The organism is Rhodococcus sp. P4_F5 (assembly GCF_056401315.1).
In genome coordinates, this window is record NZ_JBFUJP010000013.1 from 1 (window position 1) to 56,885 (window position 56,885).

Annotated in this window: 54 protein-coding genes, 2 pseudogenes and 1 riboswitch (1 of these 57 running past the window's edge); of the genes and pseudogenes, 34 read left to right on the top strand and 22 right to left on the bottom strand. The window is 67.8% G+C overall.

All coding sequences use genetic code 11. From position 1 onward, the window contains the following. The first annotated feature begins 157 nt into the window (after positions 1-157). Positions 158-1,564 (top strand): selenium-binding protein SBP56-related protein, encoded by a 1,407-nt coding sequence (locus tag AC1DU4_RS08185; protein ID WP_477838756.1) that lies wholly within the window; start codon positions 158-160, stop codon positions 1,562-1,564. 264 nt (positions 1,565-1,828) lie between these two features. Here AC1DU4_RS08185 and AC1DU4_RS08190 read toward each other — a convergent pair whose 3' ends face one another. Further along, positions 1,829-2,470 (bottom strand): TetR/AcrR family transcriptional regulator, encoded by a 642-nt coding sequence (locus AC1DU4_RS08190; protein ID WP_477838758.1) that lies wholly within the window; start codon positions 2,468-2,470, stop codon positions 1,829-1,831. Between the two features lie 79 nt (positions 2,471-2,549). Here AC1DU4_RS08190 and AC1DU4_RS08195 point away from each other — a divergent pair, with 79 nt between their 5' ends. Continuing rightward, entirely contained in the window at positions 2,550-2,888 is a 339-nt protein-coding gene (locus AC1DU4_RS08195; RefSeq protein ID WP_269590300.1) for a VOC family protein, read from the top strand. Positions 2,889-3,077: 189 nt separating this feature from the next. Here AC1DU4_RS08195 and AC1DU4_RS08200 read toward each other — a convergent pair whose 3' ends face one another. The 3 genes and pseudogenes from AC1DU4_RS08200 to AC1DU4_RS08210 form a co-directional block, all read right to left on the bottom strand. Next, entirely contained in the window at positions 3,078-3,665 is a 588-nt protein-coding gene (locus AC1DU4_RS08200; RefSeq protein ID WP_477838760.1) for an SMI1/KNR4 family protein, read from the bottom strand. 393 nt (positions 3,666-4,058) lie between these two features. Then, complete coding sequence (locus AC1DU4_RS08205; protein WP_477838762.1) at positions 4,059-4,505, bottom strand: protein-tyrosine phosphatase family protein; 447 nt, start codon at positions 4,503-4,505, stop codon at positions 4,059-4,061. Between the two features lie 185 nt (positions 4,506-4,690). Further along, positions 4,691-5,356: pseudogene (locus AC1DU4_RS08210) on the bottom strand (4'-phosphopantetheinyl transferase family protein). A 579-nt stretch (positions 5,357-5,935) separates the two neighbouring features. Between AC1DU4_RS08210 and AC1DU4_RS08215 the strand changes: the two are divergent. Continuing rightward, positions 5,936-6,313 carry a hypothetical protein gene (locus tag AC1DU4_RS08215; protein ID WP_477838764.1) on the top strand — a complete coding sequence of 126 codons (378 nt, stop codon included), beginning with the start codon at positions 5,936-5,938 and terminating at the stop codon, positions 6,311-6,313. Positions 6,314-6,574: 261 nt separating this feature from the next. Beyond that, positions 6,575-7,603, top strand: coding sequence for a DNA polymerase III subunit beta family protein (locus AC1DU4_RS08220; RefSeq protein ID WP_477838766.1), 1,029 nt, complete (start codon positions 6,575-6,577; stop codon positions 7,601-7,603). A gap of 397 nt (positions 7,604-8,000) precedes the next feature. Here the strand turns inward: AC1DU4_RS08220 and AC1DU4_RS08225 are convergent, their stop codons facing one another. The 5 genes from AC1DU4_RS08225 to AC1DU4_RS08245 form a co-directional block, all read right to left on the bottom strand. Next, positions 8,001-8,477 (bottom strand): hypothetical protein, encoded by a 477-nt coding sequence (locus AC1DU4_RS08225; RefSeq protein WP_477838768.1) that lies wholly within the window; start codon positions 8,475-8,477, stop codon positions 8,001-8,003. Positions 8,478-8,612: 135 nt separating this feature from the next. Continuing rightward, positions 8,613-9,023: a hypothetical protein gene (locus tag AC1DU4_RS08230; RefSeq protein WP_477838770.1), complete on the bottom strand. Its 411-nt coding sequence runs from the start codon at positions 9,021-9,023 to the stop codon at positions 8,613-8,615. A gap of 176 nt (positions 9,024-9,199) precedes the next feature. Next, positions 9,200-10,216 carry a methyltransferase gene (locus AC1DU4_RS08235; protein WP_477838772.1) on the bottom strand — a complete coding sequence of 339 codons (1,017 nt, stop codon included), beginning with the start codon at positions 10,214-10,216 and terminating at the stop codon, positions 9,200-9,202. 942 nt (positions 10,217-11,158) lie between these two features. Then, entirely contained in the window at positions 11,159-12,199 is a 1,041-nt protein-coding gene (trpS, locus tag AC1DU4_RS08240) for a tryptophan--tRNA ligase (RefSeq protein ID WP_477838774.1), read from the bottom strand. Between the two features lie 755 nt (positions 12,200-12,954). Further along, a complete protein-coding gene (locus AC1DU4_RS08245; protein WP_477838776.1) occupies positions 12,955-13,488 on the bottom strand; it encodes a dihydrofolate reductase family protein in 534 nt (177 codons plus the stop codon). A 131-nt stretch (positions 13,489-13,619) separates the two neighbouring features. Between AC1DU4_RS08245 and AC1DU4_RS08250 the strand changes: the two genes are divergently transcribed. The 8 genes from AC1DU4_RS08250 (at position 13,620) to AC1DU4_RS08285 (ending at position 23,385) form a co-directional block, all read left to right on the top strand. Then, a complete protein-coding gene (locus AC1DU4_RS08250; RefSeq protein WP_477838778.1) occupies positions 13,620-14,504 on the top strand; it encodes a LysR family transcriptional regulator in 885 nt (294 codons plus the stop codon). A gap of 1,252 nt (positions 14,505-15,756) precedes the next feature. Beyond that, complete coding sequence (locus AC1DU4_RS08255) at positions 15,757-15,912, top strand: hypothetical protein (protein ID WP_477838780.1); 156 nt, start codon at positions 15,757-15,759, stop codon at positions 15,910-15,912. 2 nt (positions 15,913-15,914) lie between these two features. Then, positions 15,915-16,076, top strand: a complete 162-nt coding sequence (locus AC1DU4_RS08260) for a hypothetical protein (RefSeq protein WP_477838782.1) — start codon at positions 15,915-15,917, stop codon at positions 16,074-16,076. 99 nt (positions 16,077-16,175) lie between these two features. Continuing rightward, positions 16,176-17,132, top strand: a complete 957-nt coding sequence (locus AC1DU4_RS08265; RefSeq protein ID WP_477838784.1) for a R2-like ligand-binding oxidase — start codon at positions 16,176-16,178, stop codon at positions 17,130-17,132. Between the two features lie 95 nt (positions 17,133-17,227). Further along, entirely contained in the window at positions 17,228-18,190 is a 963-nt protein-coding gene (locus tag AC1DU4_RS08270) for an ATP-binding cassette domain-containing protein (protein ID WP_477838786.1), read from the top strand. After that, complete coding sequence (locus tag AC1DU4_RS08275; RefSeq protein WP_477838788.1) at positions 18,187-18,978, top strand: ABC transporter permease; 792 nt, start codon at positions 18,187-18,189, stop codon at positions 18,976-18,978. Before AC1DU4_RS08270 ends, AC1DU4_RS08275 begins: the two co-directional genes overlap by 4 nt. A gap of 217 nt (positions 18,979-19,195) precedes the next feature. Next, a complete protein-coding gene (locus AC1DU4_RS08280) occupies positions 19,196-20,083 on the top strand; it encodes a universal stress protein (RefSeq protein WP_477838790.1) in 888 nt (295 codons plus the stop codon). A 149-nt stretch (positions 20,084-20,232) separates the two neighbouring features. After that, positions 20,233-23,385 carry a beta-phosphoglucomutase family hydrolase gene (locus AC1DU4_RS08285; RefSeq protein ID WP_477838792.1) on the top strand — a complete coding sequence of 1,051 codons (3,153 nt, stop codon included), beginning with the start codon at positions 20,233-20,235 and terminating at the stop codon, positions 23,383-23,385. A 26-nt stretch (positions 23,386-23,411) separates the two neighbouring features. On the opposite strand, the gene AC1DU4_RS08290 is transcribed toward AC1DU4_RS08285, so the two are convergent. From AC1DU4_RS08290 to AC1DU4_RS08305, 4 genes are all read right to left on the bottom strand, one after another. Next, the gene (locus AC1DU4_RS08290; protein ID WP_477838794.1) at positions 23,412-24,881 is read right to left on the bottom strand and encodes a bifunctional aminoglycoside phosphotransferase/ATP-binding protein; all 1,470 of its coding nucleotides are present in this window, start codon (positions 24,879-24,881) and stop codon (positions 23,412-23,414) included. Further along, positions 24,865-25,161, bottom strand: coding sequence for a flavodoxin domain-containing protein (locus tag AC1DU4_RS08295; protein ID WP_477838796.1), 297 nt, complete (start codon positions 25,159-25,161; stop codon positions 24,865-24,867). Before AC1DU4_RS08295 ends, AC1DU4_RS08290 begins: the two co-directional genes overlap by 17 nt. A gap of 46 nt (positions 25,162-25,207) precedes the next feature. Further along, positions 25,208-26,038: a universal stress protein gene (locus tag AC1DU4_RS08300; RefSeq protein ID WP_477838798.1), complete on the bottom strand. Its 831-nt coding sequence runs from the start codon at positions 26,036-26,038 to the stop codon at positions 25,208-25,210. 195 nt (positions 26,039-26,233) lie between these two features. Further along, on the bottom strand, positions 26,234-26,494 hold the full coding sequence (locus AC1DU4_RS08305; protein ID WP_477838800.1) for an SHOCT domain-containing protein: 261 nt from the start codon (positions 26,492-26,494) through the stop codon (positions 26,234-26,236). 492 nt (positions 26,495-26,986) lie between these two features. On the opposite strand from AC1DU4_RS08305, the gene AC1DU4_RS08310 reads away from it, so the two are divergent. From AC1DU4_RS08310 to AC1DU4_RS08330, 5 genes are all read left to right on the top strand, one after another. Continuing rightward, the gene (locus AC1DU4_RS08310) at positions 26,987-28,351 is read left to right on the top strand and encodes a wax ester/triacylglycerol synthase domain-containing protein (protein WP_477838910.1); all 1,365 of its coding nucleotides are present in this window, start codon (positions 26,987-26,989) and stop codon (positions 28,349-28,351) included. A 171-nt stretch (positions 28,352-28,522) separates the two neighbouring features. Next, positions 28,523-30,823, top strand: coding sequence for a phosphoenolpyruvate synthase (gene ppsA / locus AC1DU4_RS08315; RefSeq protein WP_477838802.1), 2,301 nt, complete (start codon positions 28,523-28,525; stop codon positions 30,821-30,823). A gap of 277 nt (positions 30,824-31,100) precedes the next feature. Continuing rightward, positions 31,101-31,238, top strand: a complete 138-nt coding sequence (locus AC1DU4_RS08320; protein WP_477838804.1) for an E3 binding domain-containing protein — start codon at positions 31,101-31,103, stop codon at positions 31,236-31,238. 41 nt (positions 31,239-31,279) lie between these two features. Then, entirely contained in the window at positions 31,280-32,191 is a 912-nt protein-coding gene (locus AC1DU4_RS08325) for an ABC transporter ATP-binding protein (protein ID WP_477838806.1), read from the top strand. Further along, entirely contained in the window at positions 32,181-32,981 is an 801-nt protein-coding gene (locus AC1DU4_RS08330) for an ABC transporter permease subunit (RefSeq protein ID WP_477838808.1), read from the top strand. Before AC1DU4_RS08325 ends, AC1DU4_RS08330 begins: the two co-directional genes overlap by 11 nt. 165 nt (positions 32,982-33,146) lie before the next feature. Here the strand turns inward: AC1DU4_RS08330 and AC1DU4_RS08335 are convergent, their stop codons facing one another. After that, positions 33,147-33,662 (bottom strand): flavodoxin family protein, encoded by a 516-nt coding sequence (locus AC1DU4_RS08335; protein ID WP_477838810.1) that lies wholly within the window; start codon positions 33,660-33,662, stop codon positions 33,147-33,149. Between the two features lie 124 nt (positions 33,663-33,786). Here AC1DU4_RS08335 and AC1DU4_RS08340 point away from each other — a divergent pair, with 124 nt between their 5' ends. Both AC1DU4_RS08340 and AC1DU4_RS08345 read left to right on the top strand, forming a co-directional pair. Next, positions 33,787-34,227, top strand: coding sequence for a DUF1918 domain-containing protein (locus AC1DU4_RS08340; RefSeq protein ID WP_477838812.1), 441 nt, complete (start codon positions 33,787-33,789; stop codon positions 34,225-34,227). Positions 34,228-34,281: 54 nt separating this feature from the next. Then, positions 34,282-34,389, top strand: a pseudogene (locus AC1DU4_RS08345) (universal stress protein); the annotation flags it as partial. Between the two features lie 39 nt (positions 34,390-34,428). Here AC1DU4_RS08345 and AC1DU4_RS08350 read toward each other — a convergent pair. Further along, on the bottom strand, positions 34,429-35,580 hold the full coding sequence (locus AC1DU4_RS08350) for a serine hydrolase domain-containing protein (RefSeq protein ID WP_477838911.1): 1,152 nt from the start codon (positions 35,578-35,580) through the stop codon (positions 34,429-34,431). A 249-nt stretch (positions 35,581-35,829) separates the two neighbouring features. On the opposite strand from AC1DU4_RS08350, the gene AC1DU4_RS08355 reads away from it, so the two are divergent. The 4 genes from AC1DU4_RS08355 to AC1DU4_RS08370 are packed head-to-tail and all read left to right on the top strand — an operon-like array spanning position 35,830 to position 40,291. Then, entirely contained in the window at positions 35,830-36,933 is a 1,104-nt protein-coding gene (locus AC1DU4_RS08355) for a 3-oxoacyl-ACP synthase III family protein (RefSeq protein ID WP_477838814.1), read from the top strand. Next, positions 36,917-37,819: a 3-oxoacyl-ACP synthase gene (locus AC1DU4_RS08360; RefSeq protein ID WP_477838817.1), complete on the top strand. Its 903-nt coding sequence runs from the start codon at positions 36,917-36,919 to the stop codon at positions 37,817-37,819. Before AC1DU4_RS08355 ends, AC1DU4_RS08360 begins: the two co-directional genes overlap by 17 nt. A gap of 58 nt (positions 37,820-37,877) precedes the next feature. Further along, positions 37,878-38,891, top strand: a complete 1,014-nt coding sequence (locus tag AC1DU4_RS08365; protein ID WP_477838819.1) for an Acg family FMN-binding oxidoreductase — start codon at positions 37,878-37,880, stop codon at positions 38,889-38,891. Between the two features lie 5 nt (positions 38,892-38,896). Beyond that, entirely contained in the window at positions 38,897-40,291 is a 1,395-nt protein-coding gene (locus AC1DU4_RS08370) for a WS/DGAT/MGAT family O-acyltransferase (protein ID WP_477838821.1), read from the top strand. Between the two features lie 100 nt (positions 40,292-40,391). Here the strand turns inward: AC1DU4_RS08370 and AC1DU4_RS08375 are convergent, their stop codons facing one another. Next, the gene (locus AC1DU4_RS08375; RefSeq protein ID WP_477838823.1) at positions 40,392-40,937 is read right to left on the bottom strand and encodes a universal stress protein; all 546 of its coding nucleotides are present in this window, start codon (positions 40,935-40,937) and stop codon (positions 40,392-40,394) included. Between the two features lie 242 nt (positions 40,938-41,179). Here AC1DU4_RS08375 and AC1DU4_RS08380 point away from each other — a divergent pair, with 242 nt between their 5' ends. After that, a complete protein-coding gene (locus AC1DU4_RS08380; protein ID WP_477838825.1) occupies positions 41,180-41,443 on the top strand; it encodes a DUF1876 domain-containing protein in 264 nt (87 codons plus the stop codon). Positions 41,444-41,570: 127 nt separating this feature from the next. Beyond that, a complete protein-coding gene (locus AC1DU4_RS08385; protein WP_477838827.1) occupies positions 41,571-43,619 on the top strand; it encodes an erythromycin esterase family protein in 2,049 nt (682 codons plus the stop codon). Between the two features lie 227 nt (positions 43,620-43,846). Here the strand turns inward: AC1DU4_RS08385 and AC1DU4_RS08390 are convergent, their stop codons facing one another. Further along, positions 43,847-44,416, bottom strand: a complete 570-nt coding sequence (locus AC1DU4_RS08390) for a hypothetical protein (RefSeq protein ID WP_477838829.1) — start codon at positions 44,414-44,416, stop codon at positions 43,847-43,849. Positions 44,417-44,423: 7 nt separating this feature from the next. On the opposite strand from AC1DU4_RS08390, the gene AC1DU4_RS08395 reads away from it, so the two are divergent. Genes AC1DU4_RS08395 through AC1DU4_RS08405 form a run of 3 tightly spaced genes read left to right on the top strand, consistent with a single transcriptional unit; the run spans position 44,424 to position 45,147 of the window. Further along, positions 44,424-44,636, top strand: a complete 213-nt coding sequence (locus AC1DU4_RS08395) for a hypothetical protein (protein WP_477838831.1) — start codon at positions 44,424-44,426, stop codon at positions 44,634-44,636. 4 nt (positions 44,637-44,640) lie between these two features. Next, positions 44,641-44,802: a hypothetical protein gene (locus AC1DU4_RS08400; RefSeq protein ID WP_477838833.1), complete on the top strand. Its 162-nt coding sequence runs from the start codon at positions 44,641-44,643 to the stop codon at positions 44,800-44,802. Between the two features lie 57 nt (positions 44,803-44,859). After that, the gene (locus tag AC1DU4_RS08405) at positions 44,860-45,147 is read left to right on the top strand and encodes a hypothetical protein (RefSeq protein WP_477838835.1); all 288 of its coding nucleotides are present in this window, start codon (positions 44,860-44,862) and stop codon (positions 45,145-45,147) included. Between the two features lie 203 nt (positions 45,148-45,350). On the opposite strand, the gene AC1DU4_RS08410 is transcribed toward AC1DU4_RS08405, so the two are convergent. Further along, positions 45,351-45,806 (bottom strand): hypothetical protein, encoded by a 456-nt coding sequence (locus AC1DU4_RS08410; protein ID WP_477838837.1) that lies wholly within the window; start codon positions 45,804-45,806, stop codon positions 45,351-45,353. 121 nt (positions 45,807-45,927) lie between these two features. Beyond that, positions 45,928-46,341 carry a pyridoxamine 5'-phosphate oxidase family protein gene (locus AC1DU4_RS08415; RefSeq protein WP_477838838.1) on the bottom strand — a complete coding sequence of 138 codons (414 nt, stop codon included), beginning with the start codon at positions 46,339-46,341 and terminating at the stop codon, positions 45,928-45,930. A 31-nt stretch (positions 46,342-46,372) separates the two neighbouring features. Between AC1DU4_RS08415 and AC1DU4_RS08420 the strand changes: the two genes are divergently transcribed. Genes AC1DU4_RS08420 through AC1DU4_RS08440 form a run of 5 tightly spaced genes read left to right on the top strand, consistent with a single transcriptional unit; the run spans position 46,373 to position 50,170 of the window. Continuing rightward, positions 46,373-47,110, top strand: a complete 738-nt coding sequence (locus tag AC1DU4_RS08420) for an SDR family NAD(P)-dependent oxidoreductase (RefSeq protein ID WP_477838840.1) — start codon at positions 46,373-46,375, stop codon at positions 47,108-47,110. Continuing rightward, positions 47,107-48,351 carry a precorrin-6y C5,15-methyltransferase (decarboxylating) subunit CbiE gene (gene cbiE, locus AC1DU4_RS08425; RefSeq protein WP_477838842.1) on the top strand — a complete coding sequence of 415 codons (1,245 nt, stop codon included), beginning with the start codon at positions 47,107-47,109 and terminating at the stop codon, positions 48,349-48,351. The genes AC1DU4_RS08420 and cbiE overlap by 4 nt, the downstream gene beginning before the upstream one ends. Then, on the top strand, positions 48,348-49,097 hold the full coding sequence (gene cobM, locus AC1DU4_RS08430) for a precorrin-4 C(11)-methyltransferase (protein WP_477838844.1): 750 nt from the start codon (positions 48,348-48,350) through the stop codon (positions 49,095-49,097). The genes cbiE and cobM overlap by 4 nt, the downstream gene beginning before the upstream one ends. Next, positions 49,097-49,834, top strand: a complete 738-nt coding sequence (locus AC1DU4_RS08435; protein ID WP_477838846.1) for a cobalt-precorrin-6A reductase — start codon at positions 49,097-49,099, stop codon at positions 49,832-49,834. Before cobM ends, AC1DU4_RS08435 begins: the two co-directional genes overlap by 1 nt. Before the next feature lie 36 nt (positions 49,835-49,870). Continuing rightward, positions 49,871-50,170, top strand: a complete 300-nt coding sequence (locus AC1DU4_RS08440) for a hypothetical protein (RefSeq protein WP_477838848.1) — start codon at positions 49,871-49,873, stop codon at positions 50,168-50,170. Positions 50,171-50,279: 109 nt separating this feature from the next. Here AC1DU4_RS08440 and cobJ read toward each other — a convergent pair whose 3' ends face one another. Genes cobJ through cobG form a run of 3 tightly spaced genes read right to left on the bottom strand, consistent with a single transcriptional unit; the run spans position 50,280 to position 53,606 of the window. Next, positions 50,280-51,791 carry a precorrin-3B C(17)-methyltransferase gene (cobJ, locus tag AC1DU4_RS08445; protein WP_477838849.1) on the bottom strand — a complete coding sequence of 504 codons (1,512 nt, stop codon included), beginning with the start codon at positions 51,789-51,791 and terminating at the stop codon, positions 50,280-50,282. Then, positions 51,791-52,417, bottom strand: a complete 627-nt coding sequence (locus AC1DU4_RS08450) for a precorrin-8X methylmutase (RefSeq protein ID WP_477838851.1) — start codon at positions 52,415-52,417, stop codon at positions 51,791-51,793. Before AC1DU4_RS08450 ends, cobJ begins: the two co-directional genes overlap by 1 nt. Positions 52,418-52,436: 19 nt before the next feature. Next, complete coding sequence (cobG, locus tag AC1DU4_RS08455; protein WP_477838853.1) at positions 52,437-53,606, bottom strand: precorrin-3B synthase; 1,170 nt, start codon at positions 53,604-53,606, stop codon at positions 52,437-52,439. A gap of 46 nt (positions 53,607-53,652) precedes the next feature. Then, positions 53,653-53,743, top strand: a riboswitch (adenosylcobalamin (AdoCbl) riboswitch). Between the two features lie 42 nt (positions 53,744-53,785). Between cobG and cobN the strand changes: the two genes are divergently transcribed. Then, positions 53,786-56,885, top strand: partial view of a cobaltochelatase subunit CobN gene (cobN, locus tag AC1DU4_RS08460; RefSeq protein WP_477838855.1) — the 5' portion only. Its footprint extends 500 nt past the window's final position; 3,100 of the gene's 3,600 nt are visible here — the first part of the coding sequence; it begins with the start codon at positions 53,786-53,788; its stop codon lies beyond the right edge, outside the window.

Here is a 56,885-nt window from a genome sequence, read left to right on the forward strand (position 1 = left end):
CCGATGGCAGGCCGGGTGTTTGTCCGCGCAGACAAGTTTGGTGTTCACCGAGAGCCCGTACGTCTTCCTCATCACTGCGAACCCGTGGGCGAGGGTTGCGGTAGGTGTAACAGGCGGTGTTGGCGGGTCTCGTCGTATCGATACGAAGGGGACGACGATGAGTCAGCCAACCATGGACCCGACCTTCTATCGCAGCGCAGCCGAGGCGGCCGCCGCTCCGCCCGAGACACTGGCCTATGTGGTCGCGTTCGATCCCGCGGCGGCGAAGCCCGATGCGCTGAGCGTGATCGACGTGGATCCCGGCTCGGAAACATACGGCCGGGTGGTGGGCTGGACCGAGGTACCCCACCGGGGCGGCGAGCTGCACCACTTCGGCTGGAACGCCTGTAGCAGCGCACTGAAACACGAGGGTCACCACATGGAAGGGTTGGCCCGCCGGTACCTGATCGTGCCGGGTCTGCGCTCGTCCCACCTGTATGTGTTCGACACCCAGCCCGACCCACGTCAACCCACCCTGGTCAAGACCGTGGACAGCGCCGTGCTCGCAGCCCAGGCCGGATACTCCCGACCACACACGTTGCACTGCGGGCCGGACGGCGTCTTCATGACCTGCCTCGGCGGCGTGAATGGATCGGACGGGCCGGGCGGGATCGCACTGCTCGATCACGACACGTTCGACGTGCTCCGGCAATGGGAGACCGACCGGGGACCGCAATACCTCGCCTACGACGCGTGGTGGCATCTCAACCAGAACACGCTGATCAGCAGCGAGTGGGGCACGCCTTCGATGATCGAGGACGGGCTGGTGCCGGAGCTGTTGCTGGCGAACAAGTACGGCCACGCCATCCACTTCTGGGACCTCGCCACCGGCCGGCACCGGCAGCGGGTGGATCTCGGCGAGCAGTACCAGATGCCGCTCGAGCTGCGCCCGTCGCATGACCCGGATGCCACCTGGGGGTTCGTTGGTGTGGTGGTCTCGACCGAGGATCTGTCGGCCTCGGTGTGGCGTTGGCACCGTGACGGCGGCAACTGGGCGGTGGACAAGGTGATCACCGTCCCGGCCGAGCCGGCCGATCCGGACCTGCTGCCGCCGGCGCTGAAACCGTTCGGTGCGGTGCCACCGCTGGTCACCGACATCGACCTGTCCGTCGACGACCGGTTCCTCTACGTCTCGTGCTGGGGCATCGGGGAGCTCAAGCAGTTCGACGTGCACGACCCTGCCAACCCGACGGAGACCGGGTCCATCCGGCTCGGCGGGATCGTCGGCCGCAACGCGCATCCGGCGGCACCGAACCGGCCGCTGTCCGGCGGCCCACAGATGGTCGAGATCAGCCGTGACGGTCGGCGGGTCTACCTCACCAACTCCCTCTACGGCGCCTGGGACGACCAGTTCTACCCGGACGGCGTCGGGGCCTGGATGGCTGCGATCCACACCGATCCTCGCGGAGGAATGACCGTCGACGAGACCTTCTTCCCCCACGACGAGGACTTCCGGGGTCTGCGGGTACACCAGGTTCGCCTCCAGGGCGGCGACGCGTCCTCCGATTCGTACTGCTACCGATAGCAGTCGGCGTTGGCCTACGGCCCGCGCCGCGAGCCCCGGGGCTCGACTCCCCTTGCACGGCGGATCGGGGAGATCCGTCGAGTCATCACCCTCTGGAACGCCAAGGAACCACGCGAGAACACCGCCACGTAACGCCGCGAGTCACAGCCTTTCGTGTCCGCAATCGATGGTTCGCGATACACCCCGAACCCGAGACCTGTGACTCGCGGCGATACATGGCGGGGTTCTCGCGTCGTCAGGTGGCGTCAAGCAAGCCCGCCGCAGTCACCGGCGGGTTGTCTCATCTGTTGCGAGGAGTTCTCGGATGCTGGCATAGAGATGACGCCGGAAGATTGCTTCTGGTTCGCGCCAGTCAAGATGATGGTTGACCTCGAGGGCGACAATGCCGTGGAACGCCCCCCACCAGGCGAGAAAGTCATCGAGGAGATCGTCGTCGGCCAACAGTTGACTGATCATGCAGCCTCGGGCCTCGGCATATGGGGTGGCGATTGGTCGCAGCACGTCAGTTTGCGCGGACACGGTGGACCCACCTGGTGGTGCGGCGTACCCGTCGATCTGGTCAAAGAAGATGAGGTTGAACTGTCGGCGATGTGCGATCGCCCAGGACCGGTAGGCAAGTGGACCGGCAGCGAGGCGCTGTTCGAGAGCTGACCCTGCCGATGCACCAGTTGCAGCAGCGATGGTGGCTTCGAGCGATTGATAGCTCTGCACGATCAACTCGGTGAACAGTTCGGCGAGACTGGGAAAGTAGGTGTAGAGCGCGGGTGCGCTGACCCCGACCTCGCGCGCGATCCCGCGAAGGGTGACCGCAGTCGGTCCACCTTCCTCGAGTCGTCGGCGCGCTTCGGCGACGATGTCCTGCTTGAGTTCTCGACGCTGCCGATCGCGTCTGGGTTCCTTCGTCATCCTGCACAGGATACACTTAACGCTGTTAGGTAACCGAACATCGATCAGGAAGCAGGGTGTTGTGAATCAGACTGTCGGAATGACGCTCGATTGCGTCGACGTGAAGACCGCGGCGATCTTCTGGAAAGCTGCCCTCGGCTACGACGAACCCGTCCCATTTACAGACGGTGCGCAGTTCCATGGGCTTGTTTCACCGGGCGGAGGTTTGCATCACCTCACGCTGCAAAGTGTGAAAGAGCCGAAAGATGTCAAGAACCGGGCTCACCTGGATCTCTTCGTCGATGACCTCGACTCTGAGGTCTCGCGACTAGCTGGCCTCGGTGCGCGAACACTGGAAGAGCACAACGACGACGGCGGGTATCGCACCGCGGTACTGGCCGATCCCCTGGGAAATGAGTTCTGTGTCGTCCAACGCTGAGTAGCAGCCTCTCATCACAGCTCGACGGCCTAGGTGCGCGGCGGCGTGGCGGAATCGTGACTACTCGACTGCGGGATGCTTGAGCAGTGAGCGCAGCGCAGTTCTTCGATCCCCCCAAAGAGCGACGCGAGAACACCGCCATCTATCGACGCGAGTCACACCAATGGGGTTCTGCGCCTGATCGGGGCGCTATGGCTGAAAGTCCCAACGGAGTAGACCGTCCTCGATGACCGGCACCCACCCCTCGCAGTCCGTTCCCTGCTCGAGCGCCGTCGCAGTGGAGTCGAGCATCGCCTCGATCGAGACCCACTTCAGGGTTTCGACTCCCTCCCCGAAGAAGTCGACCACGCAGTCCTTGCGGTCCCCGGAGCGGGTGTAGATCACGAGGTAGTCGCCGGCGCCGTCCTCACCGATAGGGATGTAGGCGGGTAGGTAGGTCCCGGCTTCCTCTCCTGCGGGTGCAGCCATCAACATCTCAGTGCCCCCGAGATCGTCGGTCATGTCCTGCCACAGCTGAGTCATCCGTGAGTGAACCTCAGCGGCGGCAGTGGCGGAGATTGGTGCGAACCTGGGGAGTAGATAGAGCGGGCAACCGGGGTGGCTGCCATCGTGCAGAGTGAACCACTGGCGGAGTTGTTCAGACCAGACCCTGCCGGTGGCAGTCTCAGCGGCGCGAATATCTGCCGGTTTGGCAGGCGGCAACAGTTTCGCCGCGGTCGCGGAGGCGTGTTGCTCGCACCAGCGGATGATCCGGGCCCAGTTCGCCTCAACCGTCATGACGCAAAGCTATCGGCGCCGGCGTCGAACCGTGGTTAGAATTCCGATATATCAACAACATTCCCCAGGTCAACAAAGACAAGACGGTGCGGGCAGACGCTTCCCTCGGCCCCGAGGCTTCCGCGGCTGAATCCGGCCGCCAATTTTCGCGCTCAGCTGGGTTGACCGGGAGTGACTCTCCCAGAGATCCCCACCAGTGGATACCAGCGGCGTCTGGCTTTAGTTTCCGCGCAACGGTTCCCAGCGGCTCGCCGAGGTCTCCGTTGGCAACGTCCTGCCCGAACCGCACAGGCGCGACCTCACCATCCGGATTCGTGTCCGGAAAACGGTCGTTTTCCGGACGCGGATCCGGATTGCGAGGTCGCGGACGGTGCGACGCACTGAGCTGACGAGTCAGCTCAGCCGGCTCGAGCCGAACTGGGCGACGAAGCGCTTCTGCCATGGCATCTCGACGGCCCTGCGTGAGTAGTTCTCACGGACATAGTCGACAGCCTTGTCGGCCGGTATTCCGTCGAGCACTGCAAGGCAGGCCATCGCAGTTCCCGTGCGTCCGAACCCGCCGCTGCAGGCGATCTCGACGCGCTCGCTCTCGGAACGCTTCAGCAATTCATGCAATGTCGGGACGAATGCTCTGCGGTCGGACGGTAGCCAGAAATCTCGCCACCGCACCCACCGACTCTCCCACTCGGCCGGTGCGGGCTCGCTGCCCTGCAGGTACACCCCGAAATCGGGCTTCTCGCCTGTTGGGACGGGGTTACGGAGGCCCCGGCCGCGAACCAGCCGACCGGATGGCAGCCGAAGCAGCCCCGGTGTCTCCGGGTCCCAGGTCTCGTTCGTCACTCGATGTCCCTTTCGATTCTCTGATCGGTTGGTGGAGATGGATCGACGATTGTCGCGTCACCCGTCTGCCGTCCACGACGGTGACGGGACTGGCGTGGAGCTCTGGCCTGTGACGGTGCTCTCGCGTGGCCAGATAGCGCTTGCGTGCCGAACGAAGGTGTAGACCACTCCGAGCGAACCTCGGTTCAGGAGACTGCGATTGCGGTGACCACCAGGCCGTCCGAGATCAGCCAGCGCCCATCGAACGCGTGTATCGGCGGCCCGCCGTGCGTTTCGCCGGGGACCAGGATCGTAGAGCGAAAGGTGCCAACCACCTCGGTGCCATGCCCAGTTCGCTCGAACGTGATGTGCGCATCCTCAAATCCCAGCCAGCGGCCGGTGAGAGGTTCCCATGCCTTGTAGGTGGCTTCCTTGGCGCAGAAGAGGAGTCGATCCCAGTGCACGTCGCTGCGATCTGCGGTCGAGAGCCATTGGCGTTCAACTTCAAGGCTCACGGCGTCGAGCACACCGTCAGGAAGCGGACCGTGGGGCTCGGCATCGATTCCGATGGATCGGACCTGCATCGAGTATGCGAGAACCGCGGCGCGGTAGCCGTCGCAGTGTGTGAGACTGCCGACCACGCCTTTTGGTCATGCCGGCGCGCCGGAAGGGCCTCGCATGATCGGCGCGGGATCGAGCCCCAGCGTGCCCATTGTGAGGCGAGCGCAATGGCGTGCTGAGGTGAATTCCCGTCTCCGCTTGTCGCTCGCGCGTGCTATCAGCGGCGCCTCCATCGGATGAGGGGACAAACCGGATGGATCCTCGAACAGCTCGGCCGCCATCACACCGTTCGGCAGAATTGCCTCAATCACTGTCCCCCCAAAGGAATGCTCGCTGACCTCATCATCCTGCGGGATAGAAGGGAGATGACGTCGGATCTGTACCTGGCGGGACCGGAGCATAGCCGCCGAGCCAGAAACGTCCCGCTCGGCGATCGCTGGATTGCAGCGCTCGGCCTGGCGTCCGGATTGATAGCTCCCCCTATTGAGTGCGTGTGTCTCCTAATCGTTCGTTTCCCGGACACGAATCGGGCTGGGCGGCTGAGGATGCGTGTGACTCGCGGCGATAGATGGCGGAGTTCTCGCGGCGTCAGGTGGCGCCGACGACGAGGGTGCTGCGAGCGGTTTCGACGACGTCGGCGGTGTCGAGAAGGTGATCGCGGCACACGCCTCACCCGAGTCGATCAGGCTCGTCTAGCCCACACCGAACACGCTACGGGTGGCCCCGACCAGGTGATTCCTGGTCGGGGCCACCCGTCGTGGACGTAGGCTGACAGCATCCTTCGGCCGGCGCCGGTGTTCATGACCGGGAGCGGGCCACCAGGGCAGGGAGGTCCGTCGATGAGGCAACGTCACCGTCTACGCCAAGCATCCATCGTCGCCGGAGCCGGCGTGGCACTGCTTCTCGCGGCACACCCCGCCGCCGCCGCACCGACCGACACTGTCTTCCCCATTCCCGTCGGCGGGGTCGCCCTCAGCGTCGGTTCGGCTGAACTCCCGAGGTCGGGCTACACCTACGTGACCGCCACTACCGATACTGACACCCCGGGAGTGACCCGTTTGGGGCCGTACATCGGTGTTCACGTCCACTGGCGAAACATCTCCACCGGTGCAGCGGGTGTCGCATACCTCGGCAACCGCGACGGCACATCGGTCGAGACCGGTTCCGGGACGGTGGTCGCCGTGGCCACGGCGCCCGGTGGGGTCGACGGGATCAACTACCGGATATACGTCATCACGCCCGGCGCCGGCGCCTGGACCGTCCCCTGACCGACTCGGCAGAGCACCCGGACCGGCCGGAGCTGATCGAGGCGTTGCTGCGGGGCCTCGGGGTCTCGGTAGTAACCGCCGAAAGAACAACGGATATGGCGTAGCCCCTGTGGTCGGGCCGGTGGGCGTGCGCGCGTCACGTCGCCGGCGCGTGATCTGTACGTCGGTCAGCGACTGAAGCGCCACGACGCATATGACGGTTCCCGTCGAGCCGGTGATCGGCTTGACCCTCGACCGAGTCGAGAGGTGATGCTTCGTGTCATGGAGGACTTCTACGGGATAGGCAGGCTTGCGCGCATGAGTGGGCTGACCGTCAGCGCGCTGCGGTTCTACGACGGGGCAGGCGTGCTAACGCCTGCGTTCGTCGATCCGCACAGCGGCTACCGCTGGTACACCGGCGACCAGGTGGTCGTCGCGCAGCTAATTTGCGGGCTGCGCCGTACCCGGATGCCTGTGCCCGATATCAAGCAGATCGTGACTTCCCGGCATATCCCGGAACGCGTCGATGCCCTGCTCGCCGCACACCTCGAACGCCTGGAACAAGGACTCGCCGACGCCCGCCAGCAACTGTCTGACATCCACTCACTACTGACCACGAAGGAACCCCCGATGACCACAATCCTGACCTTCACCGGACCGGACTTCCGTGCCGCGCTGGCCGCGGTCCGTTTCGCCGTGAGCACCGACCCCGAACTGCCGGCACTCGGCGGGGTGCTCCTCGACACCACCAGCGGCACGGTCAACCTGGTGGCCACCGACCGATACCGGCTGGCCGTGGCACCCATACTCGCGGACGTTGAGGGCCCCGCTCACGCAGCGGTAGTGCCTGTTGCCTTCCTCGACAGTATCGCTGCGACCGCGGCCACGCAGGTCTGCCTCACGGTGGAAAGCGGAACCGTGACCGCACGGGCAGGGGAACTGAACTGCACCGCCATCGTGATCGATGAGGTGTTTCCCGACTATCGCAGGCTGATGCCGTCCGAGGAGGCCGAAGGCGTCCGCATCGGAGGCCGGCTGCGGGAGGCCATCGTGAACGGTCCCTCCCTCATCCAGCAGCGAGAAGACGGGGTCGACTTCGAGACTGTCGTCTTGTCCGCCGACGACAGCGGCGACATCGTGATCTCCGAGGGGACGAACGGTACCGCGGTCAACCGCGAGTTCATCCTCGAAGCCATGGACGCCGGCGGCGAAGGGCAACTCCATCTCCGCCTCGACGGACCGATCACCCCACTGGTCATCCACTCGGCTCGATCGACATCGCTGGTGATGCCGGTACAACTCCAGAGGTGACAGGTCGATCGGCGCCGGCACGCTAATCGCCGGGTCCGGTAGCCGATCGCGGCACTTCGACGTGGTCGACAGGCCGTGGAGGCCGCCGGGAACCAGTTTCTCGGCGGCCGGATCGGGCTGCGGGCTCGCGAACATCGTGCGCGATCACCCTGGACCAGGGGTTACGCCATATCCGTTGTTTTTCGGCGATTACTACCGGAACCCCGCCTCACCGGCACGGCCGCACCGCCGCCGCGGCCACCCACTGATCCACATTCAGGAAGCCTCGACCATTGCCTGTCGGGATCGAGAACTGAGCGCGGGCGAGCCAGCCGCCCGTCGTCCTGTTAACTGCACTTCAGCCGTTGATCTGCGGGTCTGAATTCAGCCCGTACGGTTCTCGCTGATGGCGGTGGGGCTAGCTCGGTGACGTACCTGACGGAGCGGGTCTTGTGAATCGGATGCCGTTGAACGTGTAGGTGCAGCACGCACAGTGAGGGTCCAGACTCGATTCATTGATGTCCGGATTCACAACTTGCAGCGTTCCATCGGAGGCGACGTACAACCCGCTGCAATAGGTCGACTCACCGATCCGCACGTAATCCCGACGGTCGGATTCCTGCACCGCCACGAGCCAGAAAATCGGTTCACTCTGATCGAGCCGGGACTTGGCCTCCGCGAATGTCGCCTCCCAGCCCGAGCCGACCCTCGAGAGCAGAAAACGGAAAAGAGGCGTGTAATCACGCCCCCGGCCCTTTGCCCGCCCCATACCCTCCTGCGTCACATCGGATTTCACAGTTCGCTTGGTGTTGCGCCGATGCCGGTACTCACCACCGCGTGGACGCGACCCCCGCGCGGTGGTGTTGTCCTTCCGATACAGCGGCGGCTTGTCCACATGCCGAGCCTAAGCCGTCTCATGGCACGAAACCAGCGCCATATATCGCCGCGAGTCACACGGAGCACCTCCTGCCGCGATTCATGTCTTGGAAACGAACGATTGATGGACGGCGCTAGATACCGGACTGCGCACTCACCGTTTGCGCAAGGCACGGACCAGGGTGGGGCCACAAGCAGCGAATGCAGCAGTTCCTCCTGCAAGTGCAACGCCGACCACTGCGGCTTTGCGAGGCAACCCGCGACGGGCGGCGTCAGCCACCACGACAGCGTCGATCAGGTCCATCGCGATCCCGGCCCGCAAGGTCGCCCGGCGCACGGTGGCATCCGGATGCAGTGCAGCTGCACCCAGGACGATGTCACGCACGCCGAACGCCTTGATCCACACACCCAGATCACTGCTGGGGTAGGAAATGCCCAACGCGTTGTAGACCTGCCGCGATGCGATCGCTGTGGTCGCACCCCACAGAATCCGCCCAACGCCAATCGCGTGCGAAACCGCACGTTCGGCCGAATTGTCCTGCTGCTGTATGCCGAGTGCCGTCACGATGGCCAGCTTGCCAGACCGCCGCCCAGTCCAATTCGTGTGCAGAAACCGAACGATTGATGGACTGTCGAAAGTCACGAACGAAGACACCCGCGGTTTGCAGCGTCCACACACCTAGGACGATCGCCGATCAGGACACTCTGCCGGGTCGGGAGATCCAGCGAACCCCCAGCGGTTCATCCGTCGGTTTGGGTCGCGACGCTGAACTCCACCGCGATACGTCCGTCCGTCACGGGGACCGAGGTGTGGAACTCGAGTCCACAGTGGGCGGCAAGCTCGATCAGCTCGTCGAGCGTCCTCTCCTTGCCTCCGAAACACATCAGCATGAACAGGTCCATGCCTGTGCCGACGCCGTGCCCTCGTACCGGCTCGACTACCACCACTGAGCCGCTCGGGGTTGCCGCCCGCCAGCACTCGGTCAGGATCTTCCGGGCGTGCTCGTCGTCCCAGTCGTGGAGGATGTCGGAGAGCAGGTAGGCGCCGGCTCCCGCGGGCAACGGGTCGAAGAAGCTGCCGGAAATGGCGCTCGCCCGATCCTCGAGTCCGCCGGCAGCGAACCGTTCGGCGGCCGCGGTCGCCGTGGGCGCCAGGTCCAGGACCCGGCCCTTGACGCCGGGATGGGCGTGCAGAATTTCGCTGAGCAGCTGCCCGTCTCCGCCGCCGACGTCGACGATGTCGGGAAAGCGGCTCCAGTTCAAGCTCTTCGCGATCTCCGGCGCCTGTTCGCGGAACCGCCAGTTCATCTGGGCGTCGAAGGTGCGCCGCAGTTTCGGCTCGGCGTCGAGATCCGCCCAGAAGTCGTGCCCGTACCGGTGCGGATAGGCGGGTGCGCCTGTGGTGACCGTTTCGAGAAGATCGACGAAGGCGAGTTCGGCGCGACCGCCTGCGCAGGTGATGTCGAGCAGCGGTTTGACCCCTTCCGGGGCGTCCTCGCTCATCTGGGCACCGAGGCTCGTGGGCCGGTAACGGGCGGGCTCGGCATCGAGACAGAAGACGCCGATCGTGACCAGGTGGTCGAGCAGGCGTCGCAGTGCCTGTGTCTGCGTTCCGGTTGCAGTGGCGAGTTGCTCTGCCGTCGCCCCCTCGGTGCCTGCGTGTTCGACCAGGCTCAGGGTCGCCGCTGCTCGGATCGCCATGGGTGTGGCCAGATCAGCCAGCACCATGATCGACCGTGCTTCCGTTGGTTTGTCCACGGGCACAAACCTACTCAGCCCGGCGCGAACCCCTGCTGCGCGCCTGGGGCCCACGTGAGGCTTCCGACAACAACGTCTACGCCGCGCTGGCACGCGCCCTGCACCGTGCACCTTCACGTCAGCGTCCACCACCAACGCATTCTCGACCACGTCGAGCTGTAGGTCATCGACGAATCCGAACGATTGTCAGCCACCGCCGTCGAGCACCTACGCGACCAGTTCGACCGCGGCGCTGCCGTCCGACTTGGGATTCCGTACTGGTGGGCTCGAATGGGTTTGGTCGGGCAGCCGTTTGGGTGACCGCCTGGATCACGGACCGGATCGGAAACGATCCGCGGCCAGGCACCCCGTTGTGGTCGCGACTCGATTTCTGATTCCATCCGCTCCATGAATCGGCTTGCGATATTGCTTGGCCTGCTTGGTCGCTCGCGGCTTCGACCGCCCGAGCTGCTGTCAGAGCGCCCGCTGCGACTGTGTGGCGCCGGCCTTCTGAGTGCTCGGCGGGGGTCGCCTCATACGAGTTGGGGGTGTTCACCAATGCCGGAGCATTCTGGGCTGCATGCGGATTGGATAGATCGACCAGTTGGTAATCACACTTGAGGATGGCTCCTAATCACACAAATCTGGATGATTTCCAGGTTGTGGTGGTCAGGCGCAGGATCAGGTGGCCGACTGAAGCAGTCCACGTGCCGTGGTGAAGTTTCGAGCAGCGGGTTTGGATCTCGAGTCCTGGATCGGCCACGTCTCCCGGACTGAGATGCAGGACGGGTTGCCAGGATGCCTGCAGGCTTCTGGACGAGATCGGATTCCCATCGGAAAGCCAAGTGTCCGACCAACATGACGATCGTCAAACAGGACACCGATTGGGCGCTCCGAGAAAGATCCTCCGCAGCGAGGCGTCCTCCGCCTGTTGGCTGCCAAACCACTGAGCAGTAGGGCGTATCAATAGGTCGTTCCCATCGCGGTCCGGACCTCGTCAAGTGTCTGTTGGGCGATCTCATTCGCACGCTGGTTTCCGACACGCAGCACGCTCGCGACGTAGTGGGCGTCTTGGGCGAGGTCGTTTCTGCGTTTCCGGTGTGGGGCAAGGAAGTCGTTGACGGCGGCCGTGGTGAGCTTTTTGAGTGCGCCGGCACCGGCGTCGCCGATCTCGTCGGCAAGGTCGTGTTCGCTGCGGCCTGAGCACAATGCTGCGGTGGTCAACAGGGCGGACACCCCGGGGCGGCCGGCCGGGTCGAAGGTGATGTCGCGCTGCGAGTCTGTCGGCGCCTTGCGGATGACCGTTGCGGTCTCGTCGGCAGTCATCGACAGCGTGATCGCGTTACCGTAGCTCTTGGACATCTTCCTGCCGTCCAGGCCTGGGACTTCCGGGCTGGAGGTAAGCAGCGCCTGCGGTTCCGGGAAGACTTGGCCGTAGCGGTCGTTGAACCGCCGGGCGATGACCCGCGTCATCTCGACGTGCGGAAGGTTGTCCTTCCCCACTGGGACGAGGTTGCCCTTGCAGAACAGAATGTCCGCTGCCTGATGCACTGGGTACGTAAGCAGTAGACCGCTCAGGGCCCGCCCGGACGCGGCGTGTTCGGCCTTGACGGTTGGATTACGGTGCAGTTCGGCCTCGGTGACCAGGCTCAGGAACGGTAGCAGCAGCTGGTTCAGCGCCGGCACTGCAGAATGGGTGAAGATCGTCGCCCGCTGGGGGTCGATCCCGGCGGCCAGGTAGTCCAGCACCGCGCTGTGCACATTGTCGCGGACCTGGCCTATGGCGTCACGGTCGGTGATGACCTGGTAGTCCGCAAGGATGATGAAGGTGTCGACCCCGAGGTCGTGCAGGCGCGCCCGCTCGGCGATCGTCCCGAAGTAGTGCCCCAGATGCAATGGGCCTGTGGGGCGTTCGCCAGTCAGAACTCGGTATCGGGTCGGGTGTTCAGCGATGTCGGTGCGCAGACGGTCGCTGCGTTCGGTGGCGGTGTCGAGGGAAGTCAACCTAGGGCTCCTGGATGGTCAGGGGCTGTACGGAACCTCGAGTAGGTCGGGATCGACTCCTCACGGGCTGCGCACAGCCCGCGGACATGGTTAGACGGGCGGCTGGAGCAGCCACCACCATGCCTGTCGGATAACGATCACACAGCCAGCGTAGCAATCCGTCTCCGTGGCCGATCCCTCAGCCGGACGCGCGTAGGGCGTCGCCCAAGGTGCTCATCAGTTGCGCAACGCGACTGCTACCGGTTGGCGCGAGGGTACCGGGAAAGAACGACGATGAGGGTAGGCGTGGCGCGGTGCCGAGCCTGTTCGATCAGCATGTTTCCAACTGCGGGGTCGCCACCTGCCCTCGGTGGGAAGCCGTCCATCGGGTCGGCCACGAATCCTCCCGCCAACACCGAGCTGAACCCGAAGAGCCGGTCAGTCTCTGCGTCCACGTCCGGCTGATGCACGTGGTCATCGCCCGGCTCATCCCGGCGGCGCCCGCCACGAACAGCACGCCGGAGACGATGAAGTTCGCGATCTGTATCCATCCGTCGCTGCCCAGGCTCAGCAGGCTGAGCCTGGGCAGATCAGATCGAACCCGACGCGGGTCACCACCTGTGCGGCCGCAACCGCGAGGTAGATCGCGCTGGCGGCCATTGTGTGATCGATGGCGGCCACCACTTCGTCCTCTCGTCGGTAGTTGGTCCTTCACGGCTACCTCGGAGCCAAGCGACGGGCTTCGATACGAGCGAGCAAATATCTATCGCAAACCGTCAGGCGGCGGGGCGATAATCGAGGACGATGGCGCCGGAGTCGAACACATAGCTGCCCGCCAGAGTCCAGGTCTTGCCGGTGGCGCCGTCGCGGAAGAGACGCTTACCCGTGCCGAGGGTGACAGGGTGGACGAAGAGCTTGAGCTCGTCGACGAGGTCGTGCTCGATCAGGTAGCCGGTCAGGTCGCCGCTGCCGTAGACGAGCAGGTCCCCGCCGGGCTCGCTCTTGAGTTTGGCGACCTCCTCTGCGACGTCGCCCTTGATCAACACGCTGTTCCACTCGACGGTGTCGAGGGTCGTGGACGCGATGAACTTCGGGATGCTGTTCATCCGCTCTGCGCCTTCCTCTTCCATGGCCGGCCAGGCCATCGACATGCCGTCGTACGTCTTGCGGCCCAGGAGCAGTGCCCGGCTGGCGGCGAGTTGGCCGCCCTGGAACTTGGAGTGATCATCGGTCCAGAACGGCGCGGTCCACGCCGGCTCCTCCATGACCCCGTCCATCGATGTGTAGATCACTGCGACAACCTTGCTCATGGTCCTTGCCTCCGTGGGGATTTGATTGGTCACTGATGGGACACACTCAGACTGTGACGCCTGGTCGGCACGAACAACATGCGATAGTGGAACGGCTCTTTAGTCAGATTCAACGATCTTGAGGGGGCGCTGTGCTCGAGCGGCACGAACTCGAGGCGTTCCTGACGCTCGCCGAGGAACTGCACTTCGGCCACACCGCTGAGCGCCTGCATGTCAGCACCGGCCGGATCAGTCAGACGATCAAAAAGCTCGAACGCCAGGTCGGTGCGCCCCTGTTCGACCGCACGAGTCGCGTGGTGCGGCTCACCGAGCTCGGTCGCCAACTCGATGGCGACCTGCGACCGGCCTACGGGCAGATCGTGGAGGGCGTGCGGCGTGCGATGGAGGTCGGCCGTGGGATCGAACACACCCTGCGGGTCGGTTTTTCCTCGCCATGGCTCGGCAGCTTCGTTGTCACCGTCGCCGATGCGTTTCGAGTCGCCCATCCCCACTGTGACGTCCAGATCCAGGAAGTGCAGTTGGGCGACCCGATCGGTCCGCTCCGGTCCGGGGAACGCGACATCCAAATCAGCGAGTTTCCGATCGACGAGCCCGATCTCACCACCGGCCCGGTCATCAGCACGGAACCGCGGGCGCTGCTGGTGCCTTCGAAACATCCTCTCGCACGACGGGAATCGGTTTCCCTCGAGGATCTTGCCGAATTCCCGCTCGTGACCATCGGCGGCGCCGCCCCGCGCTACTGGCTCGAGCATCATTTCCCGTCGTGGACGCCGTCGGGTCGACCGATCCCACGCGGACCCGAAGTCGGGTATCACCAGGAAGTGCTCTCGCAAGTCGGCGCGGGAAAGGGGGTGTCGCCCACCTGTGCCCGAGCCGTCCACTACTACGCCCGGCCGGACGTCGCGTACGTGCCCTTCCCCGACGCCCCGCAGATCGCCTATGGCCTGGTTTGGCGTACCTCGGCCGACAACCCCACGGTTCGAGCCTTCGTCCACGCGGTCATGGAGGCGGCCTGAACCTCGACGTCTGACCCACTACCGGGCGAGCGCCGCCTTCTGCGCTTCTCCCATCGCGTCCCGAGGAAGGGCGTCGACGAACCACACTTCGCACGGCCGCTTGTGCCGGGAGAGCTCGCCCGCCACGTAGTCGACCCAGTCCGACGATCATCTGACCGAGGTCCATGGGCGTGGGTTCGTCAACTACGGATGGCCTGGGATCACCACACCTGATGATGTGTGGCGGATACGTCTGTGGCCCAACGGGTGCCGGAGCGGATGTCGCCGCCGGGGCCTCGGGGAAGCGGTTCCCGGTGACGGCCGTTCCTCCGCGCAGCGCCTTGCAATGTGCTGCACCTGCGCCGCGGGTACTTCCGGATCTTTGGCCTCGCCGCGCACCGACTGCTGCTCGGGTTCACCTTGGCTGCGATGAATGTTGTGACACTGCGGTACTGGCACCTCGAACGCGACCTGCCCGACCCCTGGGGACAGCTATTGGGGGAACCCGATCCTCCGCCCGCCGCTTCACAGCGGCGAGGTTCTCGCCGAGGGGCCTCACGTCGGGCGAGAGCCGACGGGAACGGCCTCTAGCGACCACGCCCCGCACTGGGACCAAAGGTCCCAGGGGAGTGTCGTGGGTCACGTGCCGAAAGCTGGCCGTTGAGGCGTGAATTCGGGGGTGCGCGTACCGGGAAGCGCCCACCCAAGTCCTGCAGGCGGCGGGTCGCCGACGTAGATCCGAGAATTCGGCCGAAAATGCCTGGATTCTGTCACTGGCGGGTTGATAGGTGAACCCGATCCGTGCTGATGGGTGAACACCCTAGTTGGAATGGGGTGGAGAAGGCGCCCCCTACGGTCGCGGCACAAATCTAAGGAGGCTCGATGGATACAGCACTTTGGTCCCTGGTCGCTCTGGTCGCTCTGGTCGCTCTGGTGGGGCTACCGGCTGGTCTCGTGGCGATCTTCGCGCGGGACCAAGTGCAGAGGCACGATGCTCACCGTGTTCTCCAGACAGTCGTCGAAGCATTGAGGCGGCCGGGCGATGCCCCGAAGGAGTAGCTGCCCAGTCCGGGCACAGGACCGGGTGACGTTGGCCCGAGAGCCCAGCCGGCCACCGGGTGTTGCCGGAATCTTGAACCGATTGCCTGTTGTCCCTGGCGGGCGCCTGTGAGTTCCGCCGTCACCAGGGACAACCAGACAGCGCGACTACGGAGCGACCCACACGTAGCTCGACACAGCCAGAGAACGCTGGGGGAGGGTCGAGATCGCAACCATGTTGACCCCGGCGCCGGCGGGAACGTCGATGCGGGTCTGGCCGCGGTCGACCGGCGCCCGCCGGGTGTGCGTGATCGGTGCGTTGCCGTTGATCCAGTCGGCCTGGACCGTGGTCCCGCAGGCGGGGCTCGCGCCGAAACTGCCGCGGGAGTGAGGGTGACCGCGAGGTTGCCCGGCCGCGCGGGATCGGTCTCGAAGTCGACGTGGATCGGTCCGTTGCACGGGCCGAGGTTGTCGATCGACATCGTGGTGGTGACGGCCGACGGCTGCGAGTCGATGAACCTGCGCCCGCACGGCCTGACGGTCCTCGGCGTGTGAGGCCGCCGGGTCCTTGACAAGACCCGGACGCATGTCAAGCTTGGGTGTGACCCAGGACACTTGACCGGGTGTCCGTCACACCTTCCGGGAAGTGCGGCCATGACTGCTTCACCAGAGCTCAGGCAGGGATTCGGATCGATCCGCGCGGGCGGCCTGAACTGGGAGTCGTTCCCGCTGCGGCTCTTCGACAAGGGCAACGCACACTTCTGGGATCCGCGGTCCGTCGACTTCAGCCGGGACGCGCAGGACTGGGCGGGGCTGACCAGCGAGCAGCGGCGCAGCGCCACCTACCTGTGCACCCAGTTCATCGCCGGCGAGGAGGCCGTCACCGAGGACATCCAGCCGTTCATGCGGGCGATGTCCATGGAGGGCCGGCTCGGCGACGAGATGTACCTGACCCAGTTCTGCTTCGAGGAAGCCAAGCACCTCGCCATCTTCCGGCACTGGATGGACGCGGTGGGGCTGGACGGGGACCTGCACCCGTTCGTCGCGGAGAACCCCTTCTACCGCGAGCTGTTCTACGAGGAGCTGCCCGGCTCGTTGCGACTGCTCGAGACGGACCCCAGCCCGGCGAACCAGGTGCGCGCCAGCGTCACCTACAACCACGTGATCGAGGGCAGCCTCGCGCTGACCGGCTACTACGCCTGGCAGAAGGTCTGCACCGAGTGGGACATCCTGCCCGGCATGCAGGAGCTGATCCGGCTGATCGGCAACGACGAGCGTCGGCACATGGCGTGGGGGACCTTCACCTGCCGTCGGCACGTGGCGGCCGACGACGCCAACTGGGGCGTCGTGCAGCAGCGGATGGGCGAGCTGATGCCGCTGGCGCTGGGGATGATCAACTGGGTCAACGAGCAGTTCGAGGTACAGCCGTTCGGCCTCGACCCCGAGGAGTTCGTCACCTATGCCGCGGACCGGGCCCAGCGCCGGCTCGGGGCCATCGAGTCGGCCCGCGGCCGGCCGGTCGAGGAGATCGACGTCGACTACTCGCCCGAGGTGCTCGAGGACCAGTTCGGCAAGGAGGACGACGCCGCGTTCGCCGACGTGGCGAAGTAGCCCGGCTCGGCCCGGAACTCCCTCCCAGTGGCGACACCTCGACGACAGGGCCACACTGGCGTTCACGTTCCGGTGTCCGGGAGGGGTGACGCTTCATGGCGGATGCTGTCGAGGTCCAGGACCTCGTGCTGCGATACGGGAAGACGCTCGCGCTCGACGGGATCAGTTTCACCGTCCCCGAGGGAACTGTCCTGGGGGTTCTCGGTCCGAACGGCGCCGGAAAGACCACCGCCGTCCGGATCCTGGCAACCCTCCTGCGGGCCGACTCGGGGAGCGCGTCGGTGTTCGGCCTGGACGTGGCGAGCCAGGCAGACGAGGTGCGGGCGTCGATCGGGCTGACGGGGCAGTTCGCCGCGGTCGACGAGTACCTGACGGGGTTCGAGAACCTCGAGATGGTGGGACGGCTGTTCGGGGTGGACAAGGCCGAGTCGAGGCGGCGCGCGGACGAACTCCTCGCCCGGTTCGATCTGACCGAGGCCCGCAATCGCACCGTCAAGCAGTACTCGGGCGGCATGCGCCGACGCCTCGACATCGCCGCCAGCCTCATCGGGCGTCCCCGCGTGCTGTTCCTCGACGAACCGACGACGGGCCTGGACCCGCGCAGCCGGATCGGGATGTGGGACTTCATCTCCGACCTCGTCCGGGACGGGACGACGATCCTGTTGACGACGCAGTACCTCGAGGAGGCCGACCGGTTGGCCGACTCGATCATTGTGCTGGACAAGGGGTCGATCATCGCCGCCGGCACCTCGGACCAGCTCAAGGGCCGGGTCGGCGGGGAGCGCCTGGAATTCGTGCTGGAGGACTTCACACAGGCGCCGCGGGCCTGCGAGTTGCTGGCGTCGCTGGGGATCGAACCGCCGACCACCGACGCGCAGGCCCGCCGGATCAGCATCCCGGTCTCGGGCGGCGTCGACGATCTCGCGCAGGCCCTGAGCCGGCTCAAGGAAGCGGACCTGGCGGTGTTCGACGTCGGCCTCCGCAGGCCGAACCTCGACGACGTGTTCCTCAGCCTCACCGGGCACGTGGTGGACGAGCAGGCCGGTGAGGCGTCGTGAGGATCTTCCGGGACTCCGTCATCGTCGCCAAGCGCAACCTGATCAAGGTCAAGCGGGTCCCCGACCTGCTGGTGTTCTCGACCCTGTCGCCGATCATGTTCGTCCTGCTCTTCGCCTACGTCTTCGGCAGCGCGATCGCGGTGCCCGGCGTCAGCTACAAAGAGTTCCTGATGGCCGGAATCTTCGTCCAGACGGTCATCTTCGGCGCGACGATCACCGGCGTGAGCCTTGCCGAGGACCTGCAGAAGGGGGTGATGGACCGGTTCAGGTCGCTGCCGATGGCGCGCTCGGCGGTGGTGATCGGCCGGACCGCCGCCGACGTKGGCACGAACGTGCTCACGGTGGTCATCATGTCGATCACCGGACTGATCGTGGGCTGGCGGATCCACTCGTCGTTCCTCGAGGCGGTCGCCGGGTACGCACTGTTGCTGCTGTTCGCCTACGCGATGTCGTGGGTGATGGCGCTGGTGGGGCTCTCGGTCAAGACGCCGGAGGTGGTCAACAACGCGTCGTTCATCGTCATCTTCCCGCTCACGTTCATCGCGAACACCTTCGTCCCCACCGACAATTTCCCCACGGTGCTCCGCACCCTGGCCGAGTGGAACCCTGTCTCCTCGGTGACGCAGGCGGCCCGTGAGTTGTTCGGCAACACCAGTCCCGCCGTGCCGGCGCCCGATGCCTGGCCGTTGCAGCACGCGGCGCTGTACTCGTCGGCGTGGATCATCCTGCTGCTGCTGATCTTCGTACCGCTCTCGGTGCGCAAGTACGAGCGGACGCTGACCTCGTGACGGGCCGGCGCTCCACATCGTGACCGGGCTGGGCGGCCTGGCGAACGGCGACAGCCGACACCGATGCGCGGGTCCGACGAATTCGGTGACGAGTGCTGACTTCTTGGGGACGTTTGCCCCTGTTCGGAGACCATCTGCCCGGGAAAGGATCGAACTGCGAAGGATCGAGCGGCGCCCGAGGCAGTAGCACCCGCCTGACGAACCCGAGGAGAGCGACATGTTGGTAAACCCGCCGATCGTGGTCGGAGTCGATGGTTCCCAGTCCTCGAACGACGCCGTGTGGTGGGCGGCAGAGAACGCGGTACGCAGGGATGCGCCGTTGCTGCTGGTCGCCACGGTGTTCGTCGCCGGCACGTACGGGGTTCCGATCGGGATGCCACCGACCTACTTCGACGACCAGGAGGTGGAAGGAAAGCTCCGGCTCGCACGCGCCGCCGACCTCGCACGCCAAGCAGCGTCGGGACGACCGCTGACGATCGAGTCCGAGCTGTTGTCGGGCCAGCCGAGCCTGCTGCTGATCGACCGCTCGAAGGACGCGGGGATGCTGGTGGTCGGGTCGCGTGGCCTCGGGGAGTTCACCGGTGGGCTGCTGGGGTCGGTCAGCACCGCGGTTGCCGCCCACGCGCGTTGCCCGGTCGCCGTGATCCGCACCCTGTCGGACCCGGAGGCCGCGGTGGGTGGGCCCGTCGTGGTCGGTGTGGACGGCACGGAGAACAGCGAGCCGGCGGTCGTGGCAGCCTTCACCGAGGCGTCGTTGCGCGGCGCCGAACTGATCGCGGTACACGCGTGGTCGGACGTCAACGTCACGAACTTCCTCGGCAACGACCGGACCTTCGACTGGACCTCCGTCCGCACTCGCGAAGAGGCCGCGCTGTCGGAAAGCCTGGCGGGTTTCGGCGAGCGCTTTCCGGAAGTTGCCGTCCGCAGGGTCGTGGTTCAGGACCGCGGGGTGCAGGCACTGGTCGAGTTCTCGGCGTCCGCGCAGTTGGTGGTGGTGGGGAGCCGGGGCCGTGGCGGGTTCACCAGCCTGCTGCTCGGCTCCACCAGCAGGGCGTTGTTGCATTCGGTCGCCTGCCCGTTGTTGATCGTTCACTCGCGGCCCTGAATCCCGGAACCCTGCAGTGCTCGACGACCGGGTGGCAGGATGGGTAGTGGCCAGGTCCGGTGTGGGGTCGCGGATGCGGAGAGGGGCACATGGCCCTCGTAGGCAGTCAGCGTGCAACGACGAACATCTGTGGCCGAGAGTTCTCAGCCGTGGTGTTCGACCTTGACGGGGTCGTCACGGACACAGCGACCCTGCACGCGGCGGCGTGGAAACAGATGTTCGACGACTACCTCAGCGGTCTCGGCGCCGATCAGTCGCCGTTCACGCTCGACGACTACCTCCGCTACGTCGACGGCCGGGAGCGCACGGACGGCGTCGGCACGTTTCTGCGGTCACGGGGAGTCGACCTTCCCCGGGGAGGCGCCTCGGACCCGCCGTCCGAGGCGAGCCTCAACGGTCTCGGGACTCGCAAGGACCTGCTGTTCCAGCACCTTCTGGCCACCGAGGAGGTGCCGGTCCTCGCCGGCACCGTCAACGTACTGCGACTGCTTCGCGCGGGTGGTGTCCCCACCGCCGTGGTCAGCGCAAGCCGCAACGCCCGGCAGGTGCTCGACGCGGTCGGACTGACCGCAGAGTTCGACATCCGGGTCGACGGCGTGGACGCGAACCGGTTGCTGTTGCCGGGCAAGCCCGCCCCGGCGATGTTCCTGGAGGCGGCCAGACGGCTCGGCGTGGAACCGCGTCGCGCTGTCGTGGTCGAGGATTCGTCGGCGGGGGTGCGCGCGGCACGATCCGGCGGGTTCGGATTCGTGATCGGGATCGACCGTGACCAGCGCAATGCCGCGCTGCACGAGAGCGGCGCGGACGTCGTCGTGGACGATCTGGAGGTCCTGGACCTCGGGATCTCGGATGCTGTCCGGCAGGCCGGCGACCCCGACCCGGCCTGCGGGGTCTGCGCGGTCGAGACGACCTCGCCGTGGCTGTTGACCTACGAGGGGGCGGATCCCGAGACGGAGGGGACGAGGGAGGCACTGCTCACCCTCGGGAACGGGTATCTCGGCACCCGTGGTGCGTTGCCGGAGGCGCGCGCAGACGGAACGCACTACCCCGGGGTGTATCTCGCGGGCTGCTACAACCGGGTGTCGTCGGTCGTCGACGGGGCGACGCGAGAAGACGAGAGCATGGTGAACCTGCCGAACTGGCTGGACTTCACGTTCCGAGCGGAGGACGGCGCCTGGTTGCGCCCGGGCAGTCACGAACTGCTGCACCACCACGTGACGTTGGATCTTCGCCGTGGGGTGCTGATCAGGGAGAGCGTGGTCCGGGACGGAGACGGTCGACGCACCCGGATCAGGCAACGCCGGGTCGTGTCGATGAACTCGCCGCATTTCGCTGGGCTCGAAACGGTGCTCGTCGCCGAGAACTGGTCCGGGCGGATGACCGTCCGGAGCGGACTCGACGGCGGGGTCCGCAACTCGAATGTCGCGGAGTTCGACGGTCTGGAGGGCCGACATCTCACCGCTCCGGAGACCGGGACGACCGCGGGCGGAGAGATCTGGCTCGAAGTCGAGACGAATCAGTCGCGGGTGCGGGTGGCGCAGGCGGCCAGGACTTCGATCCGACTTGCCGACGGTGGCGAGATGGAGGCTGAGCGAACGACGGTCACGGAACCGGCCGCTGTGCGTGACGAACTCACCTTCGCGGTCGCCGTGTCGGCCCAGATCCTGATCGAGAAGATCGTGGCGACCTACACCTCGCGTGACCATGCGATCTCGGAACCGGTGCTCGCGGCCCGACAAGCTGCAGCGGATGCCCCGGAGTTCGCCCAGTTGCTGGCCGCGAGCGAAGCGACATGGCACAACCTCTGGCGCCGTTGCGAAGTCGTCTTCGACGCCGACGCCGAGCTTCGACTCGCCGCGAACGTCCAGACATTTCACGTGCTGCAGACGCTGTCACCACACACCGCGGACCTTGATGTCGGGGTGCCCGCGCGGGGTCTGCACGGCGAGGCCTACCGAGGACACGTCTTCTGGGACGACATCTTCGTCCTGCCCTTCCTCACACTTCGTCTACCCGAGTTGGCCAGAGCCTTGCTGGAGTACCGCTTTCGGCGGCTCGGCCAGGCAAGGCGCAGGGCGCGAACCTATGGACGAGGAGGGGCCGCCTTCCCGTGGCAGAGCGGTAGCGACGGCCGAGACGAGACTCCTCCCGCATTCTTCAATCGACGTTCCGGTCGTTGGGTGCCGGACAACTCCGCCCGGCAGTTCCACGTCAATCTCGCTGTCGCATACAATGTCTGGCACTACTGGGAGGTCACAGCGGACTTCGGTTTTCTCGCTACCTTCGGCGCCGAGCTGCTGGTCGAGAACGCCCGATTCTGGTCGAGTCTGGCCACCTACGACGCGGACGCGGACCGGTACGACCTGTGCGGCGTGATGGGGCCCGACGAGTTCCACGACGGCTATCCCGACCTCCCCGGGCGTGGAATCGACAACAACACCTACGTCAATGTCATGACCGCGTGGTCGCTGGCACGGGTACTCGACACCGGTCGAATACTGGGCGAGGACCTCGGGCTGTGGCCGAAGCTGGGCGTCACGGCCGCCGAGCGGGGCGAATGGGAGCATCTGAGTCGGCGTCTGCGGCTGGAGTTCCTCGACAACGGAATCCTCAGCCAGTTCAGGGGATACGGCGATCTCGACGAACTGGACCTCGACGACTACCGGGCACGGTACGGGAGCATCGGCAGGCTCGACCTGCTCCTGGAAGCCGAGGGCGACTCGTGCAACAGGTACAAGGTCTCGAAACAGGCCGACGTGCTGATGCTGCTCTACCTCTTCACCGCCGAGGAGCTCACCGGTCTCGTCACCCGCCTCGGGTACGAGTTCGACCCGGCATCCATCCCCGACACCGTCGAGTACTACCTGGCGCGGACCTCGCACGGGTCCACCCTGAGCAGGGTCAGTCACGCGTGGGTCCTGGCCCGCGGCAACCGCAGGGAGTCGTGGCAGATGCTGCGTGAGTCGCTCGACGCAGACCTGGGAGACATGTTCCGCGGCACGACCCGCGAGGGAATCCACCTCGGCGCGATGGCCGGCGGCATCGACCTCCTCCAACGGTGCTATTCGGGCCTCGACGTACGCGGCGACACCTTGTGGCTGCACCCCCAACTGCCTGCCGAGCTGAGCGCCCTGGAGTTCGACATCAGGTATCGCGACCACTGGTTGCACCTTCGATGCGGCCACGACACCGTGACCGTCACGGCGAGCCCCAGCGCCGCGGCGCCCGTGCGGGTGAACATCCACGACGAGAATCACCTCCTCACCGCAGGGTCGTCGGTCACAGTCCCGGCCCGGTGCTGAGCGTGCGGTTGACTTCGCCTGCTCGGTCAACACACGAACGGCGCACCGGCCCAGATCCGTTGCGCCTCCGCTGTCGAGTCGGCGAGGGTCCGAGCGGTGTCGATGCGGGTGGACTCGCCCCACCGGTCGCTGTCCGCGCCCATCCGGTCCGCTGTCTCGGCCGTGGCGTCCGACCACCCCGGGGTCCGTCTCCGAATCCGTGCGGCCGCCGCTGTCCGAGGGCAGTGGCACTCGAGGGGCACCACGGTGGCGCTCACGCGCTCGGCCAGTACTCGCGCCCGCTCGCGCTCACGCAAGTCGGTCCACGAGGCGTCGAGGACGACCGAGTGTCCGAGCCGGAGGTGATCCTCCGCGTACCTGCGCAGCGTGGAGTAGACCAGCGCGGTCGATGCGGGGGAGTACAGCCCGGATCCGTACACTCCCGGCTCTCCGGACAACTCGCCGGTGTCCCGCAGTCGACGGCGCACCTCGTCGCTCGAGATTCGCACCGCACCCACCGCCTCGGCGAGTGCCTCCGACAGGGTCGACTTCCCGGTTCCCGGTAGGCCTCCGACCAACGCAAGGCGCACCGCGCCCTCGCCGAGATGCCCGAGCGCGAGTGCGAAGTGCCGGGTGGCGTCCTGATCGTCGTCCGCCAGGCCCTGGGCACTTCGGACACAGTCGACCTTGGCCCGGACGAGCGCGCGATATGCGACGTAGTGGTGCGCCAGAGATGCCGGGGCCTCGTCGCCGGCGAGCTCTCGGTACTGCGCGAGCGTCGCGTCCGCGAGGTCGTGTCGGCCGAGGAACTCCAGGTCCATGGCGAGGAAGGCGGTGTCGTCGATGCGGTCGACGAACCGAAGCCGATCGTCGAAGTCCAGGCAGTCCAGGATCCTCGGCCCGTCCGGCAGGCAGAAGATGTCGTCCGCCATCAGGTCCCCGTGGCCGTCGACAATGTTCCCGTCCGACACTCGACGTTCGAAGAGTGCCGCCCGCCCGTCGAGGTAGCGACGGGCCATCGACGAGATCTTCTCGAGGTCCTGGTGCGAGACGACATCACCGGGGAGCGAACCGATCTCGTCGATGTTGTCCTGCCATCGCCGGCTTACCGCCTCGACGGATCCTTCCCGGTCGACGTCGGCGCCCCTTCGCGCCGTGGCGTGAAAGCGGGCGATCTGCTCGACCACCGGCAGAAGATCGGCGTCGGCGAAGTCGCCGGCGGCCGCCAGTGCGGACAGCCTGAACGCGTCCGGGAGGCGGCGCATGAGCAGGACCGGTTCCCTCGGACCGGAATCCGACGTTACGAGGTGCACAACGCCGAGGTAGACGTCGGGCGCGAGGCGGGTGTTGAGTTCCAGTTCTCTCCTGCAGGCCAACTCACGGAGTTCGTGGGTGCTGAAGTCGAGAAAGGCGGTGCGGACCGGCTTCTTCCCCTTGTAGGCACGGTTGCCCACCAGGACCACGACACCGGTGTGTGTCTCCCGAATCTGTGCGTCGAGTTCACCGCTGTCGGTCATCGGGTTCCCGGGCCTGGCTCATTCCGGTGGTCCCGCGGGCGCACCGATCGGACGAATTGCGAAATCGACTCGGGGTGGCACCTCCGATTCGGCGCCCTGTCGGACCCCGGATCGCGCTACCGGGCACGACGGCATCCGAGGGCGCGGGATCCGGCAGGTCCGCCACGGACTGCACCTCCACCAGCGTGCCGCGGCGAGTCAGCTCGTGTCCGATGCGCTGCGCGATCTCGGCGGTCGAGCCGTCCGCAGTTGCGTAAGCGACGAGAACGGTGACGCTCACGGGAATCCTCTCATTCTTTGTGGTGAGGTGCGGTTCGCGGCGGAGCTCAGATGTGCCCCCGATAGACGAGAACCGAACAACGGGCGTGGTAGATCAGGGATTGACTGGTGGAGCCGAGCACGGTGCCTGCGACTGCACCGCGGCCCCGGCTGCCGACCACGAGAAGTTGACCGTGCCTGCTCAAGGTCGACAGCTCCTCGGCGGCGCTTCCCTGCCGAACGAGCGTGTCGACGTGGACGCCTCGAATCGCCGTCTGCCACCGTTCGGCTCGACCGCGAATCTCCTCCTCGAAGTTGTCCGCGACGCCGAGCTCTCGGTCCCCGTGTGGATCCCGCCGGATCGAGTACTCGGCCCGCACCGCGAGCACGTGAGTGCCCCTGATCCGCGCCTCGTGGATCGACGCCCCGACGAGCGTGTCGTCGAGATGGGTGCCGTTCACCCCGACGATCACGGGTGCGCTCCGTGGCCGCACGCGGTGGTCCTCCCGGACGAGCGCCACCGGACAGCTCGCTCCCGCTGCCAGGGCGGCCGCGGTGGAGCCGAGCAGCATGCGGGGCAAGAACCCGACGCCGACCGAGCCGACGACCACCATGGTGGCGGAGTGGGATTGGGACAGCAGCGACGAGTGCGGCCGCCCGACCGCGACGGCGGTCTCCACCTCGACGGCCTCGACCGTCCGCGCCGCGGCGGCCGCTACTGTCAGTGCCTGCTGTGCCGCCCGAAGCTCGGTGTCGGCGTCGGCGACGACGTGGACCAGCCGGAGCTCGACCTGCCGCGCCGCCGCTTCTGTCGCTGCCCACTTCGCTGCCAGAATCGCGCAGCGGGATCCGTCGATTCCGACGACGACAGGTCCGGTGGTGTGCGGGTCGTAGGTCATTGTGCTCCGATCACGCCGCGGCGACTCGGATTCCGCGGTGCCGGTCCCGAAGTCTCACATGGGTGGCATGGTCATGGGCGCCATGGTCATGGGCGGCACGATGCCCATCTGCTGCAGCCACATCATCACCATGTGGCACGCATGATGCAGTTCCATCTCTGTCACCTCCCCTATTGAACTGTGCCCGAGGCGTCGTCACGGTTGCGGRCCACGCAGGGCGGCAGAGCGCGCGCGAAACTCTTCCTCGTCGATCTCTCCCCGGGCAAATCGTTCGGCTAGCAACTGCTGGGCGGAATGGTGAGGCGGTGGTGGGCCGGCCGGTTGGTGTCCCTGATTCAGGAACCAGACCACTGCCATGATTCCCCCGACCAGCAGGACGACGAACACCAGCAAGCCCATGGCCATGTACGCGTACATCCAGCCGCTCGGGTTGTGACCGTTCCAGTACATGTCCATGACTTCCGACTGCCTCTTCCCTGGTCGGCGCGATCCGCATTCGCGGGGTGCCGTCTTCGGACAACTGTCCGCCGGGCTCGAGTGTGTGTACAGGGTCGTTGTGCCCTGATCGGGGGCGGGCGACAGTTGTCCCACTGTGGGTCGATGCGAGCGGGCACCAGACCACGCCGCCGCGATCTGGATCCACCAATGCGGCGCTGGCAGTGGGGTATGCGGTGGCGGTCGGGCTCGGTACCGGCTTCCTTGCCCTCGTCGGCGTTCTCGGAGTCCGCCGCCCACTGTTCGACCGACCTATCCGTGCCTGGGAACGGGAATGGCGAGCCGTCGGAAGCTCGCCGGGATAGCCCGTGGCCTGACTCGCGGTCCGGATCTCTGGCGACCGCATGGAGGACCTTCGGCCGTGTCGAAGCCGCCGGAGGAGGGCAACACTGGACAGTGAYGAGCACCCGCGATACGGAGCGTGACCCCGTGGCGAAGCCGACGGACCCGTACATGACGCAGACCGACCTGCTGTCGTGGCGGATGGAGCAGGACCCGGTGCTGCGATCGACGATCGTGGCTGTCGCGCTTCTCGACCGGGTCCCGGACTGGGACGCGTTCGTTCGCTTGATGGAGCGCGGCACGAGAGCCGTCCCGATCTTCCGGTACAAGGCGGTCAGCTCGTCGATCGGACTAGCGCCGCCGCGCTGGGTCGTCGACCCGGACTTCGACCTGTCCTGGCATCTCCGACGAGCAGGCGTGTCGTCTGCCGACGGACTGGCCGCGGTCCTCGACTTTGCCAGGACCGCCGGCATGAGTGCCTTCGACAAGGACCGGCCGCTGTGGGAGTTCACCGTGCTCGAGGGACTTTCCGACGGCCGGGCTGCGCTGGTGATGAAGGTGCACCACGCCTTGACGGACGGGGTCGGAGGAATGCAGATCACCAACGAGATCGTCGACTTCACCCGCACGGGCACCGACCGAGGGCCTGCTCCACAGGCTGTCGTGCCGGAGCCTGCCGATGGGCGGTGGCCTGCGCTCACCACGTTGTCGTGGCATCTCGACACCGGCGTCCGGCTCCTCCGGAAGTGCATGTCCCCTACGGTGGGGATGTCCCGGATCCTGACGGCACCACTGTCGACGGTGCGTCGGCTGGCAACGGTCGCAGGCTCTGTCGCCCGCTTCACCCGGCCGGTGACCACAACGTTGTCACCGGTCATGACCGAACGGAGCACTCGCAGGCAGTTCGYAGTACTCGACATCCCCCTGGACGGTCTCCGCGGCGCGGCAAGTGCGGGCGGCTGCACGATGAACGACGCCTTTCTGACGTCCGTCCTGCTCGGGTTGAAGCGGTATCACGCACTCCACGGGGCCGATGTCGCCGAGCTGAGTCTGACGCTTCCGATGAGCCYGCGCGTCGAGTCGGATCCGTTGGGCGGCAACAGAATCACCCTTGCCCGTTTCACACTGCCGACGGTCGCAACAGATCCCGGTGATCTCATGCGCGCCGTCCGGCGAACGGTGACCGCATGGCGTGACGAACCCGCCGTGGCGCACTCGTCGTCGATCGCGGCGGTTCTCAATCTGTTCCCGGCGAGGATCCTCGGCAGCATGCTCAAACATGTCGACTTCGTTGCCTCCGACGTGCCCGGCCCGACAATCCCGCTGTATCTCGCGGGCGCGGAGATCTGCGAGTACTACGCATTCAGCCCCACGCTCGGCGCAGCCTTCAACGTGACGTTGTTGTCGTACCTGGGTCACTGCTCGATCGGAGTCAACGCGGACTGCGCGGCGGTGCCGGACCTCTCGTGCCTGACGGAGTCCCTGGATGCGGGATTCCGAGCGGTCTGCGCCCTGGGCGTCCCACCCGGGGTGTGAGGTCACGTGGTGCGGGCTCCTCGATCTCCACTCGCGTGACACCGGCGACGGTGTGCACGAGTGCCTGCACCACTCGCTGCACCGAACAGGCAACGCGACAAGGTGACCTTCTCCCCTCGGAAAGTGGTGTCCAAAGGGTGTTCGCTTGGAGGGGACCGAGAGGACGACGCCATGACACTGCAACATCCGGACACCGACTACCGGAGGGTCACACAACTCGACCAGGTGACATTGCAGGATTCGCCGTTGGTGGGGGGCAAGGCCGCAAATCTCGGAGAACTGACACGCGCACGCTTCCCCGTGCCGCCCGGATTCGTGGTGTCCGCGACCGCGTACCTGGAGGCGTTGGACGCCGCCGGCCTCAGGGAATCCGTACGAGCGGCCACCGCCGCCGGCCAGAGTCCCGAGTCGACCAGCGACCTCGTTCGGGGGCTGAGCATTCCGGAGCCGTTGCGCGACGAGATTGTCGAGGCATATCGCTTGCTCGGAGAGTCGGTACCGGTTGCGGTGCGCTCCTCGGCGCCCGCCGAGGACGGGCTCGACATGTCGTTCGCGGGAATTCACGAAAGCTACACGAACGTCACAGGTACCGACGCCGTACTCGATGCTGTACGGAACTGCTGGGTGTCGCTCTGGTCGGACCGGGCAATCGCGTACCGCGACGTGCACGGCCTCGACGACGAGCCCTCCATCGCCGTCATCGTGCAGGCCATGGTTCCGGCGGACCGGTCGGGCGTGGCGTTCACCGCAGACCCCAGGACCGGGGACCGCGACCGGATCGTCATCGAGGCGGCGCTCGGTCAGGGCGAGGTGGTGGTGGGCGGACAGGTCGAACCCGACATGTACGTGGTCGCGAAGCAAGACTTCCGGCTGACGGACGTGCGGCTCGGTTCGCAGGGATTCGAGATCACGGCGGGGACCGACGGCGACACCCGGGTCGACCTGCCGACCGGGTCGCTGCACGAGCGAGTCCTCGACGACAACCAGGTGCGGCAGGTCGCGTCGCTGGCCGCAGCCGCCGAGAACCACTACGGCCGCCCACAGGACATCGAGTACGCCTTCGTCAAGGGGCACCTGTGGATCGTCCAGTCGCGGCCCATCACCACCCTCGATCGCTCCGACACATCGCAAGGCACGCGGGTGGACGGGAGCCGGGTGGTCCTCGTCAGTGGCCTGGCTGCCGGTCCGGGGGTTGCGTGTGGACACGTTCGCGTCCTGCACGACCTCAGCGAAGCCGGTCGGCTGACCGACGGCGAGATCCTGGTCGCCCCGATGACCCGGCCGGACTGGGTTCCGACGCTGCGGCGGGCGGCCGCAATCGTCACCGATGGAGGTGGGATCACCTGCCATGCCGCCATTGTCGGTCGCGAGCTGGGCCGGCCAGTCGTAGTCGGTGCGCGGACGGCAACCGCCGACCTGGCGGACGGTCAGCTGGTGACCGTGGACGGCGGTTCCGGAAACGTCTACGAGGGCGATGTCACCTCGCTCTCCACCGCCGGCACGGACACCGCTGAGGGCGGCGTGGCAGCCGTGGCGGCCACGCGAGGCGTGCCTGGGCCACCGGCGGTCGTGACCGCCACCTCGCTCTACGTCAATCTGGCGTCACCCGAGGTCGCCGAGACCGCCGCGGCGATGGATGTCGACGGCGTCGGGCTGATCCGAGCCGAGTTCATGATCACCACGGCGCTCGACGGCACGCACCCTTCGCTGATGATTTCCGAGGGCCGGCGTGAGGAATACGTCGACCGGATGGTCGCCGCCATGACCACCATCGCCGCCGCATTCACGCCCCGGCCCGTGGTCTACCGCGCCGTCGACCTTCGATCCAACGAGTTCGCGGGGTTGAGAGGCGGCGAGGTCGAGCCCGACGAGGACAACCCCATGATCGGTTACCGCGGCTGCTTCCGGTACATCCGGGACCCGGAGCTGTTCCGACTGGATCTCGACGTCCTGCACGCGGTACGCCAGCGGTACGACAACGTGCACCTGATGATTCCGTTCGTGCGCACGCGATGGGAACTCGAGCAGTGCCTCGGCCAGATCGACGCGCATCCGCTGGGGGCGGACCGGACGATGCACAGGTGGATAATGGCGGAGGTGCCGTCGGTCGAGTACTGGATCCCGGAGTACGCGCGCATGGGAATTGACGGGCTCTCGATCGGAACCAACGACCTCACCCAGCTGATACTCGGCGTCGACCGTGATTCGGCAACGTGCAGTGACCTGTTCGACACCGCCGATCCGGCGGTCCTCGCCGCCGTCGACCGCATCCTCGAACAGGCTCGAGCGTGCGGGATGACGACCTCGCTGTGCGGACAGGCCGTCTCCGAAGATCCCAAGCTGGTGGAACATCTCGTCCGACGCGGGATCACCTCGATCTCGGTCACTCCCGACCGGGCGGTCGCGGCCCGGCGCACCGTGGCCGCCGCCGAACGACGGATCCTGCTCGAGGCCGCTCGACGCAGCCAGTAGCCCCGGGCGTGATCGGGGATGCAGGCCATCGCCCTGGTGGGAACCCTTGCAGTGGGCGAGTACCTGGCGGCCCTCATCGCGGTCGACACCACCGAACTTTGCCGCTCCCGCGAAGTCGGTACCCGGACCCGAGGGACTCCACGACACCCCGCTGGTCCGTCGCCTCGCCGCGGCCGCCGACGCCGAAGAACCGACGACGTCATCGGCCGAGGTGTCGGTGGCCGAGTCGGCGAGCAGCACGGCGAAACGGTCCCCGTCAGAACCTGGTCGACAACGGGTGTCTGCCTACGCACGCCGACTTGCCGGCGAACTCGGCATCGACCTCGGCGCGGTGGGTGGCACCGGGACCGGCGGCGCCACTGTCGGCCCACCATTGACCTTGCCGAGTCGTACCGGCCGCAGGGAAGGGACCTAGGACCCTGATCTGGTGTGGCGCGGGTGGTCCAGGCTTGAGGTATGCCCAGTCGCCCAGCGATCGCCACCTCGGGCCTGTCCAAGTCCTACGGCCGGCAGCCCGCTCTGGTCGACGTTGACCTGAGCGTCGAGTCGGGAGAGATCTTCGGATACCTGGGGCCCAATGGCGCAGGCAAGTCGACGACGCTCCGACTCCTGATGGGCATGCTGCGCCCGACGTCGGGGTCGGCGACCGTGCTGGGGTTCGATTGCTGGTCGTCAGCATCTCGGGTGCACAGTCGGGTCGGCTACGTTCCGGGGGAGCTTGCGCTGTACGAGAAGATGACCGGTTTAGATCATGTCTCCTACTTCGGCCAGATCGTGGCCCGTCGAGGCGGGTCTCGGGCGGCTGACATCGCCGAACGCCTGGATCTCGATCTGGCTAGGCCCGTGAGGGTCTTGTCGCGGGGGAACCGGCAGAAGCTCGGGCTGGTGCTGGCACTGATGTCGTCTCCGGAGCTGCTCATTCTCGATGAACCGACGACCGGCCTGGACCCGATCATGCAGCGAGAATTCGACACGATACTGCGGGAGCACACCTCTGCCGGGGGAACCGTGCTGCTGTCGTCACATCTACTCAGTGAGGTTCAGCAGGTAGCGGACCGAATCGGAGTGCTGCGCGAAGGCCGGTTGATCGCGGTCGAGAAGCTCCACACACTCCGCCAGAAGTCCCTGCACCACTTGGTCGTCGAGTTCGACCGTCCAGTGCGAGCGGACATGTTCCGCGACGTGGTGGGTGTTCGCAACCTCGTTGTGGAAGGGAAAACCCTGAGGTGCGACGCGCCGGAACAGGCACTCAACGCTTTGGTCCACCGCATCGCCCAGTTCACGGTGGTCGATCTCGAATGCGCCGAGGCAGACCTCGAGGAGACGTTCATGACCTACTACGGAACAGAGTCCAGCGATGTTTCGTAGCGTGATGACAAAGACGCTTCACGATCAACGTCGCGCATTGCCCGCGTGGGTGATCGGCCTCGTACTGCTGGTCGGAATGTATGTGGCCATCTGGCCAAGTGTGCGCGGCGAACCGTCGATGAACGAGTTTCTCGATCAGATGCCAGAGGCATTTCGTGCCCTCTTCGCGATGTCGGGCGCGGACATGTCCACGCCGATCGGCTACGTGAAGATCGAGCTCCTGTCCTTCATGGTGCCATTGCTGCTGCTGACGTACGCGATCGGAGCGGGCGCCGCGGCGATCGCGGGCGAGGAGGATCGACGGACGCTCGATCTGCTCCTTTCCGCACCCATCAGTAGGCGGCGCATCGTCCTCGAGAAGTGCGCAGCCATGGTGATCGGCACGGCACTGCTGGGAGCGGTCACCGGGTTCGCGTTGATCGTGCTGGGCTCGCTCGCGAACATGGAGCTGCCCCAGAGCGGGGTGGCCGCAGCCATGGTGCATGCGGTGCTGCTCGCGCTGGTCTTCGGTGCACTTGCCTTGGCGTTGGGTGCCGTCACCGGTCACCCCGCGGTCAGTCGGTCGGTGCCTGTCGCCGCAGCCGTCCTTGCCTACATCGTCAACGGTCTCGCGCCCATGGTGTCCTGGCTCGAGCCGTGGCAGCGCACCTCGCCGTTCTTCCAGTACGCAGGCCACGATCCGATTCAGCACGGGTTCTCTGCCGGATCCGCGGTCATCGCCGTGGTGACGGTCACGGCGTTGGTCGTCATCGCGGTCGTCGGCTTCGATCGACGCGATACTCGCGGATGAGCTACATGTGCGGGGACATCAACGGGACGACGGCATTGACGAGTGATCCGGCGCCTCGGCTCAGCCGTGAACTCGCTTCTGCCGAGTCTCGTGGAGTTCGGCGTAATGGCGACCTCCTTCTCCGAAAGGGACAGAGCGTCACCGCGGTTACGCGGGCGAGCACCCTCACTGCTGTGCAAGCGAGCGCCCCCACTGCTCGGCTCGAATCTCTTCGCCATCCTCGAGGCGCGACTCCTTGTCGACGAGGAAACTCTCCGACTCCGCGACGAGATCGAATCCCAGGTGCCGAAGCTTTCTCCCGATGCCCTTCGATGCTCTCCCGGTCAGGAACGCGGGCGCATCCACTCGGGTGTCGAACGCGACTGCCTTGCCGTGTGTGGTTGGAAGCGACGAAAGCCATTCCCGGATGCCTTCGCTCGCCGCATCCGGTTCCAGTGTCACCGTGCTGTCGGGTTTGCCGGCCGTGTCCTCCGCGCTGTGACGTGTCGATTCGCGACTCATCCCGTGTACGTGTGTCGGCCCTCCGACGATCACCAGGTCGTATCCAGACAGGTCCTCGTCCCGTGCCTGCGACACCGGGACGGCCTTGACCGAACTGAACGGTGCGATGCCCCTGGCTATCGCTTCCGCGACGCGATGAGTGTTCCCGAACATCGACTCGTGGACGACGAGTGTGCGCATGACGATTCCTCCTGTGCCGAGCACTGGTCGGAACCGAACCACGGACTCGGTGCGATCCTCCGACTCGGGTTTCACTTATCAGTGTTCCATCGACCACCACAGCCGGAGCAGAGCACAAAGTCCTGTGGCCGAACTTCTTTCGTCGATCCGCTCCCACGTCGGTGTGACCGAACCAGGTGATGCCGAGGCCCCGACAGGTGCCCAAAGCCTCTTCCTCGGTGTGGCGCAAGGCGCGACGATCGAACGACGACACACAAATACCGATCTTCTCGGGTGGTGGCGGACGGAGAACGGAATGCACGCGGAACCGGGGGACTGGCTGGTGATGAAGGGAACGATCGTCGGCGCACCGGACGAGATCGGGCAGATCGTCGAGGTCCGTTCGGCGGGCGGTGGGCCGCCGTACTTCGTCAGATGGTTGCGCGACGACCACGAGTCGCTCGTCTTTCCGGGACCGGACGCGCATGTGGTGACCGCCGCCGAGAAGCTGAAAACGGACAGTCGCGAGCGGCGCCGCATTGTGGAACTCCAGCAGGCGATCGCCCGAAAACCGCACGCAAGCTGAGTGTGAAGCGGGACTGAGGAGTCGGACATGAACGCTCTCGCGAACCGGCAGGCGATCGTCGTCGTGGGAAGCCATGGCCACAATCGCCTCGCCGGATCCCTTCTGGGATCGACAAGTCAGAATCTGCTGCACCAGGCGATGTGCCCGGTGACGATCTGCCGTGCCGATGCCTGGTCACGTCCGGGGGAGCTCGCGTCCGGGCTACAGCCGCCTCGCGATCGACTCGGCCTCCGCGCCCAGCTTGGCCAACCGCAGGTCGGCGAGGGGGGTGAGGGTGTTTCCCATCCGGTTGGTCACGAACGCCACCGACAGCCCCGTGTCCGGGTCGGCGAAGGCCCCGGAGCCACCGAGACCGTAGTGACCGAACGCGTAGGGCGACTGAGTTCGGCTCGCGACGAACGCGGCGTGGTAACCGAGCCGCCAGTTCATCCGGACACCGAGCACGTAGTCCCGGGCCGTGGTCTGCACCTCGCCGATCTGAGCGAGGCCGGCCTCGCTCAGGAATCGGGTGCCGCCCACCACTCCCCGGTTGGACATCGCCGCGTACATGCGGGCCAGGCCGCGGGCGCTGAAGACGCCGTTCCAGCCGGGCATGACGTGGTCGTGGATAGCCGGGTTCCGGACGAGTTCGTCGAACCCTTCCGGCATGCCCGCGGCGGCGAGGTTGTGGAGGACCGGGGTCCGCGACAGGACGAGGGATGCCACTTCCCAGGGGATCCCGAAGGGAGTGATCCGCGGAAAGAGCTTCGCGATGCGCCGGCGCTCGTCGTCGGGCACCTGGAACCAGAACTCGGGGATGCCGAGGGGGTCTGCGATCTCGGTGCGGACCAAGTCGGTGAACGACATTCCGGTGACCCGGGTGGTGAGTTCGGCGACGAGTGACCCGAAGGTCACCGCGTGATAGCCGGGCAGGACACCACGCCGCCGGTCGGGGACGGCCGCAGCCAGCGCGGCCGCCAGCCCGTCGTGATCCAGAAGCGCCAAGCGGCCCGGCACCAGGCCACGCACGCGATGGAGTCCGGCCCGATGGCTCAGCAGTTCACGCACCGTGATGGAGTCCTTGCCCGCGGTCGCGAACTCAGGCCAGTACTCGGCGACCGCTTCGTCGTAGTCGATCAGCCCGCGGTCGGCGAGGCGGTGGAGGACTGTGCTCGCGACGCCTTTGCCGGTCGAGAACGACACCGAGACGGTGCTCGATTGCCATCGCGTGGTGGGAGTGGACCAGCCCGACCAGATGTCGACGACCGGTTCACCGTGCAGGTACACCGCCAGCGCGCCGCCGCCGTCCGACGTCCGGCCGAAAAGCCCGAAGAAGCGATCCGCCAACGGCGCGAAGGTGGGCGACACGACCATCGCAGTCGGGGCGTGCTGCACGCCGCGGGAGTCCGGGCGTCCGGACCGGCTCTTGTCCGACCTTTCGTGTGCGTGCGTCATCGTGTTCCGCTCGTCGCTGTTCGGGGGCCGCGCTCACACGTCCCCTGCCGGTGTGTACAACGCTGAAATACCCCTGGGGGATTCCCGGCGGACCTGGACAGAGGCCGAAATGCTCTGGTCCGCACGCCCCGCGCTGCGAGATCGTAGATGCACGGAGGTGGCAGTTCGATGGTCAAGCATTGGCTCGTGATGGAGACCCAGAACCCGGATGGTCGGTTGCCCTTCCACACCCGGGTGGCGGGTGCGGGCCGGCACCTGCCGGCGACGCGGCTGACAACCGACGACCTGATGGCGGGCACCCGCCACACGACGCACATCGATCTCGAACGACTGACCGGGATCCACGAACGCCGGATCTCGGTCGGAGACGAAGACTCCTACACACTCGCCACCGCTGCAGCGCACGATGCGCTGCAGCATGCCGGGCGGACCGCGGCATCGATCGACGTCGTGATCAGCTGCAGTATCACCAAGTTCAGGGACGGGCTGACCCAGTGGCTCGAACCGACCATGAGCTGCGCGGTGGCGCATGCCATCGGCGCCGACACGGCGATGACCTTCGACCTCGCGAACGCCTGCGCCGGAATGTTGACCGGTGTCACCGTGGCGAACAACTGGATTCGGCAGGGACTGATCGAACGGGCCCTGATCGTCAGCGGCGAGTACATCTCCCAGCTCGGCCAGAACGCGGCCGAACACATCCACAGCATCATGAGCAAGGAGTTGGCGTCGCTCACCCTGGGCGACGCGGGCGCCGCGCTGCTCCTCGAGCGAGCCCCTGCCGGGTCCGCCGGGATCCGGCTCGCCGGGTTCACGACGGTGGCCGACTACAGCCGGCTGTGCCTCGCGTACCCGAAGGGTGACGATCCGGGCGCACGAATGTTCACCAACTCACGGGGGATCCAGAAGGCCGCCATCGCAGACACCCCCCTTCTGCTGCACGAGGTCCTCGACACCCTCGGCCTGACCATTCACGACATCGACCACGTGATCACCCACCAGACCTCTGCTCGAGCAATCCGCAAGGGGATGGCCGAAGTGAAGGCGACGTTCGGTGACTCGCCCCGGCACGATGCCGTCATCACCGTCGACAGGTACGGGAACACGGCCTCCACGACCCACACCGTCGCACTGGTGGAAGAGCTCGAGGCGGGCCGAATCCGGCCGGGGGAGACGGTTGCGTTGATCGCCCTCGCGTCGGGTCTGGAGATCGGAATCGTCCTGGTGGAAATCGACGAGAAGTTGGTGGCAGGCTATGGGCACCTTCATTGACCGACTGGAGATCGTGCACGGTCGGTGGGGATCACGGCACAGCGCCCTGCACCTGGCCGTGGCCGCGGCGAAGTCCTGCCTGGAGGGCGCCGGTCGCAGTGCGAACGACCTCGACCTGCTCGTCAACACGGGCTTGTACCGGGATCGGAACCTCGGCGAGCCAGCGCTCGCCGCGATGATCCAGGAAGACATCGGCGCACATCCCGAGGACCCGCACAGCGATTCCCACGGCACGTTCTCGTTCGACGTCGCGAACGGCACCTGCGGAGTGCTGACGGGCCTGCAGATCGTCGACGGCTTCCTGCGCTCGCATGCGATCAGGTGCGCGCTCGTCGTCGCCAGTGACGCCGATCCCGGCCACGGCATGAGCGAACATTTTCCGTTCTCCGCCACCGGGGGAGCGGTGTTGTGCAGCTGGAGCGGCGGTGGCTACGGGCTGGGTCCGGTGAACTGGGTGAACGAGCCCGACGACGGCGATTCGTTCCGGGCGACCGTCGGTCACAGTGACAACCGGAACATCCTCCGGATCAACCAGTCCGACTCCCTGGACGAGCGCTATGCGTCGGCGGCCGCCACGGCCGTCACCTCGTGCCTCGCGCGTGCCTCGCGCGGCCTCGAAGAAGTCGACGCGATCGTGGCCGCACCGGCCCGCCCGGGCTACCGAGCGGCGCTCGCGACCCGACTGGGAGTTCCCGAGAGCAGGATCAGCGTGGCCGACGACGTCCGCATGCACACCGCCGCGCTGGTCGGCGCGCTCGGCCGCGGCCGTCACTGCATGGTGGCCGGCACACGCACGCTGATCGTCGCAGCGGGGGCGGGTGTGACAGCAGGAGCCGCCCTCTACGAGGAGCCGCCGGAGCCGGACACCGTGCGGAGGACATCGTGATCGGGAATCAGACCGCAGCGCCAGAATCCGGCATTGCTGGAATGACCCGAGGTGCGCGATGGAACTCTTGACGATCCCGACGGTGCCGAACCGACGGACAGTCGAATCGGCCGTTGCACTCGCCTGCAGGGCACCGTCGCTACACAACAGCCAGCCCTGGCGGTGGGTCGCCGGCCGCAACCACCTGATGTTGTTCAGCGACCCCGACCGACTGTTGCCGGCCACCGACGATTTCGGTCGACAGATGGTTCTGTCCTGTGGGGCAGCGCTCAATCACCTTCAGTACGCTTTCGCTGCTCGACGTTGGACTTCCGTGATCGAACGGCTGCCCCGTACCGCGGACCGCCAACTTCTCGCCACCATCGGCTTTCGTCAGACGGCGGAGGTCACTGACCTCGACGCCACCCTGGCTCTGGCCATCGGCCGGCGGCGAACCGAGCGGCTGCCCCTCGCCGCGCCCACGGAGTGGAGTCGGACTCTCGACGATCTGACCGCACTCGCCGAGAAGGCCGGCGCGCGTCTCGAGGACCTCGGCGAGCGCAGTCGCCCCGAGCTCGAGGCGATGTCGCGCCGCATCAGCGGACAACGTCGGAGAAACCTGGCCTACCAGGCGGAACTTCGATGGTGGGCGGGACACTCGTCGTACCCGGACGGCATCCCGTCCGCATCGCTGCCGTCCGAGTCGAATCGCACCGTTGCGGTCGGACGCGACTTCCCACCGGGTAGTTCCACCTCGGAAGCCGACGACGACCGCGCCGCGATCCTCCTTCTCTCCACGCCCGCGGACTTGCGATCGGACTGGCTGCGATGCGGCGAGGCACTCTCGGCCGTGCTACTCGCCTGCACCGCCCGCGGCCTCGCCACCTGCCCGATCACGCACCTGACCGAGCAGGAGACCACCAGAACCCGTGTTCGTGAACTCTCGGCCGCCGACGGTCTACCTCAGGTACTGATCAGAGTCGGGACGAGCGCCCGACCCGAACCGGCATCGGCTACTCCTCGACGGCCGTTGTCGGAAGTGCTCTTCCGGGAACACTCGATTCTGGACGACGACCACCCGAAGCCGAGGTGAGACAGATGGCATCCGACAATCTCAGCTTCCTCGACGCGGGCTTTCTCGAGACGGAGGATTCCGATCGACACGCCAGCCTCAACATCGGGGCACTCTCGATCGTCGAAGGCCCGGCTCCCGACCAGAACGAGTTCCGCGAGGCTGTAGCCGTCCGTCTGCTGGATCTTCCGCACGCAACGCAGAAACTGCACACCGCCCCTTTGGATGTAGACGCACCCTCGTGGGCGGATGACCCGAGCTTCGACCTCGACCGGCATCTGCGACGCGTCGCGCTCCCCGAGCCCGGAGGGGACGAAGAACTGTTCGGCTTCGTAGGACGGGTGATGGCACACCGGCTGGACCGCGACCACCCGCTCTGGGAGTGCTGGGTTGTCGAGGGCCTCGCCGACGGCAGGTGGGCGATCCTCGCCAAGCTGCACCACTGTCTGGCAGACGGCATCACCGGGACGAAGCTGTTCGATGCCATGTGTGACGAGCCGGACGAGCGGGTGACCCCGGAGCCCGAGACGGCGCCGACGCGGGCCGCGCGACTCGCGGAGTCCGCTCAGTCCCTGATGTCTCCACGTCGTCAGCTTCGCCTGCTGTCCACGGTGGTGAGCGCGCCACGGCGAATCGCCGCCGTGGCCGCCGGCGCTGTCGGGGGACTCGCACGGCTGCTGGCGGAGATGGTGACCACCTCGTCCACCACCTCCCTGAGCGGACCGATCGGCCGGCAGCGTCGGTACTGCGGGGCCCGGGCCAGGATGGCGGATGTCCGCAAGATCTGCGACGCCTACGACGTCACGGTCAACGACGTCGCCCTCTCGGCAATCGCGAGCGGCCTACGCACCCTTCTTCTGCAACGAGGCGAGCAGCCCGACGCCCACGCGGCGCGAACCCTCGTACCGGTGTCGGTGCGCTCCGGACGCGACCGTGACTCGACACACAACCAGGTCTCGCTGATGCTGCCGTTCCTTCCCGTCGACATCGAAGACGACATCGAACGCCTGGTCGCGGTGCACGAACGGCTCGCCGCACACAAGAACCAGGGCGAGGCGGAAGGAGGTAGGGCGTTCACGTCCTTGGCGCAGTACGGGCCGTTCATGCCGATGGCCTGGGCTGTTCGACTTGCCCTTCGCTACCCGCAGCGCAGCGTCGTCGCCGTTGCCACGAACATTCCCGGACCACGCGACGTCCGACACCTGTTGGGGCGGAGGATCCTCGACGTCTTCCCCTACGTGCCCATTGCGGTGCGCCTGCGTATCGGCATTGCGATCCTCAGCTACCACGACCGCCTCACCTTCGGACTCACCGGTGACTACGACACCACTGCCGACCTCGGCGACGTGGCCCGGGCAATCGAGCGCGCGGTGGCGTCTCTCCTGACCGCATCCGGCTCGTCGACACCGATGTCTCAATAGCGGGCTGTCGGCGACCAGGGTCAGTTCGTCTCCGGTCGCGGCGGTCTTCTTGACAGGGTCGACAGTCACTTCCCGGGCAACACGCTCCGGGGCGTCGCTGTCACGGGCGCGACGGACCGACGAAGGCGGTGGTGCAGGATGCACGGAGAAGGACCTGGGCGCCGGCGGGCGGCCCGGACTTCACAACGACGACCGGACATTGGCAGTGTGCGATCAACGCCGCGGTCGTAACCATGGAGGCATCGGCGAGAGTCGGTGGCTTGGACCCGAGTACGAGTAGTCGAGCGTCGGCAGCGGCCTCGCGCAGCACGGTGTAGGCATCGCCGATGCGTACCTCCGTGCGAAGCTCGCCGGCGCCGGGGCGGGTCGTGAGACCTTTGACGGTCTCGCGCGCGATCTCCGCTGCCTCGGAAAGACGCGCACGTGCTTCGAGCTGGTGCTGCCTCGTGAACTCGGCGGGGTGGGACGGCGACGGGGTGTCAGGGCGCGGCGCGAGCGCGTACACCAGCAGGATCGGAAGGTGGTCGGGCGCAGCGGCCTCCACCGCCCAGGCCGCGCCGTGCAGGGCACCGGGACTGCCGTCGATTCCGACGACGAGCTTCGTCCCGGAACCGCCCGTTGAACCAGAGCCGACTGCCGTGTTCATGGCCACTCCCGTGATCGTGGTGGTGGGCCCACTATGCGCGAGCGACGCCCGCCGCATAAGGGCCCAATTCCCCTAAAAGTGCGAAGCGCGCGACCTGGGGAGCATTTGGCCTCGGCCGACAGAGGACCTTGTGCTCTGCCCCCGTGCACGGGCGAGGAGAAGGCTGGCCTGCAGGTCGAGGCGGGCACGCGCCCACAACGTCTCCTCGACGCTGAAATGCACGATCGGTGAAGGAGTACGCGATGAGCGACAAGCACTGGGTGATCGACGTGGCGATCAACGAACACGATCGTCGGACTCGGTCATTGGCTTCCCTGAAGATCGGTTCCTCCAAACTTGTGGGCGTCGGGTTCGCGAGGCGAGATCCGGCGGACCCGGAGGTGCCGACGATCGGCGACGAACTTGCCACCGCGCGCGCACTTGCAGACCTGGCGAGCCAGTTGGTTGCCGCGACCGCCAAGGACATCGAAACCGTCACGCATCAGCCGGTCCAGTTGGCTCGCTGACCGTCACGACCGAAGAATCAGCGCAACTGGTGGCCTTTGGCCCTGTACGCACGCGCATCGGCGCGGAAGCATCGAAATCATCCAGATCAGTGGCTGATCTGCGCCGACAGTGAGAAGAGTCGATCCCATGAGTGGCATGACGAAGATCCCGGTGGACATGCCAGGTCGCGTCTTCCAGGACCGAAGGGAGGCAGGACAGGCACTCGGAGAACTGCTGGCCGCCTATCGGGGCAACGATCGTGTTCGCGTGCTCGGCCTCGCCCGCGGCGGTGTTCCTGTTGCATGGGAGGTCGCGGCGGCACTGGGCGTCCCGCTCGACACGTTCGTCGTGCGCAAGCTGGGTGTGCCCGGCCACGAGGAGTTCGCCATGGGCGCCCTCGCCAGCGGCGGCTCACTGGTCCTCAACGACGACATCGTGCGAGATCTCGGTATCACCTCGAACCAACTGCGTGGCGTCGTCGAACGCGAAGCACGGGAACTGGAACGTCGAGAAGCGGTCTACCGGGGCGGCAAGGCTCCCGTCGACGTCGCCGGCAAGATTGTGATCGTGGTGGACGACGGTCTTGCCACCGGGGCCAGCATGTTCGCAGCTGTCGACGCCTTGCGAGCGCAGGAACCGGCGGAGATCGTCGTTGCGGTTCCGGCCGCACCGGAATCGACCTGCCGTGAGCTCGAGGCAATGGTCGACGATGTCGTCTGCGCAACCATGCCCCTGCCGTTCCGGGCTGTGGGCGCGTCCTTCTGGGACTTCAGGCAGGTGACGGACGACGAAGTGCGGGACCTGTTGCGCACCTCCACTGTCGGTGACGGTGCACCGCGTGCCCGGGCGCGCCAGTTCACCTCTGCCGCAGACGTTGTCCGTCTCGCCTGCCGGGATGCCCCCGGTGGGGTTCCCGATCGGGCAGAACTTCTCGATCTCGTCGGTGACGCGCGCATCGTGTTGATCGGAGAGAGCACTCACGGCACGCAGGAGTTCTACGCGGCGCGGTGGGAGATCACGCGAATGCTCATCGAGGACAAGGGCTTCACGGCGGTTGCGGCAGAGGCGGACTGGCCCGACGCCTACCGCGTCAACCGGTACATCCATCACCAGGGTTCTGACACGTCGGCCGAGGGGTCGCTGCGCGGGTTCGAACGATTTCCCGCCTGGATGTGGCGTAACACCGTCATGCTCGACGTCGTCTCGTGGCTGCGGCAACACAACGACCAGCGCGCCGCGAACGACGGTAACCCGGTCGGGTTCTACGGACTCGACCTCTACAGCCTGCACCGTTCGATGCACGAGGTCGTCGGCTATCTCGATCGGGTGGACCCGGAAGCCGCCGGCCGGGCGCGGGCGCGGTACGCCTGTTTCGATCACGTATCCGCCGGCGACGGGCAGGCATACGGATACACCGCTGCCTTCGGGGCTGGAGAATCCTGCGAGACAGAGGTGGTCGAGCAGTTGCTGGACCTGCAACGCCACGCCACCGACTACGTCCGCGCGGACGGCGTCACCGCGAGAGACGAACAGTTCTATGCCGAACGCAACGCGTGGAGCGTCCGTAACGCCGAAGAATACTATCGGTCGATATTCGGGGGACGGGTGTCGTCCTGGAACCTTCGGGACGTCCACATGGCCGACACCCTCGACGCACTGATCGGTCACCTCGACCGACACAGCGGGGAGGCCTCACGTGTCGTGGTGTGGGCACACAACTCCCATGTGGGCGACGCCGACGCCACCGAGGCCGGTGCCCACGGTGAACTCACCCTCGGGCATCTGGTCCGTCAACGGCATCGAGATCATTGCCGGCTCATCGGATTCACCACCCACCACGGATCGGTCACCGCCGCGAGCGAATGGGGCGGCACCGCTGAACGCAAGATCGTTCGTCCGGCCCTGCCCGGAAGCGTCGAGGAACTCTTCCACGAGGTCGGCAAGGAATCCTTCCTCGTCGGTACCCGGGACGACGACCCGGTCGCCGGGACCCTGCGTACTGCGCGGCTCGAGAGAGCGATCGGCGTCATCTACGTCCCCGAGACCGAGCGGCGGAGCCACTACTTCCATGCACGTGTGTCCGACCAGTTCGATGCCGTCATACACGTCGACAGCACCCGAGCACTCGAACCGCTGGAATACACCAGTGACTGGGTCGACGGTGAACGCCCCGAGACCTACCCCACCGCAATGTGACATCCGCACATGGACATTCCGCACACGGTGACCGATGTCGAAGTGGTCGATATCAATCGGCCGGGTGTGCGGGAAACGGCGGTATCTGTACCGGTCGCTGGTCGTGACGGTCGGGTTGATCACCGCGCTGCTGCCGGGGTCCATCCTGCCCGTCACGTCGGTCGTGCCCACCGGCAGCATCTCGCTGCTCGTCGGGACGAGCGCGGGCATCGAACCGTTCACCGAGATCACGCGTCCTGCGCGTAACGGACAGTCTCGTCGAAGGGTGTCGCAGTCGAGGGCGCCGGCAAGGAAGTGGTCCCGCATGCTCGATCGATCGAGGTCCTCGTCAATGGTGTTCGAGCGCGAATGGTGTTCGAGCCCGCCCGCGCTGGACCGCACCTCTTCGTGGATCGGTACCTCGCGTGAATGATCTGGTGGAGCGTCTGCTCGACGTGCCGGCCTTCTGGGTGTACCTCGGTGTCGGACTCCTGGTCTTCGGCGAGGACGCGGTGTTCATCGGGTTCCTGCTCCCGGGTCAGACCGCTGCGATGATCGGTGGCGTCGCCGCGAGCCGGGGCCACGTCGACCTCGAGGTCATGGCGGCGGTCGTCGTCGTGGCGGCGATCGTCGGTGACAGCGTCGGATACGAGATCGGCAAGCATCTCGGTCCGCGGCTGTTGGACGGGCCGGCCATCGCCCGGCGTCGCGCCCGTATCGACACCGCCCGAGATCTTCTGGCACCGCGGTGGCTCGGCGGTGTTCTTCGGCCGCTTTGTTGCGTTCACGCGAGCCGCGGTGCCCTTGCTGGCCGGCATTTCGCGCGTGCCCTACCGCCGCTTCCTGGCCTTCAACGCACTCGGCGGCCTCGTCTGGGGCGTCGGCTTCGTTGTGCTCGGCTTCGTCGCGGGAAATTCGTATGCCGCCGTCGCAGATGCCGTCGGCCGTACTACGGCGGTTGTGGTCGGGGTCATCCTGCTGGGCATCGTCCTGGTCTGGCGGTCGAGGGTCCGCCGCCTCCGGCGGACCGGCGCCTGACCCGGTGACTACATCGGCGGTCGGTGACACCGAGTTCACCGTCGAGGTCTTCGAGCACTACAACGAACCGGACAATCGCCGTATCGTCGATAGCGTTCCTGAAGGGAATCCGCAGGAGGGCACCACTTCAGAGGCAGAAGCCGCTCGGACAACGAATGCGATCTGACAACCGGCCGGAACGGGCGGGAAGATGCAACCGGCACACAACGGCGAATAGACCACGATGTCCGCCCACGAACCAGACAAGCACCCCGACCGGGCGGTGCCATCCGGGTCGGCACAGGCGAAGGACATTGGTGACACGGCGCTGATGCTCGGCGCACTCTCGCTCGTGGCCTTCTGGAGCTTCGGAGTCGGTGTCCTCCTGGGGTTGGGCGCGGTCGTCGCCGCGGCGGTCGCCCGAAAACGCGCCGTCGCCGCACACCGGCCGGTCAGCGTGGAGGCGATCCTCGGCGGCCTGACCGGGCTCGTTGGAATCACGGCCGGTCTGTTGTTTCTCGCCGCCGTCTGACAGGTGTCGCCAGGACTCCGTTGGGCGGAGCTGGGGGCGGTGCGGAAGTTCTCGTGCTGTGCGATTCGGAATTGCCGCCGGCGCGGCAACTCTCATGAAGCCGGGGACCGCCCCGTGCAGTCTCGACGAAGTCGACCGAATCTACACACAGGCGCGAAGCCACCTCATTCGGCGGTGAGCGCAGCCCCCGTATCCCGTACCCGTCACGCGATGAAGTTGCCGAACGTCGGGTTGGCCTGGCACAGCGGCTGGCTACCGAGGTTGATCGACCCGAACAGCGTCGCCATCACGTTGCCGCGGCCGGTGTAGACGGTCTTCGCCAGGTACGGGTATGCGCCCTCGAGATTCGCGATGCCGGTCTGACCCGTGTCGGTGTTGATCCAGGCGACCGTCACCTGGGCGGCGGCCGGGATCGGCGGGGCGGCCGGGAACGAGGCAAACCTGATCTCGCCCGGATTGATCCCCGGTTCCGGCCCGGACTGCCCGGTCCCGCCGGTCAGCGACATCAGGCTGCCCTGGTTGGGGCAGCCGATGGTCAGGGCCGGGGGACCGAACGGGTGCGGGGGCATGGCCTGACCGGGGGCGGCGAACAGGGCCGCGGCGGCGAGCGGAGCCGTCAGGGCGGTGATCCGGAGAATCGAGGTGCGACGAGCGCCCATGGCTGCTCCTAGGTCCGATTGCGAGGCGCTCGGCCCTGCACGGTCCGCCGATCGGAGAGTCGGCCGCCGAACGTCGTTGTGACTCAGATCACCCTAGCGCCGTAAGAGTCGCCAGTCGAGGTCAGCGGCCGAGCAGGGTGGCCAGCCCGAGCGCCCGTCGGACACTGATCTCGATGACCACCCGGGTCGGGTTCTCCCGGGGCTCGCGGTAGCGGCCGGCGTAGCGCGCCACCGCCTCGGCGACCTCCTCCGGATCGTCGCTGACCCTGGCCGGCCCCTCGAGGGTCAGCCACCGGGCGCCGTCGATCTGGGTGACGGCCGCGTAGCCGCCGCGTTCGGCGTTGAGCGCCTTCTGCGAGCCGCCGTTGGTGATCACCCGCACCAGCTGGCCCTCGTCGTCCCAGGTGAAGCCGACGGCGACCACGTGGGGGGTGCCGTCGCGGCGCAGGGTGGTCAGGGTGGCGAGGTGCCGATCGCGCAGGAAGGCGTGTGCCTCGTCGGACAGGTCGGCGGGGTTGAAGGGGGTGCGAGCCATGGGCCGACCGTAGTCGAGGACACTTGAGGCCATGAGTGTCGGATCGGTAGTCATCCTCGGCGGCCGCAGCGAGATCGGGCTCGAGATCGCCGCGAGGCTTGCGCCCGGCAGGCCGGTGATCCTGGCGGCCCGCCGCAGCGGCGATCTGGAGCGCGAGCGGGCCGCGGTGCTCGAGGCGGGGGCGACCTCGGTCGAGACCGTCGAGTTCGACGCCGACCACCTCGCCGACCACGGCCGGGTGCTGTCGGAGATCGTCGAACTCGGCCCGATCGACGTGGTGGTCCTCGCCTTCGGCATCCTGGGCGACCAGGCCCGCGCCGAGACGGACGCCCAGCACGCGGTGAACGTCATCCACACCGACTTCGTCGCGCAGGTCGGCGTGCTCACGCACCTCGCGCAGCTGCTGCGTGCGCAGGGCTCGGGCCGAATCGTGGTGTTCTCCTCGGTCGCGGGCGCCCGGGTGCGGCGCGCGAACTACGTGTACGGCTCGGCCAAGGCCGGGCTCGACGGCTTCGCCAGCGGTCTCGGCGACGCCCTGCACGGCAGCGGCGTGAGCCTGCTGCTGGTGCGTCCGGGCTTCGTCATCGGCCAGATGACCGAGGGCATGACCCCGGCGCCGATGTCGAGCACCCCCGGTCAGGTCGCGGATGCGGTGGTCAAGGCGCTGCGCCGGGGCCGCGAGCGCGTGTGGGTCCCCGGCATGCTGCGCCTCGCCATCTTCGTGATGCGGCTGCTGCCGCAGGTGATCTGGCGGCGGATGCCGCGATGAGCCTGCCGGTCACCGTCGTCGGCATCGGCGCCGACGGCTGGGACGGCCTCTCGCCCCGCGCGCAGCGGGCCGTCACCGACGCCGAGGTCCTGATGGGCTCGGCCCGGCAGCTCGGCCTGGTCCCGGAGTCCTCGGCGCGGCGGGTGCCGTGGCCGTCGCCGATGGTGCCCGCGCTGCCCGGCCTGTTCGACGAGCACCGCGAGCGCCGGGTGTGCGTACTCGCGAGCGGCGACCCGATGTTCCACGGAGTCGGCGTCACGTTGTGCCGGGTGCTCGGTCCCGAACGGATCCGGGTGATCGCGCATCCCTCGTCCGTCTCGCTCGCCTGTGCCCGGCTGGGCTGGCCGCTGCACGAGGTGCCGACGGTGAGCCTGGTGAACCGGCCGGTCGCCACCCTGACACCCGAACTGCGCGCCGGCGCCCGGGTACTGGTGCTCAGCAACGACCAGCACACCCCGTCGGCGGTCGCGGACCTGCTGCGGGAGGGCGGTTTCGGCGGCAGCCGGATGGTGCTGCTCGAGCAGCTCGGCGGGCCGGCGGAACGGGTGCACGACGGGACCGCGGACCGCTGGCCGACCGAGCCCGGCGACCCACTGAACGTGATCGCCCTCGAGGTCCGGGGCTCGGGCGCCACGACTCGGCTGACCCGGATCCCGGGCCTGCCGGACGCCGCGTACCGGGGCGACGGGCAGATGACCAAGCACGAGGTGCGGGCGCTGACGCTGAGCGCGCTCGCGCCCGCGCCCGGTGAACTGCTCTGGGACGTCGGCGGCGGCTCGGGCACCATCGGCATAGAGTGGATGCGCAGCCATCCCCGTTGTCGCGCGGTCGCGTTCGAGCGCGAGCCGTCACGGGTCGAGCAGATCCAGGACAACGCGTCGGCGCTGGGCGTTCCGGCGCTGGCCGTGCGGTGCAGCGCGCCCGCGGCCTTCGACGCGGAGTCCGCCGGCCCGGACGCGATCTTCGTCGGCGGCGGTGTCACCCAGGACGGCCTGCTCGACGCCTGCTGGGCGCGGCTGCGGCCGGGCGGGCGGATGGTCGTCAACGCGGTGACCGCGGAGTCGGAATCGCTGGTGCTGCAGTGGCACTCGCGGCTCGGCGGCGACCTCCGCAAGTTCCAGGTCTACCGCGGCGAACCGCTCGGCGGATTCACCGCCTGGCGGCCCCAGCTTCCGGTCGCCCAGTGGTCGGTGTCAAAGCCCAGCTCCGTGACAGAGACGACAGAGGAGTCGAACCAGTGACCATCCACTTCATCGGAGCCGGGCCGGGTGCCGCGGACCTGATCACCCTGCGGGCGGCGCGGATCATCGCCGCCAGCCCGGTGTGCCTCTACGCCGGCAGCCTGGTGCCCGCCGAACTGCTCGACACCTGCCCCGAGGGCGCCGAGGTCGTCGACACCGCCCGGATGAGCCTGGACCAGATCGTCGACAAGCTCGTCGAGGCCGACCGTGCCGGGCTCGACGTCGCGCGCCTGCACTCCGGTGACCCGTCGATCTACTCCGCTGTGGCCGAACAGGTTCGCCGCCTCGATGCCGCCGGCGTCGGGTACGACATCGTGCCCGGGGTGCCCGCGTTTGCGGCCGCGGCTGCAGCCCTGAAGCGCGAGCTCACCGTCCCCGGGGTGTCCCAGTCGATCGTGCTGACCCGGGTCTCCACCCTGTCGACCGCGATGCCGCCCGGCGAGGACCTGCGGTCCCTCGGCCGCAGCGGGGCGACGATGGTGGTCCACCTGGGCGCGCACCGGATCGAGCAGATCGCCGAGGAACTGTCCGAGAGCTACGGCTCCGACTGCCCGGCCGCGGTGGTCGCCTTTGCCAGCCGCCCCGACGAGGTCGTGCTGCGGGGCACGCTGGCCACCCTGGTCGAGCAGGTCCACGCGGCGGGCATCACCAAGACGGCGGTGGTGATCGTCGGCCGGGTGCTGGCCGCGGAGGGCTTCCCGGACAGCTACCTGTACTCGGCGACCCGGTCCCGCGCGACGCACTGATGCGCCGCGTCCTGGTGCTCGGCGGGACCCGCGAGGCCCGCGACCTCGCGGCGCTGCTGCACGCCGACCCGGCGGTGTCGGTGGTCTCGTCGCTGGCGGGCCGGGTGCGTGAGCCGGTGCTCCCCGTCGGGGAGGTCCGGGTCGGCGGGTTCGGCGGCCGGGACGCCCTCGCGGAATGGATGCGGGGCAACCGGATCGACGCCGTGGTCGACGCCACCCACCCGTTCGCGACCCGGATCACCGCCAACGCCGCCTGGGCGTGCGCGCGGGCGGGGGCGGCGCTGCTGGTGCTGCGCCGGCCGGAATGGGTTGCCGGGGCGGGAGATCGGTGGCACCCGGTCCGCGACCTCGCCGAGGCCGCACGCGAGGTGCCGGCGCTGGGGCGGCGGGTGTTCCTCACGATCGGGCGTCAGGGCGTCGACGCGTTCGCCGGCGCGCCGGGCCGGTACCTGGTCCGCGCCATCGACCCGCCGGAGGTCGCGATGCCGGTCGAGGCGACGCTGCTGCTCGACCGCGGACCGTTCACCCTCGAGTCGGAGATCGCGTTGATGCGTGAGCATCGCATCGAGGTGCTGGTGACCAAGAACAGCGGCGGCGCGCTCACCTCCGCGAAACTCGGCGCCGCCCGGGAACTGGGCGTTCCGGTGCTGATGGTGGCCCGCACGCCGGTGCCGCCGGGGGTGGCGTCGACCTCCGATCCGGCGGCCGCCGCACGCTGGGCGTCGGGAGTAGCGTGAGGCACGGGGGACGCCCACCCGAGTGAGGAGAGCCTCGTGACTGCATCCGAGCACCATCAGCACACGGACCACGACCACGTCCACGGACCCGAGTGCGGCCACGTGGCGGTGCCGCACGGCGACCACGTCGACTACGTCCACGACGGACACCTGCACCGGGTGCACGGCGACCACGTCGACGAGTGCGAGAGCGCGGGGCACACCGTGCACGGCGGACACGAGCACCACCACGGCGAGGGATGCGGCCACGTCGCGGTGCCGCACGGCGACCACGTGGACTACATCCACGACGGGCACCGTCATGCCCCGCACGGCGACCACTACGACGAGCACTGACCCAGCGCCGGGTCCCGCACAGACCTTTTGCCCGCGTCACACCGGAACTGGGCGTCCAACGGGGGTGTGACGTGGCGAAAGCCCGTGTGCGGGGCGACCGGTCGAGCCGCTAGCCCGGGTAGCGCCGCGGCGTGAACACCCGCGGGCCGGTCGCGCTCTGCACCACCGTGGTCAGCGACGAGCCGATGATCAGCAGGCAGCGCATGTCGATCTCGGCGGGGTCGAGTTCGCCGAGGGTGACGATCCGCACGCTCTCCTGCGGTCCGGCGACGTCGCGGCCGATGATCACCGGTGTCTGCGCGGAGCGGTGCTCGAGCAGCAGGTCCCGCATCGCGCCGACCTGCCATGTCCGGGACTTCGACGCCGGGTTGTAGACGGCGATCGCCATGTCCGCCGCCGCGACCGCGGAGATCCGCTTGGCGACGATGTCCCAGGGCTTGAGCCGGTCGGAGAGGGAGATCATCGCGTAGTCGTGGCCCAGCGGCGCGCCGACCCGGCTGGCGACGGCGTGCGCGGCGGTCATGCCGGGCAGCACCCGGACCGGGACGTCGGACCACTGCGGCTCGGCGCCCATCTCGACCACCGCGGCGGCCATCGCGAACACGCCGGGGTCGCCGGAGGACACCACGACCACCCGGGCGCCGCGCTTGGCGAGGTCCAGGGCCATCGCCGCGCGCTCGGACTCGACCTTGTTGTCGCTGGCGTGCCGGAGCTGGCCGGCGACCACGGGCACCCGGTTGACGTAGGTGGTGTAGCCGACGATGTCGGTGGCGCGGGCCAGTTCGTGGCGCACCTCCGGGGTGGTCCAGGCGTCGTCCCCGGGGCCGAGGCCCACGACGACAACCTCGCCCGGACCGGCCGCGGTCGTTGCCGCGGGGTTGTTCGACGGGCTGGGTACCAGGGCGATCGAGAAGTAGGGCACCGAGGACTCGTCCACGTCGGCGGCCGCGAGCACGCGCTGCCTGTCCGTGCTGGCCCGTTCGACGTAGCTGGCCTCGGCGAGCCGGCCGGAGTCCTTCAGCGCCTGACGCACCGAGGGGAACGTCCGGCCCAGCTTGAGGATCGCCGCCGAGTCTGTCTCGCGCAGGCGCCGGGTCAGTTCCTCGACCGGGAGGGTGCCGGGCAGCACGGTGAACACCTCGTCCCGCTCGACCAGCGGGACTCCGAGAGCCGCGGAGGCCGCGCTGACGGAGGTGACGCCGGGGATGACCTCGGCGTCGAAGCGGTCGCACAGCCGCTTGTGCATGTGCATGTAGGAGCTGTAGAACAGCGGGTCGCCGGCGGCGAGCAGGGCCACCGACCGGCCGGCCTCGAGGTGCTCGGCCAGTCGCTGCGCGGCGGACTCGTAGAACTCGTCGATGGCGCCCTGGTAGCCGCCGGGATGGTCGACGGTCTCGGTGGTCACCGGGTAGACCAGGTGCTCCTCGACCTGACCCTCGCGCAGGTACGGCGCCGCGACGGCCCGCGAGATGCTGCGGCCGTGCCGGGCGCTGTGGAAGGCGATGACGTCGGCCTCGGAGATGATCCGCGCGGCCTTGACCGTCACCAGTTCGGGGTCGCCCGGGCCGAGCCCGATGCCCCAGAGCTTGCCGGCGGCAACCTGGGTCGATGCGTCGGCCATCACTCGACCTCGGTGGCGATGGCGTTGAGGGCGGCGGCGGTGATCGCGCTGCCACCGCGGCGGCCGCGGACCACGAGGTACTCGGTCTCGCCGCTGCGCGCGATCAGGTCCTCCTTGGACTCGGCCGCGCCGATGAAGCCGACCGGGCAGCCGATGATCGCCGCCGGACGGGGCGCGCCCTGGTCGATCATGTCGAGGAGGTGGAACAGCGCGGTCGGTGCGTTGCCGATCGCGACCACCGCGCCCTCGAGCTTCGGGCCCCACAGCTCCAGCGCCGCGGCGGAGCGGGTGTTGCCCAGCTGCTCCGCGATCACCGGGACCCGCGGGTCCGCCAGCAGGCAGAGCACTTCGTTGTTGGCGGGCAAGCGCTTTCGGGTGACTCCGGAGGCCACCATCGTCGCGTCGCAGAGGATCGGGGCGCCGGCGCGCAACGCGGCACGCGCGGCGGAGACCACACCGGGGGAGAAGGCGACGTCGTCGACGAGGTCGACCTGGCCGCAGGCGTGGATCATCCGCACCACCGTCTGCGAGACGTCCGCGGGGAACCGGGTCAGGTCAGCCTCGGCGCGGATCGTGGCGAAGGACTGACGGTAGATCTCTGCCCCGTCGCGGATGTAGTCGGTCATGCGGACCACGATAGTGGCTTCAGGACGACGGCCGATCCACCCGGTAGCCGTCGCCGGTGGCCACCACGTCGGTAACCTCGCCGCGCGGTCGGCCGCACTTTCGCTCGCAGCCCGCCCAGTGCTGACGGCCCTCGCCGATCTCGCCGGCCGCCAGCGCCGCGCCCAGGTCGGCCCGCACGTCGGCCAGCGCCTTGCCGCATCCCGGACGCCCCGTGCACGCGCTGACCTGCAGCCACGGCGAGTTCTCGTCGAAAATCAGGCCCATCGGCGCGAGCACCCGCACCACCTGCTCGGCCGTCCAGTCGTCTAGGTCGCAGACCAGCACCGAACGCCAGGGCGTGACGACGAGCGGCTTGTCCACCGCCGCCAGGAACTCCGCGACCCGGGCGCTCATGGTGCCGAGCGCGAGCCCGGCGGCGAGGGTCACCGCGCCGTCGCCGTGGTCGAGCCAGCCGATGGGCCCGGTGCCCACCGCGGGCAGGTCGACGGTGTCGGCGGTCCCGGCGCTCAGGCCCAGCCCGCTCAGCAGACGCTCTACGCCGCCGTCGATCTCGTGCAGGCGCCACTGGTCCTCGCGGATCTCGAGCAGCAGGCGCGCGGCGGCGAGGAGCACCTCGACGCCGTCGGCCGCGGGGATCCGGGCGCCGTGGTCGCGGCCCGCCAGCACCAGCGCCACCTCGTCGGCCCCGACGGCGTGCAGGCCCAGGTCCGCCGACAGCCCGGAGACGTCGCCGCGGCCGTCGTCGAGGGAGAACATCACCCGTCCCGGCAGCGCGGCCAGCGCGGGATCGGCGCACAACCCGCGGTCGAGGTCCTGGACCCAGCCGCGCACGTCCACCCGCCCGCCGATCCGTCCGGAGAGGGGGCTGGCCAGGATGTTGCGCACCCGCTCGTGGCTGGGCGAGGGCAACAGCCCGGCTTCGGCGAGCCGGTCCGCGAACGCGGCCGGGTCGGTCACGGCCCGCAGCTGGATGTTGCCGCGGGAGGTGAGCTCGAGCTCGCCGCCGGCGAGGTCGTGGGCCGCGGTGGCGAGCGTCTGCAACTGCGCGGCGGTCAACGCGCCGCCGGGCAGCCGCACCCGGGCCAGCGCGCCGTCGGCGGCCTGGTGCACCTGCAGGGCGCCCGGGCAGGCGTCGGGGCGGGACCGGTCGCCGGTGGCCGGTCGGGGGGAATTCGGGTTCGCGGACATCGTCTCCAGGTTACGTTCCGCGCACCGGTAGGCTCAGCGGCGCTTGCGACAGCTCACGAGGAAACCGGTGTGAATCCGGTGCGGTCGCGCCACTGTGACCCGGCACGGCCGGGGAGTCAGACACTCGTGTGCTGCCGTCCGGAACCAATGGGGCGCGAGACCCCGAGGAGGCCTCACCCGTGATCCTGCTGTTGTCGACGTCCGACACCGACCTGCTCAGTGCCCGTTCCAGCGGCGCCGACTACCGCTGGGCCAACCCCGCCCGGCTGCTCGTCGACGACCTGCCCGCCCTGCTCGACGGCGTCGACCTGGTGGTGGTGCGGATCCTCGGCGGCAAGCGCGCCTGGGAGGAGGGCCTGGACGCGGTGCTCGCGGCGGGCCTGCCGACCGTCGTGCTCGGCGGCGAGCTGGCCCCGGACGCCGAGCTGATGGAGCTGTCCACGGTGCCCGGCGGCGTCGCCGCGGAGGCCCACGCCTACCTCGCGGAGGGCGGGTCGGAGAACCTGCTGCAGCTGTCCAACTTCCTCTCCGACACGGTGCTGCTGACGGGCCTCGGGTTCGACGCGCCCACGCACACCCCCACCTGGGGTCACCTGGATCGGCCGTCCGCCGTGCCGGAGGCCGACGCGACCGTCGCGGTGCTCTACTACCGCGCGCAGCACCTGGCCGGGAACACCGCATACGTCGAGGCGCTGTGCCGGGCGATCGAGGACCGCGGCGCCCGGGCGCTGCCGATCTTCTGTGCCTCGCTGCGCACCGCGGAGCCGGAGTTGCTCGACGCCCTGCGCGCGGCCGACGCGATGGTCGTGACCGTGCTGGCCGCCGGCGGCACCCGGCCCGCGGGCGCCACCGCGGGCGGCGACGACGAGGCCTGGGACGTCACCGAACTCGCGGCGCTGGACGTGCCGATCCTGCAGGGCCTGTGCCTGACCAGCAGTCGTGAGACCTGGGAGGCCAACGACGACGGCCTCTCGCCGATGGACGTCGCGACCCAGGTCGCCGTGCCCGAGTTCGACGGGCGGCTGATCACGGTGCCGTTCTCGTTCAAGGAGATCGACGCCGACGGCCTGACCAGCTACGTCCCCGACCCCGAGCGCGCGGCCCGGGTGGCCGGCATCGCGGTACGCCACGCCCGGCTGCGGCACATCCCGGTCGCGGACAAGCGGATCGCGCTGATGCTGTCGGCCTACCCGACCAAGCACGCCCGGATCGGCAACGCCGTCGGCCTGGACACCCCTGCCAGCGCGATCGCGCTGCTCACGCAGATGCGTGACGCCGGTTACGATCTCGGCCCGCTCGACGGCGAGGACGCACTGCCGGGGCTGGCGGCCGGGGACGGCGACGCGCTGATCCACGCGCTGATCGCGGCGGGCGGTCAGGACCCGGACTGGCTGACCGCCGAGCAGCTCGAGGGCAACCCGATCCGCATCTCCGCGGCCCGCTACCGGCAGTGGTTCGACACGCTGCCCGCGGACCTGCGCGAGGGCGTCGAGGAGCACTGGGGCGCCGCGCCGGGTGAGCTGTACGTTGACCGTTCCGCCGATGCCGACGGCGAGATCGTCGTCGCGGCAATGCAGGTCGGCAACGTGGTGCTGATGGTGCAGCCGCCCCGCGGGTTCGGTGAGAACCCCGTCGCGATCTACCACGACCCGGACCTGCCGCCGAGCCACCACTACCTGGCCGCGTACCGCTGGCTGGCGGCGCGTCAGGACGAGGGCGGGTTCGGCGCGGACGCGGTGGTGCACCTCGGCAAGCACGGCAACCTCGAATGGCTGCCCGGCAAGAACCTCGGCATGTCCGCGTCCTGCGGCACCGACGCCGCGCTCGGCGAGCTGCCGCTGATCTACCCGTTCCTGGTCAACGACCCGGGCGAGGGCACCCAGGCCAAGCGCCGCGCGCACGCCACCCTGGTCGACCACCTGATCCCGCCGATGGCCCGCGCCGAGTCCTACGGCGACATCTCACGGCTCGAACAGCTGCTCGACGAGCACGCCAACATCTCCGCGCTCGACCCCGCGAAGCTGCCCGCCATCCGCCAGCAGATCTGGACGTTGATGCGGGCGGCGAAGATGGACCACGACCTGGGCCTGGCCGAGCGTCCCGAGGAGGACGTGTTCGACGACATGCTGCTGCACGTCGACGGTTGGCTGTGCGAGATCAAGGACGTGCAGATCCGGGACGGGCTGCACGTGCTCGGTCAGGCGCCGCACGGCGACGCCGAGGTGGAGCTGGTGCTGGCGATGCTGCGGGCGCGCCAGATGTGGGGCGGCGAACAGCATGTGCCGGGTCTGCGGGAGGCGTTGGGGCTCAGCGAGTCCGGTGACGAGTCCCGCACCAGGGTCGACGACGTGGAGGCCACCGCCCACGAACTGGTGCGGGCGATGGCGGTTGCCGACTGGGATCCCGCCGCGGCCGACGCCCTGTCGGAGGACGAGACGGTCCGGCAGATCCTCCGGTTCGCGGCCACCGAGGTGGTGCCGCGTCTGCGTCAGACCGACGACGAGATCACCCAGGTACTGCGGGCGCTGGACGGCCGCTTCATCGCGGCCGGCCCGTCCGGCTCGCCGCTGCGCGGGCTGATCAACGTGCTCCCGACGGGCCGCAACTTCTACTCCGTCGACCCCAAGGCCGTGCCGTCGCGGCTGGCCTGGGAGACCGGTCAGGCGATGGCCGAGTCGCTGCTGGCCCGCTACCTCGCCGACCACGGCGAGTACCCGAAGTCGGTGGGCCTGTCGGTATGGGGCACCTCGGCGATGCGCACGTCCGGCGACGACATCGCGGAAGTCTTTGCGCTGCTCGGTGTCCGGCCGGTGTGGGACGAGGCCAGCCGCCGCGTCACCAGCCTGCAGGTGATCACGCCCGAGGAACTGGGCCGGCCGCGCGTCGACGTGACGGTCCGGATCAGCGGCTTCTTCCGGGACGCGTTCCCGCACGTGCTGGCACTGCTCGACGACGCGGTCCGGCTGGTGGCCGACCTCGACGAGCCCGCCGAGCAGAACTACGTGCGGGCGCACGCCCAGGCCGACCTGGCCGAGCACGGCGACGAACGACGAGCCACCACCAGGATTTTCGGCTCCAAGCCGGGCACCTACGGTGCCGGGCTGCTGCAGCTGATCGACTCGAAGAACTGGCGTGACGACGCCGACCTGGCGCAGGTGTACACCACGTGGGGCGGCTACGCGTACGGCCGCGGCCTCGACGGGGCGCCGGCGTCGGACGACATGCGGACCGCCTACCGCCGAATCGCGGTGGCGGCCAAGAACACCGACACCCGCGAGC

Coding starts and splice junctions, on each gene's coding strand:
- AC1DU4_RS08185 (WP_477838756.1), top strand. CDS start 158: ATGAGTCAGCCAACCATGGACCCGACCTTCTATCGCAGCGCAGCCGAG.
- AC1DU4_RS08190 (WP_477838758.1), bottom strand. CDS start 2,470: ATGACGAAGGAACCCAGACGCGATCGGCAGCGTCGAGAACTCAAGCAG.
- AC1DU4_RS08195 (WP_269590300.1), top strand. CDS start 2,550: ATGACGCTCGATTGCGTCGACGTGAAGACCGCGGCGATCTTCTGGAAA.
- AC1DU4_RS08200 (WP_477838760.1), bottom strand. CDS start 3,665: ATGACGGTTGAGGCGAACTGGGCCCGGATCATCCGCTGGTGCGAGCAA.
- AC1DU4_RS08220 (WP_477838766.1), top strand. CDS start 6,575: ATGGAGGACTTCTACGGGATAGGCAGGCTTGCGCGCATGAGTGGGCTG.
- AC1DU4_RS08245 (WP_477838776.1), bottom strand. CDS start 13,488: ATGAGCAAGGTTGTCGCAGTGATCTACACATCGATGGACGGGGTCATG.
- AC1DU4_RS08255 (WP_477838780.1), top strand. CDS start 15,757: ATGTTGACCCCGGCGCCGGCGGGAACGTCGATGCGGGTCTGGCCGCGG.
- AC1DU4_RS08265 (WP_477838784.1), top strand. CDS start 16,176: ATGACTGCTTCACCAGAGCTCAGGCAGGGATTCGGATCGATCCGCGCG.
- AC1DU4_RS08270 (WP_477838786.1), top strand. CDS start 17,228: ATGGCGGATGCTGTCGAGGTCCAGGACCTCGTGCTGCGATACGGGAAG.
- AC1DU4_RS08280 (WP_477838790.1), top strand. CDS start 19,196: ATGTTGGTAAACCCGCCGATCGTGGTCGGAGTCGATGGTTCCCAGTCC.
- AC1DU4_RS08290 (WP_477838794.1), bottom strand. CDS start 24,881: ATGACCGACAGCGGTGAACTCGACGCACAGATTCGGGAGACACACACC.
- AC1DU4_RS08300 (WP_477838798.1), bottom strand. CDS start 26,038: ATGACCTACGACCCGCACACCACCGGACCTGTCGTCGTCGGAATCGAC.
- ppsA (WP_477838802.1), top strand. CDS start 28,523: ATGACACTGCAACATCCGGACACCGACTACCGGAGGGTCACACAACTC.
- AC1DU4_RS08325 (WP_477838806.1), top strand. CDS start 31,280: ATGCCCAGTCGCCCAGCGATCGCCACCTCGGGCCTGTCCAAGTCCTAC.
- AC1DU4_RS08330 (WP_477838808.1), top strand. CDS start 32,181: ATGTTTCGTAGCGTGATGACAAAGACGCTTCACGATCAACGTCGCGCA.
- AC1DU4_RS08335 (WP_477838810.1), bottom strand. CDS start 33,662: ATGCGCACACTCGTCGTCCACGAGTCGATGTTCGGGAACACTCATCGC.
- AC1DU4_RS08350 (WP_477838911.1), bottom strand. CDS start 35,580: ATGGTCGTGTCGCCCACCTTCGCGCCGTTGGCGGATCGCTTCTTCGGG.
- AC1DU4_RS08355 (WP_477838814.1), top strand. CDS start 35,830: ATGGTCAAGCATTGGCTCGTGATGGAGACCCAGAACCCGGATGGTCGG.
- AC1DU4_RS08360 (WP_477838817.1), top strand. CDS start 36,917: ATGGGCACCTTCATTGACCGACTGGAGATCGTGCACGGTCGGTGGGGA.
- AC1DU4_RS08365 (WP_477838819.1), top strand. CDS start 37,878: ATGGAACTCTTGACGATCCCGACGGTGCCGAACCGACGGACAGTCGAA.
- AC1DU4_RS08370 (WP_477838821.1), top strand. CDS start 38,897: ATGGCATCCGACAATCTCAGCTTCCTCGACGCGGGCTTTCTCGAGACG.
- AC1DU4_RS08375 (WP_477838823.1), bottom strand. CDS start 40,937: ATGAACACGGCAGTCGGCTCTGGTTCAACGGGCGGTTCCGGGACGAAG.
- AC1DU4_RS08380 (WP_477838825.1), top strand. CDS start 41,180: ATGAGCGACAAGCACTGGGTGATCGACGTGGCGATCAACGAACACGAT.
- AC1DU4_RS08385 (WP_477838827.1), top strand. CDS start 41,571: ATGAGTGGCATGACGAAGATCCCGGTGGACATGCCAGGTCGCGTCTTC.
- AC1DU4_RS08390 (WP_477838829.1), bottom strand. CDS start 44,416: ATGCCGGCCAGCAAGGGCACCGCGGCTCGCGTGAACGCAACAAAGCGG.
- AC1DU4_RS08405 (WP_477838835.1), top strand. CDS start 44,860: ATGTCCGCCCACGAACCAGACAAGCACCCCGACCGGGCGGTGCCATCC.
- AC1DU4_RS08410 (WP_477838837.1), bottom strand. CDS start 45,806: ATGGGCGCTCGTCGCACCTCGATTCTCCGGATCACCGCCCTGACGGCT.
- AC1DU4_RS08415 (WP_477838838.1), bottom strand. CDS start 46,341: ATGGCTCGCACCCCCTTCAACCCCGCCGACCTGTCCGACGAGGCACAC.
- AC1DU4_RS08420 (WP_477838840.1), top strand. CDS start 46,373: ATGAGTGTCGGATCGGTAGTCATCCTCGGCGGCCGCAGCGAGATCGGG.
- cbiE (WP_477838842.1), top strand. CDS start 47,107: ATGAGCCTGCCGGTCACCGTCGTCGGCATCGGCGCCGACGGCTGGGAC.
- AC1DU4_RS08435 (WP_477838846.1), top strand. CDS start 49,097: ATGCGCCGCGTCCTGGTGCTCGGCGGGACCCGCGAGGCCCGCGACCTC.
- cobJ (WP_477838849.1), bottom strand. CDS start 51,791: ATGGCCGACGCATCGACCCAGGTTGCCGCCGGCAAGCTCTGGGGCATC.
- AC1DU4_RS08450 (WP_477838851.1), bottom strand. CDS start 52,417: ATGACCGACTACATCCGCGACGGGGCAGAGATCTACCGTCAGTCCTTC.
- cobG (WP_477838853.1), bottom strand. CDS start 53,606: ATGTCCGCGAACCCGAATTCCCCCCGACCGGCCACCGGCGACCGGTCC.